Below are 55,756 nucleotides of genomic sequence, written 5' to 3' on the forward strand. Positions count from 1 at the left end.
AGCGTGCGCCTCATTAACAACTTCGGCACCGGCAACGGCAGCGGCATGGTCTCGGGCAGCGCCGGCACCGGCGCCTGTGGCGGCTGGCTGCAACTGGTCGAAGTGCCCGGCTGCGCGGTGAGCAACGACGCGCAGGTGCCGCAGCCTTGAAGCCGCCCTGCCGCAAGACGCACACAGAGCGCCCCACGATTTGAACACGAAGACTCAAAGGCACGAAGGCAGAAGGCGCCGAGGCGCCGAGGCAATGAGAATCGGGTCGTGCCGATTCGATCTTCCTGGTGACTCTGTGCCTTGTGTTGAAAATGTTGGGCCACCGATCCAACAGCGGTCAGCAGGGCACACGGGTCGATCATGAATCGAGAATGCGAGCGACTTGCCGCTGCATTGCCGCGTCAAAAGTCGGCACGTCGAAGCGCAGGGCATTGCGGCGGCAGGCGTCGGCGTCGATTGCCGTCGATTCAAACTGCCGCATCGCTTCGCACAGCGCCGCAGCGCTCTGCTGTTCGAATCGCACGCCGACGCGATCCGTCATCCAGTCTTCGGCGCCCCCGCGATGCAGGGCGATGATGGGGCAGCCGCACGCCATGGCTTCGACGGGAACAATGCCGAAGTCCTCGATGCCGGGAAAGAGCAGGGCTCGCGCAGTTCGGTATTCATCGCGCGTCTGCTGGTTGTCGAGCGGGCCGAGGAAGGTGACGGTTGGTCCGGCGAGTCGGCGCAGAAAGCCGGCCTGCGAACCGTCGCCGCCGATGCGCAGCGGCACGCGCAGCGCGTTGGCCGCGTGAATGGCGAGGTCGATGCGCTTGTAGGGCTCGAGCGCGGAGATGACGAGAAAGTGCTCGCCGCGCCCGATGCCCGGCCCGGGCGTGAAGAAGCCCGTGTCCACGGGCGGGTGCACGACGGTTGCTTCGCGCCCATAGCAGGACTGGATAGCCCGCGCGGTGTGGGCGCTGTTGGCAAGGAAGGTGTCCACGCGATCGCAGGTCTCGCGGTCATAGCGGCGCAGTCGATTGCCAAAGACGCCAAAGCCGGCGCGGCGGAGATGCCCGGCCCAGCCCCCGCTGCTGTACTCTTCCCTCAGCGACCAGAGGTAGCGGGCCGGGCAGTGGCAGTAGCACAGATGCGGCGCGCGGCCGCGGCCGTCGCGGCGCATCGGCGGCATGATGGCCTTGATCATCGCCGAACTTGTGGAAATGAGCAGATCGAAGCGCGGCTCGAGGCGCAGCGACTCCACCGCGCGCGGATAGAGCGGCAGGTACCAGCGGCGCAACCGGCCCGCGGCGCCGGGCCAGCGCTGCAGCGATGAGGTGTGGATGGTGCACGCATCGAGCGCCGGCGTGTAGCGGCGCGACGCGTCGTGCACCATCAAAAAGAGATCGGTGGGTCCGAACAGAGTCGCGAGCCGGTCGAGCACGCGCTCGCCGCCGCGCATGCCCACGAGCCAGTCGTGGGCCAGCGCGATGCGCGGCATGGCTGAGGCTGCTGGCGAGGCGTCGGGTTTGACTTGCGCGACTACCATCGATCACCCATGCCCAGCCAGCCTGCTGTCCACGCCGCAAACCTGCACGGCCTCGACTATCGCACCGAGGCCAGGCGCCTTGGTCCGCCGCCGGCGCCGATCACCGATGTGCACACGCACATCAACGGGACGAAGGCCGTCGAGATCTACCGGCGCGCGGCGGAGCTGTTCGGCGTGCAGCAAGTCTATTCCATGACGCATCTCGAACACGTGGAAGTGACGCGCGAACTGTTCGGGCAGCGCCTGCGCTACATCGCCGTGCCGCAGTGGGGCGCCAGCGACCGGCGCAAGGCGTTCACGACCGACTGGCTCGACCGCATCGAGCGCTACGCCGCGATCGGCTGCCGCATCTGCAAGTTCTGGGCCGCGCCGCGCTCGCGCGACATCGGCATCGAACTGGGCGAGCCGGATCTCTTCGCGCTCGACGGGCCGCATCGGCGCGAGGCGATGGAGGTCGCCCGGCAATGCGGCATGATGTTCATGACCCACGTGGCTGATCCCGACACGTGGTTTGCCACCAAATACGCCGACGCGAAGCGCTACGGCACCAAGCTCGATCAATACAAACCGCTGGAGCGCGTGCTTGACGAGTTCGGCGATGTGCCGTGGATCGCCGCGCACATGGGCGGCTATCCGGAAGATCTCGATTTTCTCGACGCGCTGCTGCAGCGGCACGACAATCTGCATCTCGACACTTCGGCGACGAAATGGATGATCCGCGAAATCTCGCGCCAGCCGCGCCAGCGCGTCGTGGAGTTTCTGACCCGGTGGAAGGGCCGCATCCTCTTCGGCTCGGACATCGTCACGACGGATGAACACCTCAAACCGACGGCGACGGCCATGGGCATGGGGCATCTCGCCGCCGATGAAGAACAGGCATTCGATCTCTACGCGAGCCGCTACTACGCGCTGCGCCTGATGTGGGAGACGGATCACCACGGGCTGTCGCCGATTGCCGATCCGGACCTGGCGATGGTGGAGCCGGAGCGATTTGATTCGAACGCATCGCCGGTGCTTGAGGGCAAGCGGCTGCCGCGCGACCTGCTGGTGAGCCTGTACCATGACGCGGCGGCGAACCTGCTCGACGCGTGGCACGCCTCCTGATTGCCGCACGTCCAATGTTTACCACAAAGCGCACGAAGGCCACGAAGAGAATTCACGAAGAGTGAAGAGATTTAGCCGCAAAAAGGCTCAAAATGCGCAAGAGAAGAATTGATTCGATCTCGTCCGAACGGCGTTTCCCAAGCCTCTTTGCTTCTTTTCTTTTTGTGTCTTCTGTGCCTCTTTGCGGCTGATTCTCAGTGCGTAAGAACCCAGGCGAGGACGTTCGCGTTGATGTACTTGGCGTCGCGGATCTCGTTGCCGCCGCAGCAGCAGCAGCCGCCGCCTGCGTTGCCGGTGTCGTTGAGCCCCTCGGGCGAGTAGATCATGGCGAGCCGGCCGTTGAAGCGCAGCCCGTAGAGTTGCACGCTGGCTTTGTTCGTCTTGGTGCGCAGGCTGGTGATGTGAAAGACGGTCTGGAAGATGTCCTCGTCCAGTTCGAGCGGCTCGAGAGGAACATCGGCGAACACCTGCGCGATCTCGTGCCTGAACGAACGGTTCCAGTCGGCGCTCGAACAGCCGGCCGAGGCGAGAATGAAGCCGCCGCGCTCGATGTACTGGCGGATGGCGGTGAACTGTTCATCCGTGAACGTGAATGCGCCCTCGCCGCTGAGCACCGCGAAGGGGTAGTCGTAGAGTTGGGGCGAGTCGAGCGCGATGCGGGCCGGCTCGCGATTGACTTTGATTTCCGTTTCGCGCGTGAGCAGATCGAGGTAGCCTGAGGCAAAGCACTGGGCGGTCTTGTTCTGGTCGTAAACGAGATGCGCCACCTGAACGACCGCGGCCTCCTGCGGCGGATCCTGCGCCGCCGGCACGAGGCGCAGCGGCTCAATGATCGGCAGCACCATTGCGGCTGCGAGCGCGAGGCGGCGGAGATCAAGGCTCATCGATAGTCTCCTTCGTGTCGGACGCGGCCTGCTGGCTCGCCAGGCGACGGAAGTAGCGGGCCGCGAGGTCGCGATAGCGCGCAGGGATTGTGCCGAGCGCTTCGCCCGGTTCGCTCTGCTGCGCCTGCTGCGAGCGGACCGTTGACCGGCTCGCGGCGATTTCGGGCGGCGCGGCGGGGTCGTCAAGTTCGGTCAGATGCCGGCGCGGACTGTCTGGGTCGCTGCGGCCGGCGACGGGTTCGGCGGCGCCGTCTCGATTGATGAGCGATCGACTGCGCGCTTCGTCAAGCAGCGCGCTCGAAGCGGATGTCTCGCCGGAGGTCATTGCAGCCGCACCGCCGGTCGGGGAATCGGGGTTGGCGTTTTGTCCCTGGCCCAAACCTGGTGTGCCGCTCTGGGCCGGCGAATCACCGGAAGCGCCCTGGCCGGGCTGCTGGCCCTCACCGCCGGCATCGGATTCGCCGGACTGAGCATCGGGTGCTCCGCTGCCGCCTGGCGCCTCGCCCGCCGCGTCCGCGTCAGACTGAGCGCCGGCGGATTCTCCGCCGCCTTGCCCTTCACTGGCGCCGGCGCCTGAAGCGCTCGATGGCGAGGCGCCGCTGCCTGCCTGCGCGCTGCCGCCGCTGCACGCGGAGTACGTCGCCTCGTCGATGATGAGAATATCGCACGCCGCCGCGGCGGAGTTCTGCGGCCCGCCGAACTCATCGGGCCGGTTGTCGGCGGCGGTCGCCTGGAGGCGCACGGTGTCGCCCGGTTGAAGTTCCAGCTGCGACAGGTCGATCTCCGCGGCAGCGGCGCTGCGGCCGCCCGATTCCTGCGGCGCATCCAGCGGCTGGGGCGCCTGGGCGATAAGTTCGCCTTCGCGCCAGACCTGTGCCGTAAGTTCAACTTGCGAGACGCCGAGGTCATCGCTCGCCTGCACTTGCGCGGTAAAGCGCTGATCCGCCAGTGCCGCAGCGCGCGGCGGCGGCTGCGCGATCGACACCTGCGGCGGCGCATCGGCCACAACTTCGATGCGCAACGGCGTGGGGGTCGAAGCGAGCCCGGTCGGACCGATCAGACGGAGCGCAATCTCGTGCACGCCGACGGCGGCGGCGTCCCAGTTCCACGTCGCGGCGTGCGCATCTTGAGAAACCAACCCGTCGCTCGCGCCCTGGCCGGTGGCGCGGAGCGCGCTGAGCGGCAGGGTTGAGGTGGCTTCGAGCGTGAGATGGCTCGCCTGCAGGACGCGGATCGGCTCGGGCTTCTCGCCCAGCGGCAGGCGGCGGAGATCCAGCGCCGAGCCGTAGGTCGGACCGCGGATGATCAGCGTGCGCGACTCCCAGCGAGGCTCGAGGCGCGGGGTGATGGCGATCCACTCGCTGCGGCCGCGCGGCGTGTCGATCATGACCTGCACCGGCTCGCGACAGTCGCGCAGCGTGCCGGTGAAGCACTGCTCACTGGCGTCCGCATCGCCGGGTTGAAGCGGCAGGCGAACGGGCTCGGCGGCGCGATCATCGAGGTCGCGGCAGACGAGATCGGCGCTGGCCGGCTCGCCGCCGGTGATGCGCACCTGGATCGCAGCGCTGTCGCCATAGACAACTTCATCGCACTGCGGCTCGAACGAGATGTCAAAGACCAGCGGGGTGTAGGGTGGATGATCGCCGAATGGGTCGATGAGGCGCAGGGCGACGGCGGCGACCGGCCGCGGCGCGGTCAAGCCGGCGGCGACGATGAACGCGAGCGCCCCGAGCAGCGCGAGCAGCGAGCGGCGGCGCGCGGCGGTGGCGGTGAGGCGCCGCGACTCGGTTCCGCGCGCTGCGGCTTCGCCCTGCTCGCTCGTGCGGGCGCGAAGCAGGGCGCCGACGTCTGCCGGGGCTGCGAGCGACGGCGCCACCTGCAATTGCACGGCGGAGATGAGCGGATTGTGCCGCAGGCTGCAGCGCTGCTCGATCTCGCGCGCCAGCCGAGCGGGTGAGGCGTGGCGGATGGCACGCGGCGGGATGCATCGCCAGATGAGACGAGCCGCCCCGGCCAGCAGCACGAGCCCGAGCCCCAGCCGCAGCCACGGAGGCAGCGGCCAGAGCGCATCGACAACCACGACAGCCGCCGCGAGCAGCAGCCACTGCCACAGCGCCGCGGTCAGGCGGCCGGCGACGCCGACGAGCGCAAGTTCGACTCGCGCGCTGGACAGGCGCTGGCGAAGCGTCGGGATGGGGTCGCGGCTGGACATGGGCGCTGGTTCGCTGCTCAATGCTACCGAAAACGATCGGCCCGGCCGCATGGCCGGAGCGAAATTGTCCGCAGCCGCGACTGGCGCGAGCCCGCTAGCCTTGTTCATGGAACCGCTTCTCCGCCCTGGTTTGATCGTCCTGATGCTGATGGCGCTGAATCTGGCGGGGTGCGCCCGCGAGCGTGAGGCCGGTTCACTGCCGGGCTTTGAGGCGACGCAATGGCTCGGCGACGAACAGAGCACCGGCGATCTGCCCGCCGGCGCTTCGCTGGAGCACTTCGAGGCGGGCCGGCGTGAGTTTGCGATCATCGTTGATGGACGCGTCGATGAGGTCATCGAAATGGACGTCGCCTCGGCTCCGAATGACTCGTGGCGCACCGTGATCGAAGGGCAGCGGGCGGCGCTGGTGCGCGAGCAGGATGGCGACCTGCTGCTGGTGCAGACGACGGATTACCCCAACAACGCGGTGACGACGTTTGAGCCCCCGCTGCCGCTCATCATGGCGGGCATGGAGGTCGGGCAGGAGCACGCGAGCGAGCACGCCGTTACCGTGCGGCCCCTTGATGACCCCTCGGCGATGATCGACCGCGGCCAGGCGACGCAGACGCTGCGCCGCCGGCCGGATCAGGCCCTGCGCCTGCCGCACGACCGCATGGACCATGCGGCGGTGTTTGAGCGGACGTTGGTGCTGGACCTCGCGCGCGCCAAAGTGAACGAGACGACCCGCGCGTGGTACGTGCCGGAGCTGGGCCTTGCCGCCGAGCAGAGCCGCGAGCAGGTGAAGGTGCTGGGCCCGCTGGGCTGGACGCACGAACGGCTGATGCTGCGCGTGCCGTGACGCCGGGAGTCCAACTCTGCAGCACGAAGGCACCGTGGCGCCAAGTTACAGCGAAGACGAGTTCAATCGTCATTCCAGTCGTCGTGTCTTCGTGTCGATGTGTCTTCGTGCTGGAACGTTGGGCGAGCGCTCAACGCGCGTCTCCGCTCCGCGGCGCCGCGCACTACGCCGGATGCTCTGCGAGCCAGCGCTTGACGAATTCGTTGTACTGCTCGGGCGTGTCGATGCCGTGGTGGCGCGCATCGGCGATGACGACCTGGATGCGCCGGCCGTGTTCGAGCACGCGCAACTGTTCGAGATGCTCGGTGCGTTCGAGCGGCGTGGGCGTCATGCCGACGTACTCGATGAGAAACTCGCGGCGGTAGGAATACAGCCCGACGTGCTTGAGCGGCTGGCTCGGGCCGATCGCATCGCGCTTGAAGGGGATGAGCGCCCGCGAGAAGTACAGGGCCCGGCCCATGCGATCGACAACAACCTTGACGATGTTCGGGTTGGCCGGATCTTCGTCGGCGGCAAAAGGCGAGGCGACGGTGCACATGTCGGCGTCGCCCAGCGCCTGGGCGGCCTTGTCGATCAGCGCGGGATCGATGTCGGGCTCATCGCCCTGCACGTTGACGACGATCGTGCCGTGCGCGAGGTCGCGGGCGACTTCGGCCAGGCGGCTGGTGCCGTTGGGATGATCGGCGCGGGTCATGACGACTTCGCCGCCAAAGCCCTGCACCGCCTTGGCGATGCGCGAGTCATCGGTGGCGACGAGCACACGCGAAGCGCAGGTCGCCAGAGCAGCGCGCTCGCAGACGTGCTGAATGAGGGGGCGGCCGGTGCGGGCGGCCAGTGGTTTCCCGGGGAAGCGACTGGATGCGTAACGGGCGGGAATGACCACGACCACGTCGCTCATGCCATCACTGCTTTGCCTTGATATCTTTGATCAACTGGCGGATTTCGTCGCGCTTGCTGCGGATGTCGCGGAAGGACAGTTGCTTGAGCGCGATGGTCTTGGCGTGCTCGCCGGCTTCCTCGGCCGCAGCGAGATCGTCGTTCTCCCGCGCGTGCGCCTGCAGAGCCGACATGAGGTCGTAGCGCATGGCCAGGTGCGCATCGTCATCCTTGAACTCGTAGTTGTCCACAGCGGTGCGCAGCGACTCGACCGCCTCGTCGAACCACTCGTGCTTTAGAAAGCACAGGCCGATGAGGTGCTGTGCTTTGGAGCGATGACGCGCGTCGTTCTGAGCTTCCTGAAGCGAGGGAATCGCCTCGTCGTACTCGCCCAGTTCGTAGAGGCGCCTGCCCAGTTCGAAGCGCAGCCCGAGGTCGGTGGGATACTTCTCGCAGCGCTCGCGGTACTCGCCAACTTCGGCCGTGAGGATTTCGCGCTCGCCTTTTTCAACGCGGGCCTGGTCGACGGGATCGCCGGTTTCCTCGGCCTTCTCTTTGAGAGCGCGGAGTTTCCGCCGCGCCTGCATGAGCTTGATATCGCCGGCCTGCATGCGGAAGCGATACTCGGAGGTGTCTTCGTAGCCTTTGCGGAAGACGGCGATGGCCTCGGTCTCGAGCTTCTCATCGCCTGATTTACCCATCGCTTCGGCGTAGCGCTGGATGGCATTGGGATCGAGCGGGTTCGCCTGCCACTCGGCCCGCGCCGTCTGAATGCGGCGAAGCATCTGGTCGGTGCCGGCCGCGTAGTTGTCCTCTTCAGTGAGCAGCTTCTGGGCTTCGGCGTCGCGGATCGAGCCGCGGTAGGAACCTTCCTGACCGACGTTGGTGTCGTAGCGGCCCTTGTCCATGGTCGCCTGGGCGGAGAGGTTGCGGATGCGGGCCTGGAGGGCGGCGTCGGTGCGATCGAGGCTCAGCGCCACCTCGCCGACCTTGACGGCCATCTCGTAGGCGCCGATTTCCTCGAAGAGGTCCACGTACTGGACAAAGGCGTTCTTGGAAGGCTTCTTTGTGGAGCGGCCGAGCACGTTGATGCCGATGCCGCCAAAATGCAGGGCGACGTCGCTCAGCCCGAGGCCGGCCGCCTCATTGAGGAACTTGAGATTGAGGTTCGAGTTGAGGACGTCGGTCATCCAGGCAAGTTCGGCCGCGGCAAGGCGATCGACGGGCCGGTTGTCGCCGCGCATCTCGCGGATTTCCTTGCCGGTGGCGGGCTTGCCGCCGGTCTTGACGTGGAGGCTGGCGATCTCCCAGAGGCTCTTGTGGGCTTCGAGGTTGGTCGGGTCAAACTTGATGCCGTTGAGGTAGCACTGGATGGCGTAGGGGTAATTGCGCGTATCGGCGGCAGTCCGCGCCTGGTTGAACCACGCGCGCGCCTTCTCCGGCTGGATGTTCAGCCCACCGCCCCCCTCGCCGTCGGATGAGCCGTTGCCTTCTTTACGCTTGAACCACGCCAATGAGCATTCCTCTGCTGCCTGGTGTCGCCATCGCCCGTTCCGCCTATCGTCCAGATTATTGGATGGGTTCAGGCCCGGGGCCTGTCTGCCTTTGCGGCAAAGCGGCTTTCACAATAGAGATTGGCGCTGCGCGCGTCAACCGCGTGGCCGGCCCCAACTGCAGCGCTGCACAGGCGCAGCGAGGCCTACCATCGCCCGATGAGCGTCGATCCGGCATCTCTGCGCATCCTCCGATACCCCCATCCGGCCCTGCTGCGCACGGCGCGCCCGCTTGAGGACATCACCGACGAAACGCGAAGCGTCGCCGCCCGCATGCTCGATCTCATGCGCGAGGCGCGCGGCGTGGGGCTGGCCGCGCCGCAGGTCGGCCTGGCCTGGCGGATGTTCGTCACCAACAGCGGAGCCGACGACGAGCCCGACCGCGTGTACATCAATCCCGTGCTGCGCGAGCCCGAAGGCGGCCTCGAAGCGCACGAGGAGGGATGCCTGAGCCTGCCGGATGTACTCGGCGACGTCTGGCGGCCGCCGACGATCTCGATCGAGGCGACGGACCTTGAGGGCAACCGCTTCACGCTCCGCAGCGGCGAACTGCTCGCGCGCGTGTGGCAGCATGAGTACGACCACCTCGACGGCCGGCTCATCATCCACCGCTTCGGCCAGATGGCCAAACTCGCCAACCGCCGCGTGCTCAAGGAACTCGAGCGCGCGGGGACGCCGTGACCCGCACAATCGCGCGGCGGACCTATGGTTTGGCACCTTGAGCGCCGACGGCAAACCCATGCGACTGGTGTACTTCGGCAGCGGGGCCTTTGGCCTGCCGACGCTGCAATTTCTCTGCGCGCAGCGCGATCGATTCGAGATCACTCTCGTCGTATCGCAGCCGGATAAACCCGCGGGACGCAAGCGGCAGTTGACGCCCACGCCCGTGGCCCAGTGGGCCCACGAGCAAGGCCTGGCGTGCATCAAGCCGGCGCGGGTAAACGAGCCGGAGGTCGTCGAGCGGGTGCGCTCGGCAGATGCACAGGCGTTCGTGGTCATCGCGTTCGGCCAGAAGATCGGGCCCGCGCTGCTCGAGGGCGTGTTCGCCATCAATCTGCACGGCTCGATCCTGCCGGCATATCGCGGGGCAGCGCCGATCCAGCGGGCGATGATGGATGGCTGCGCGACAACCGGGGTCAGCGTCATCACGCTGGCCCAGCGCATGGATGCCGGCGACATCCTCGCGACCGAATCCACGCCGATCGGCTCGAATGAAACGGCGGGCGAACTGCACGACCGGCTGGCGCTGCTCGGGCCGGGGGTCGTGGCGCGGGTGCTGGAGCAGTTTCGCGCGGGCACACTTGAGCCGCAGCCGCAGGATGAGCGCAACGCGACCAGCGCGCCCAAGTTGGCCAAGCGCGAAGGCACGACGGATTTTGCGCTGCCCGCCGAGCGCGTTCGCGCCTGGATTCACGGGCTCAACCCCTGGCCGGGCTGCACGGTCAACCTGGATGGCGATGAGGTGCGGCTGATTCGCGTGCGCGACTGGCCCGATGAATCGCACGACGCAGCGCCGGGCACGGTGCTGAATTCGCTGCACATTGCGTGCGCTTCAGGCGCGGTTGAGGTGCTCGAACTGCAACCGCTGGGCGGGCGAGTCATGGCGCTGGACGCCTACCGGCGCGGCCGCGCGTTCGAAGCCAGAATGCAGTTCACGCCTCGCGCGGGCGAGGCGTGAACGCGTGATGTATCGTGAGTTGCGGATCGGCGCGGCTTGACGTTACTTCGCCGCTTCGCGGGCGTCGCGCATGGTGGCCAGCAGGCGATCGACCGCGGCATCAGAGAGGTTGCGCCGGGCCTTGCGGAGCATGTCGCCGAACGCGTTGATCTCTTCGTCGGTCCACGGGCAGCCGACGTTGCCGTTGGGCCCGTCGCTGGTGACGATGGTTTCGCCCTTGGCGTCGAGGAAGGCAAACCACGGAATCCCGCCGGATTCCGACTTGCGATAGCGGTTGAGCATTTCAGCGCCGCCGATCATGCGATCGGTGTCGATCTTCACCTCGACGAAGTCCTTGGCGAGGATCTTGCTGATCTCGTTCCTGGCGAGCCAGTCTTCGAGGCGGTGGCACCAGCCGCACCACGGCGCGCCGAAGTGCACGAAGACGACGCGATCGCTCTCGCGGGCCTTGGTCATCGCTTCGCTGAGCACGGCTTCGGCGTCGAGGTACGCCGCCTGGTGCTTCTCGAGAAACTCGAGCACCTTGGCCGGATCGTGGCTCTGCTCTTTGACGCCCTTGACTTCCAGATCATCGGTGCGCTGATTGGTGACGACCTTGCCTTCACCATCGAGGATGGTGAGGTAGGGCACGCCGGCGTCCTTGAGGTTCGCGCCGTAGGAGGCGGCGAGTTCCATGTTCTTATCGAGCTTGCCGATGTCCACGTAGACGACGTCGTATTCGTAGAGCAGTTTGCGCCTGATCTTCGCATCGGTCTGGAAGGTGTTGTGCAGCACGCGGCACCAGGAGCACCAGTTGGCGCCCCACTGGATGAGCACGCGCCGGTTTTCCTCCTTCGCTCTGGCGACGGCGGCCTCGATCTGCTTGCTCGCGTCGGCCTGCTCGTCGTAGATCGGCTTGGGCTGCTCGGGCTGGGCGGCGCCGGGGGCGGCGGAAACCTGGGCCGTAGCGGCCATGGGAACGGAGGCCAAACTGAAGGCGGCCAAGGTGCAGGCCAGGAGCACGGTTCGGGGAACGGACATCGCAATCCTCCTTCAAGGGGTGCAGGGTGGGCGCATTGTACCGGATTTGACCCCGGCTTGGAGCTTGCGGAGTGATTTGGACCGCGAATCGGGACGCAGCGAAGCGAGCCAAGGCTAAACTCTACCAGAGGAAGACGACATGGCCGGGACGACGAAATCGCGGCTGATTCACCAGGGCCGGCGATTTGCTTTTGAGGAACTGGAAGTGCACCGAAACGGCCACCGCGTGGTCCTGGATGCGGTGCGCGGGCCGGGGGCGGTGGTGGTGGTGCCGGTGCTGCCCGACGGGCGGCTGGTGCTCATCCGCAACCACCGGGCGGTCGTCAATAGAATCCTCTGGGAGTTTTGCGCCGGCGGGATCGAGGCGGGCGAAGAGCCGGCGGCCACGGCGCGGCGCGAACTCATTGAGGAAACGGGATATGAGGCGAACCAGGTGCGGCATCTCGGCACGTTTTTCACCTCGCCAGGATTCTGCGACGAGCAGATGCACGCCTACCTCGCGACCGGACTTGAGCACGTGGGTCAGTGTCTCGAACAGAGTGAGGAAATTGCCGTCGTCGCCGCGCCGCGCGAGCAGGTATGGTCCATGATCGACGGCGGCGAACTCATCGACGCCAAGAGCATCGCCGCGATGACCTTGTACGAGCGCCATTGCCATGAGCCCGTTTGACCGTTCAACCCGCAGGTCGCGCCGAAGCGAAAGGCTCGGCTGGTGGCGCCTGGCCGATGACGTTGCGGCGTGGTCGCTGCCGGTGGGACGCCTCATGGGCGTGCGCCTGCGCGTGCACGCGCTGCTCATTCTGCTCATCGCGGTGGAGATGCTTCGCTCGACGTGGCTGGCGGACCAGGAGACGGCCAGCGGCCCGGCCATCATGGCCACGGCTCTGCTGGCGCTGGTCATCGTCGTCTTCGCGCATGAAATCGGCAAGGCGCTCATGACGCGCTGGATGGGAGGCGCCGCCGAGACGATCGTGCTCTGGCCCCTGGGCGGTCTCTCCGAGCACCAGCAGCCGGCGGCGTGGCGGCGACGGCTCATCGCCTCGACCGGCGGCGTGCTGCTCAGCCTCGTGCTCGCCTCGGCGCTGTGGCCCATGCTCATGGAGATCACGCCCAACTGGTACACGACGATCACGCATCCGCTCACGCCGGGCGAGTCGTTCGGCGAGTGGCTGCTGGTGGCCAAGGCCCGGCCGCCCTGGTGGATGCTGCTGGTGTGGTGGATCGGGTATGCAAACCTGATCGTGCTCGCGGCGAATCTCATTCCGATCTATCCGCTCGACGCGGCTCACGCGCTCGAGAGCGTGCTTATGGCCGCACTCGGCCGGCGGCGCGGCCGGAGCGTTTCGATCGCTGTGGCGCTGTGTCTGTCTCTGGTGGTGGTGTCCGCGTCGCTGCTGGTCGATCAGATCGCGGGCGTGTTCCTCGGCGGGTTCGCGATGCTCTGCTGCATCACCACGGCGAGGCGGCACGCGTTTATCGAAGCGCCGGTCGATACCGTCGATGTCCCCCCGCCGCTGCAGCAGGCGCCGGACCGCGATGAACTCAATGACGTCGTAGTGCGCTCGCCACGATCGCTGGCCAACCTGGAGACGACGGCCTTCCAGGTGCGGCTGGAGGCGTCGCCGGACACGCAACGGCGCACGCAGCCGCGAGCCGTGCAAGGCGATCGGCTGGCCACCGAAGAAGAGGTGGTGGACCGGATTCTGGCCAAGATCAGCGCCGAGGGGATCGCCGGATTGAGCGAGCAGGAGCGCAAGATTCTCGAATCAGTCACGGCCCGTCGCCGCCGGGGATAGACTTCCTCTTCACCAATGGGCATCTACGACCGGCAATACGTGCGTGAAGACCACGGCGGGGGCAGCCCCTTTCCCTCCGGCATGGCGGCGATGTCGGGCTGGTCGTTTAACACCTGGCTCATCATCCTCAACGTCGCAGTATTCGTGCTCGATGCGCTGCTCGCGCCGGCGTTTGCCCAGAACCTGCTGCTGGGCGTCAATGCGGCAACGGGCGAGCCGGTGTTCCAGGCGATGGCGCCGCTGGCCTACTTCGGCCACTTCTCCACGACCACGGCGCTCGTTCACTTCCAGGTCTGGCGCTTTCTGACGTTTCAGTTTCTGCACGCCAGCGTGCTGCACATTGCCTTCAACATGCTGGCGCTGTACGTGTTCGGGCCGATGGTTGAGCACTACCTCGGCAGTCGGCGCTACCTCGCGTTCTACCTGCTGTGCGGGGTGGCGGGCGCGGCGTTGTACCTGCTGCTCAACCTGGCGGGGCTGATGATCGGGCGCGGCCTGCCGCTGGTGCTGTTCAATAACCCCGCCACGCCGCTGGTGGGAGCGTCTGCGGGGATCTTCGGCGTGCTCTTTGCCGCCGCGTACCTGCGACCCAACCAGGTCATCACGCTGTTTCTGTTTTTCGTCCTGCCCATCAGCATGCGCATCAAGACGCTGGCGATCGGGCTGCTCGTCATTGCCATCTTCGTCCTCTACACCGGCGGGGACAACGCGGGCGGCCAGGCGGGGCACATCGGCGGCGCCGCGCTTGGCGCGCTGCTCATCCGGCACGCGAACTGGCTCAACTGGGCGCTCTGGCTGCCGCTCGACGGTCTCAAGCGGCGCGGGCACCACGCCTTCGGCCGCTACTCGGGCGGAGCCGCCGGCGGGCGCGAGTTCTTCACCGGCAAGCCGGCCCGGCGGCCGGGCTTCTTCGAACGCCGCAAACAGGCGAAAGAACAGTCTGAACTCGACGAAGTCGATCGCATTCTCGCCAAGATCGCCAACCAGGGCATGGGCAGCCTCACCGAGCGAGAAAAGGGCATCCTCCAGCGCGACACCGAGCGCAAGCGAGGCGCGTAGCAGGTGGCCGCGCTGCGATTCGAGATCAAAGCCCGCTCACGCGCGTGCGGCGCCCGGATGGGCGTCGTGCACACGCCGCACGGCTCGTTCGACACGCCCGCGTTCATGCCCGTGGGCACCAAGGCGTCCGTCAAGGGCCTTCTGCCTGAACTCGTCAGGCGCACCGGCTCGCAGATCATCCTCGGCAACACCTACCACCTCATGCTGCGGCCCGGCAGCGACGTAGTCGCCCACTTCGGCGGCCTGCACCGCTTCATGCGCTGGGATGGACCGATCCTGACTGACAGCGGCGGCTATCAGGTCTTCTCGATGTCGGACATCAATCGCATCACCGACGACGGCGTGGTGTTCAAGTCGATCATCGACGGTTCAATGGTCGATCTCACGCCCGAGCGCTCGATGCAGGTGCAGAACGAACTCGGCGCCGACATCATCATGGCCTTTGATGATTGCCCGCCCAGCGGACCATGCGAAGACGCAAGCGGCGCTTACGCGGCGCGCCTTGATATCGCGATGGAGCGCACCATTGCCTGGCTGGAGCGGTGCGCCGCGAGCCACGCGCGCCCGGACGAACAGGCGCTCTTTGGAATTGTCCAGGGCGGCACCGATCTCGACCGCCGCCGGCGGAGCGTCGAGCAGGTGTGCGGCATCGACCTGCCCGGTTATGCGATCGGCGGCGTGGCGGTGGGCGAGGGCACGGAGGAGATCCGGCGCATCGTGGAGCACACGGCCCCCCTGCTGCCCGCTGACCGGCCTCGGTATCTCATGGGAGTCGGCTACGAGTGGGACCTCATCATGGCGGTGCGGGCGGGGGTTGACATGTTCGACTGCGTCCTGCCGACCCGCAACGGGCGCAACGCCAACGCCTTCACGCGGCGCGGGCCGGTTCGGCTGCGCAATGCGGTGCACGCGCGGGACGAATCGCCCATCGAGGCGGGCTGCGACTGCCCGGCCTGCGGCGAGAGTTTCAGCCGGGGGTACCTGCGGCATCTTTTCCTCGCCGAGGAGATGCTTGGTCCCATCCTCGTCAGCCTGCATAACATAGCCCACTTTCAACGGCTGATGGCAGACGCGCGCCAGGCCGTGGTGGATGATGACTGGGCCCGGCTGACGGCCGACTGGCCGGTGCTGGGCGGCGCGGACGTCGCCTTGGCCGAGGACGCCTGACGGACCGCAAACTGCTCTCTCGAAGGGCGCTCGACGCCGATTGGACCGCACCATGGAGTTCCCTTTCACGATTTTGACGCTCGCGCAGGCGGATAACCCGTCGGACACCGGTGCCTCGCCGACCCCCGCGGGGGGCGAAGCGAGCAGCGGCTCGCCCGGCGCGGGAGGCGGCGGGAGTGCCCCGGCGGCCAACCCGTGGGGCAGCGCCTTTATCTTCATCCCCCTGCTGCTGATCATGGTCGTCATGATCTGGACGAGCAGTTCCGCCCAGCGCAAGGAAAAGAAGAAGCGCGAGCAGATGCTCGGGGCGCTCAAGCGACACGATCGGGTGCAGACGATCGGCGGGCTGATCGGCTCGGTGGTGGAAATCAAGGACAGCGAAGTGGTGCTAAAGGTGGACGAGGCGAACAACGTGAAGATGCGCTTCGCCAAGTCCGCCGTGCAGCAGGTGCTCTCCGAGGGCGAGGGGGAAGCAGCGTCCGGGGGCAGGTAGCGGCGGCGCGGCGGCGGGCGGCGATCAGCCGCGCGCGGCCCGGCAATTCAGCGGCTCGGATGAGCCGGTCTCTTCAGGTCGACCGCGAGGGGTCGGCCGTTTGTTTCGGAACAAGGTCACATGCGAACTCACCTGTGGAAGATCATTCTCGTCGTCGTCGCCGTCCTGCTTTGCGCCAATGCGATATTTCCGCCGCGCGAAAAGCTGAAACTCGGCAAGGACCTCGCGGGCGGCGTGACCATTCTCTATGGCGTCAAGCCCGACGCCAACACCGGCCGCCAGCCGACTTCGACGCAGGTGGCGCAGATGATCTCGGTCATCCGCGACCGCATCGACCCGAGGGGCATCTACGACATCAGCATCGAGGCGCTGGGGACGAACCAGATCGAGATTTCGATGCCGCTGCCTTCGCCGGAAGTGAAGGAAATGAGGCGGGAACTCGACGCGCATCTTGATGCGCTCGCCGCGTCGTCGATCCAGCCTTACGAACTCGATGAAGTGTTCCGGCTGAGCGGCGCCGAGCGTGAGGCGCGCATCGCGGCCCTTTCGGCGGAGGTGCCCGAACGAGAACCGCTCTTTGCCGACGCCATCGCCGCCTACGACCGCTACCAGCGCCTCGCGGCGGATTATGCTCCGATCGAGGAGCAGGCGCGTCAGGCCAGGAAGGCGGCGCGGGACCAAGCCGATGCGGCCCAGGCGGTCGTGACCGAAAAACTGAATGCCGCCGAACAGGCCGGCGTGGACGCCATCGAACTGCCGCGGATGGCCGGCATTCCCGATGAGGCGGCTCAGCAGGCGCGCATCGACGAACTCGTGGCCGAAACCGAGGACCCGCAGGCGGCCCGCGATGCGATCGCCGCGTACCTCGAAGCGCGGAACCACGTTGCCGATCTGCAGGCGGAGGCGGACCGGGTTCGCGCGCTGTGGCAGATCCGCCTCGAGCCGCTCGAACGCGCCGCCGTCCAGGCGGATGAGGTGTTCGAGCAGGCGCGCCAGGCGATCATGAATACGAGCCTCAACGTGGAAGACGTCCGGCGCATCCTGGCGCTGGACAAGACGCCCAAGATGGTCCGCGACGCCGCGACGGGCAAGAACATCGAGGGGCCGAGCGTGCGCGAAGAGGCGCTCACGCGGCTCAAGGCTCAGTTTCCGGTGCTCGAGAGCGAGGTCAGCCAGGCGGTCACGCTCTACGACGCATACCGCAGTCGAGCCCGTGGCTACGACGACCCGAAAGACCTGATCGCGCTGCTGCGCGGCGCGGGTGTGCTCGCGTTTCGCATCACCGCCGAGAACTCTGACCCGCTCAACTTCCAGCAACTGCGCCAGGAACTGCGCGAGCGTGGCCCCACGGGTACGCGGTCTTCCGAGTCGGTCCGCTGGTTTGCCGTCGATCGGCCCGAGGGCTGGGCGGATGAGGATCGCGAGCAGCAGTTCCTTGCCAGCGATCCAGCAGGCTTCTTTGCGGCGCGCGGCTATGTGGCCGAAGAGTTCGACGGCGTCATTTACCTGCTCGCCTACCAGACGCCCGACCGAGCCCTGACCGAGACCAGCGGCCCGTGGGAACTGACGGGCGCCTCGCGCACCATCGACCGCACCGGCCGGCCCGCGGTGTCGTTCCGACTGGATGCGGCCGGCGCGCGGCTGTTTTCCGACCTGACGGACAACAACATTGATCGGAAGATGGCGATCGTGCTCGACGATCGAATCTTCTCGGCGCCGCAGATCCGCGGCCGCATCTCCGATCAGGGCGAGATCACCGGCAACTTCTCCCAGTCGGAGATCGACTACCTGCTCAAGGTGCTCAACGCGGGCTCGCTGCAAGCCCAGCTTACGGACTGGCCCATCGCCCAGAACACGGTGGGACCCAAACTCGGCCTCGACAACCTGAAGCGCGGTCTGGAAGCGGGCGTGCTCTCGTTCGTCGTCGTGTCGATCTTCATGATCATCTACTACTTCCGCTGCGGCGCCATCGCCGACGTAGCCCTGGCTCTCAACGGCCTGTTCATCCTCGGGGCCATGGCGCTCAACCAGGCGGCGTTCACCATGCCCGGCATCGCCGGCATCGTGCTCACCTTCGGCATGGCCGTGGACGCCAACGTGCTTATCTACGAGCGCATACGCGAAGAGCTGGAAGGCGGCGCCGACACGAAGACCGCCATCCGGCTCGGCTACGAAAAGGCCATGAGCAGCATCGTGGACGGCAACGTCACGAACCTGATCGTCTGCTTTGTGCTGGGATTCACCGCGTCGGCCGACGTCAAGGGCTTCGCCATCACGCTGGGTATCGGCGTGGTCTCGACGCTGTTCACCGCGCTGTTCATCACGCGGACGATCTTCGACATCGGACTGGCCACGGGCACCATCAAGCGCCTGAGCATGCTGCCAATGGCGTGGAGCGCGCTGGGCCGGGCGCTGCACCCGAACATCAACTGGGTGGCCCTGCGCAAGTTCTGCTACATGTTCAGCGCCACCGCGGTGATCGCGGGTCTGGCGCTGACGTACGCCACCTGGCGCGAAATGCTCGATACCGAATTCCTCGGCGGCACGACCGTCACTTTCTCGTTCAAGAACAACGAGCAGGGCGAGCCGGTCAAGCTGCCTCGCGCCGAGGTCGAAGGCCGCATCAAGGCGTACGCGCAGCAGGCGCTCGCCGCCGGCGACATCACGCCCGAGCAGGAGCGGGCCTTCCTTAGCGTCAACGTCTTCAACCTGCACGCCGATGAAGTCGAGGGCGAAGGCTTCAGCGGCTCGGCGTTCACAATCAAGACCACCATCGACGATCAGAGTACGGTCGAAGCGGCGATCATCGAGTCATTCGGCGACATTCTCGACATCCCGCGCATCGTCGAGTTCCAGGGATCCGATCTCGCCGCCGACGAAAACCCGCCGGTCTACCCGATCCTCAAAGACTCACTGGGCGACAACATCAACCTGCCCACCGTGCGCACGAGCGTGAGCCAGTACCTCGGCGGGGTGGCCGTGGTGCTCGAGAACATCCAGCCTCCGCTGTCGCTCGGGGAGATCCAGAAGCGCATCGACACGAAGCGGCGGAGCCCGGAGTTTGAAGCGCTGCTCGGCCGGCAATCGACCGTCGTGGGCCTCACGCGCGACGCCGAGGCATCCGCGGGCGGCGAGAGCCGCTACAGCGACGCCGTGGTGGTGGTGGACAGCACGGTCTCGGGCGTGAGTTGGTTCGAGAATCCCGATCTGTGGAAATCACTGGTGGCGGACCGGGAGTGGAATCTCATTTCCAGCGCGCTCACCGAGCCGCCGACGCTCGATCAGATCACGACGATCTCGCCGACCGTCGCCGAACAGTTCCGCGCCACGGCGGTCGTGTCGATCGGGCTGAGCCTGTTGGGCATCCTGGCCTACATCTGGGTGCGGTTCGGCTCGTTCCGTTACTCCGCGGCGGCGGTGGTGGCGCTGGTGCACGACGTGTGCGTCACGCTGGGAATGCTCTCGCTCACGCACTACCTGTACAACACGGCGTTCGGGCGGGTGCTGCTCATCGAGCCATTCAAGATCGACATGGGTGTCATTGCGGCGCTGCTGACGATCATCGGCTACTCGCTCAACGACACGATCATCGTCATGGACCGCATCCGCGAGAACCGCGGCAAACTGACCCTGGCCACGCCCGAAGTCGTGAACAAGTCGATCAACTCGACGATGAGCCGCACGCTGCTCACCTCGGGCACGACGCTGCTGGCGCTGGTGATCATGTACTTCGAGGGCGGCACGGGCATCCGGCCGTTCGCCTTCGCCATGCTCTGCGGCATCATGATCGGCACGTACAGTTCGGTCGGCGTGGCATCGCCCATGGTGCTCACGCACCGCAAGCCCAAGGCCCGGGCGCAGGGGCTTAGTGCAGTATGACCGGGCCCGGCGGCCGATATGATCGAAGCGGACCGGCACGAACGATCGCGCGCCGGCCGGAGGATTGAGCATGACCGGAACCAGCCGCATCGGCGTCCTGCTGCTGCTCGTGCTCGCCGGGTGGGTGGTGCTGTGGTACCTCGTCTTTTCCGACATTGCCCGTAGCGACGTGGAACCGGGCGACGGGCTGAACATTCTCGAGTCAGACACCGTCGGCACGAATCCGGATGACGAGCCGGTCGTCGAAGAACAGCCGCCGCCGGTGCAGCGCGAGCCTGAGCCGCGAACGGTTGAACCCGAGCCCGACCCCGGCGAGCAAGCGCCGCCGGCGGGCCGGGAGAGCAGCGTCATCCCCCCGCCGCCGCCGACCACGCCTTACACCGTGCAGCACCGCGACACGATGGAGTCGATCGCGGCGGAGTGGTTCGGCGACAAGTCCAAGTGGGTCCTCATCGCACATGAGAACCCGCTGGTGGACCCGCTCAAACTCAAGGCGGGCCAGAACCTGCGCCTGCCGCCCAGGGACGCCAAACTTGACGCCATTTCCATCGAAGAACTCCGTCGCCTGACGCGGAGCACGAAATACGTCGTCGTCGATGGCGACAGCCTGTGGAAGATCGCGGCAAAGTTCTACGGCAACGGCGCGCTGCATCCGATCATCGCGGAGGCGAACCGCGATGTGCTCGGACGCAGCAGCGACCTGCAACTGGGGATGGAACTCGTCATCCCGCCCTACCAGAAACCGGCTGATTGACCAGCGCCCGGATCGGCGCGGCCGACGCGATCACATCGCCGAAGGCAACCCGATGCAGCGGCGCCACGACGACACCTGGCCCAGGTGCATCGTCACGTGGTTGGCGAAAAGGAAGTGCAGCACGTGCCCGATCTGCGGAAAACGAGAGGCGTAGCGCTCGTGCGCCGTGGGACGCTGCAGGACCTCGTCATCGACCGTCTCCAGGTAGTCGAGCATGACGGCGTGGCGTTCGCGCAACTCCGCCATGATCTCATCCTTGGCGGGATAGATCGAGGCGTCGTCGAGGCACTTGCTGCCCGGTTCGAAGAGTTTGGTGAAGCGTTCGTTGGTCCGCGCGAGATCCGTGCGGCCGAGAATTGAATTGAACGCGCGATCGGGATAGAGCGACAGATGCCCGAAGCACCATGCAGGATGGTTGATCGTCGGATGGGGTTTGAACGCGAACTTGTCGGCGGGGATGTCCCTGGCGAGCGCGTCGGCCAGTCCCAGGGTAATGCGAAGATTGCCGGCCAGGAACTGCGTGGATGAGGTCATCGTCTGTCACTCCTCGGTCAAGGTTGAGCGGGGACTGGCCCCGAGAGAGTGGAGTTTAGCGCGGGCGTTCGCGTCGCTGCAGTGTCACGCGCCCAGGTACTTCGCGTAGATTCCGCGGGCCACTTCCGGCCGGCTCGTGCCCTTGATGATCGCCCGGCCGTTGGGAAAGACGGTCAATTCGATTGGGCCGGAGGCGTCGTTGAGCCGCGCGCGAAGCAGGAAACGATTGCACTCGACCCGGCCGTGCGGTTCGAGGCGCGCGGCCAGCGCACGCAGATCAGTTTCCGCAGCGCTGCGCGGCACGATCTGGACCGCGTCGCGACCGCACAACGACGCCGCAGCGCCGCGGAACGCGCCGGCAAGGTGCTCGAAGCGCCCCTGCCCGCAGCACACGCACAACCCCGGCTGATAGGCGCCGCGCACGTCCAGCCGCTGGTGCTCGCCGTGCCAGAGGTCCATCGACAGGAGGTCGCGGCTGACGACATCGAATCGACCACAGAGAATCTTGATCGCCTCGGCCGCCTCGTACTGGCTGATCACCCCCACCATCGGCCCGAGCACGCCGGCAGTATCGCAGGTGAGACTCGCGCCGGCCGGTGGGGCGGCGTCGAACACGCAGCGCAGACACGGGCCGGCGTGCTCGTCCCACTCGCGCGCCGGCCGGCAGGCCGGTGAAGCATGCGGCAGGAACGTGGCCGTCATGCCGTGCGTGGCGACCGCGCCGCCGTAGATGTACGGGACGCCGTACTTGACGGAAACATCGTTGAGCAGATAGCGGGTTTCAAAGTTGTCCAGGCCGTCGATGATGACGTCCGCGCCCGAGGCGACGGCTTCGACGTTGGAGGGATTCACATCATCGACGATGGCGTCGATGCGGATACTCGAGTTCACGCGCAGCAGGCGGCGGCGGGCGGCTTCGGCCTTGGGCAGGCCGTCGGCGAGATCCTGCTCGTCGTAGAGGACCTGGCGCTGGAGGTTGGTCAGTTCGATCAGGTCGCGATCGACCAGCGTGAGCCGGCCGACGCCGGCGCGGGCGAGCATGTCCGCCACGCCCGAGCCCAGCGCGCCGCAGCCGATAACCGCAGCGTGCGCCGCAAGCAGGCGCTGCTGGCCCTCGGCGCCGATCTGCCCCAGGAGCATCTGGCGGTGATAACGCGACAGGTCGGTCATGCGGCGGATTCTAGGGTCACGCCGGCCCTGTTCGTGGATCGCTGTTGCAACCCACAGGCGAGGGTCCGGGAACGTGCGCGTTTACCGCGATTGCCGAGACGGCATCAGGCGCGATCCGCGGGCAAATCGCGATCGCCGCCGCTGGCGTGCGGACGCGGTGAATTGGAATCTTGTTCACGTGGCGGATGGGAATGCCGCCGGATAACCCGCACCGGATTGACTCCCGGAGAACAGCGCGATGAACAAGAACCTGATGAGCAGTGTGTGTGCAGCAGCGGCGGTCCTGAGCCTGGCCGGCATGAGCCGCGGCGACATCATCATGGGCGAGCCCGTGCGCACGCCGTCGGGCGCGGCGTCCAACGCGACCATCGAGTTCCGCGGCAGCAGCGCGGGATACACCGGACAACTCTACTTCCTCGGCTGGGGCGACGAGAGCAACGTGATCCACTACGCCGACGGGAGCGACCTCGGCCAACTGCTCTTCAACAACCACGCCAGCGAGATCGGCGCAACGGTGCTGCTCGTGGGCGAATTCGAAGCTGGCAGCGTGCTGCACTTCGCCTATGAGGTGATCGCGCCGCGCAGCAAGTATGACCTGTTCCGCACGGATGTGGAGGACGATCGATTCAACTTCGCCTACGACGCCGCGACAGGCGACTACGCGATCGAAGATCTGCGCATGGACTACCGGCACTACGACGGCGACTACAACGATGCGATGTTCCGCATCTCGCTGCAGAGCGTTCCCGCACCAGGAAGCCTCGCGCTGCTCGGCCTCGCCGGCCTCGCCATGACGCGGCGCCGGCGGCGCTGAAGCGGCACGGGACGAAATGAGCCCATCCTCCTTTCAGGTCGGCGCGCCCCGGAGAGGCACCTCCGGGGCGCGTCGTTTTTCTGACGAGATGTCGCCTGAACACTCGCTGCGAGGCTTACTCCACGCGAACCACATTGCTCGTGCCGCAGGTTGGGACGTCGAGGAGTTGCAGGTAGCCGCCACAAGCGCCGGGGCCGGCGGTGCGGCCGACGGCGCCGCTGCCGTCGGGGCCGGTGTTGCCGGTCCAGACGACCTGCAGTTGGCGGGAGCCGAGACCCAGGATCGTGCCGGCGCAGGGCATCTGCGGCGGAAGAACAAACGCGCCTTGTTCACTTGCGAAGATCAGCGCGGCCAATCGTCCGGGCGTCGCGCCGGACCATGAGACATGGATGGGGCCGCCCGAGGGGCAGGTCGCGGCGACGCTCAATTGCGGAGCGTCGGCGATGCGGAGTTTGACGACAAACGCGTCATTGTAGTTGTGCTTGACGTTGTTCCGGCCTTCGAAATCGGTCGAGAAGGTGTAGCCCGTCACCAGCGCGTTGCCGGCGCTGTCCACTGCGATGCCGATGCCATAGTCGTCGCCGCTTCCACCGAGGTAGGTCATCCACTGGAGAGCGCCTGTGGCACTGACCTTGACAACAAACGCGTCGTAGTAAACGCCGCCGCGGTATGCGTTGTTCCGACCTTCGAAGTCGGTCGAGTATGTGTAGCCCGTTACCAGCGCATTGCCGACGCTGTCAACGGCGATGCGCCCGCCCCAATCAAAGGAAGTTCCGCCGAGGTAGATCATCCACTGAAGCGTGCCTGAGGCGCTGACCTTGAGGACAAACGCGTCGAAATCGCCGCCGTGGTGTGCGTTGTTCCGACCTTCGAAGTCGCTCGAGTAGGTTGCGCCCATCACCAGAGCGTTGCCGGCGCTGTCCACGGCGATGCCGGAGCCAAATTCGCCGTCGCTTCCGCCAAGGTAGCTCATCCACTGGAGGGCGCCCGAGGCATTGACCTTCACCGCAAACGCGTCGGCGTCATATTCGCCGCCGTGCAAGACGTTGTTCCGGCCCTCGAAGTCAGTTGAGGACGTCCAGCCCGTCACCAGCGCGTTGCCGGCGCTGTCCACTGCGATGCCAAAGCAATAGTCATTGCGGCTTCCGCCAAGGTAGTTCATCCACTGAAGGACGCCCGAGGCGCTGACCTTGACGATGAACGCGTCGTCGGCGCCGCCGTGGTGCGCGTTGTTCCGGCCTTCGAAGTCGGCCGAAGTGGCGTAGCCCGTCACCAGCGCGTTGCCGGCGCTGTCCACGGCGATGCCGATGCCATAGTCGTCGCCGCTTCCACCGAGGTAGGTCATCCACTGGAGAGCGCCTGTGGCACTGACCTTGACAATAAACGCGTCGTAGTAAACGCCGCCGTGGTATGCGTTATTCCGACCTTCGAAGTCAAATGACAAGGTCGAGCCCGTCACCAGCCCGTTGCCGGCGCTGTCCAAGGCGATGCCATCGCCAAAGTCGCCACCGGTTCCTCCGAGGTAGGTCATCCATTGCAGGGCGCCTGAAGCGCTGACCTTGAGGACAAACGCGTCGAAATCGCCGCCGTGGTGTGCGTTGTTCCGACCTTCGAAGTCGGTTGAATGGGTCCAGCCCGTCACCAGCGCGTTGCCGGCGCTGTCCACGGCGATGCCGCGGCCTTCGTCCTCTCTGATTCCGCCGAGGTAGGTCATCCACTGCAGCTCGGGGTCGATGATGAGTTCGCGAGTCGGATCGACGGGGCCATCGAGTGCGATGCGGTAGGTGTGAGCATCGCAGAGTTCGAAGCGGGCGGGGAGATGTTGGCGCGAGGGAGCACTCTCCGGTTCCCTCCCCCGGCTTTGCGGGGGAGGGTCAGGGTGGGGGTGATTCGAGAAATGCGCGGCGGTATTGGCGGGCGCTTCAGTGAAGTCAGAAGAAGACCCCCTCCCCGGCCCTCCCCCGCCGAGCCGGAGGAGGGGGTGAAGATCTTCCTGCCACACCACCGGCGCGCCGTCGGCGAGGGTGCCGAATGACGTGTTGATGTGCAGATCGCCGGCGTCGTCGATGCACAGCGACTCGATGCCGTCGTAGGCGATGCGGATCTGTGAGTAGTCTGCTCCCGGCGCGACATGGAACTCGTACTTGAGCACGCCATCGTCATTGCCCATGACGTGCAGATCCACGCCGTCGTAGAGGTTCTCGTAGATGACGGCGCCGAAGGAGGGAACGTCGCTCGCCGTGGTGCGATCTTCCCCGCCGACGAAGTAGTTGAACTTCGCCGCTTGCGGGTTGCCGCCGACGGGCAGCACGGCGTGGCTGCCGGGGAAGGTGATGGTGAGTGTGAGGCGGTCGAGCGCGGCGGACTCCCGCAGCGAGCCCGAAGCGTCAGCGAGGAATGCTTCGTGCGAAGCGCCTCCAACACCTCCTCGCTCACGCTTCGGGCTCGCTTTGGTCGTTGCGTTTGATTCGTTCGCTTCGCGCGCCATGTGCATTGTCAGGGCCGACTGACGGCAGGCGACATCAAGGCCGCGCGAGCGCAGGCCGTAGTGAACTTCGCTATCGGCCCACTGCCCCTGGTTGGGGACGAAATACACGCCGCGCAGGCCGAGGCGCAGCATCTCGGTTGCGGCGGGATCAGACTCCGCTGGGCCGGCTGTGGCCGACGGCGGAAAGAGTGTGCAGCAGGCAAGGACCACAACCATCGCCGACGACGTGGTGAAACGACGCATCGCTGGAGCCTCCTCTCACCCGACTATGCCGGCGGCAAAGGAACGGGATGGCCAATGCCGGCGCCGAGTGTGGAGCACATTATCCTGTATCCAGGCCGCATCTGCAACGCCAAACCCGCCTGAAAGGCAAAAAAACCGCAGCTTCTTCTTCGTTGCAGTCCGGCGAAAGCCGCCGCGTGAAACTGGGGGTGGCGCCGTGCCACCAGAGCAGTCTCTCCATCAACCGGCCATCGCCGCTCCGCCCGCGAGCGCGATCGAACCTAGGCTCCATGCGTGTCCGCAGCGAATTCGCGATCACTCTCGACTGGGCCCGCCGTGGTCTCTGAATCCACGTGGAGGGCGCTGGCGTCGATCCGGCACGAGCATCTGCTGCGCGAGATGTTCGGGCGGGTGGCCATGGCGCAAGCGGCGGCGCGGGCCGTGCAGGCGGATGGGCTGGCGCTGCCCGAGTGGCTTGAAGTGCGCGAGGCGCCCGAGATCGAGTTGCCGCCGCGACTTGCTCGCGTCGAAGGCAGCGACCGCCACACCCTCCTGCTCGCGCTGCACCTCAAGGCCGCGATGACGCTGCTGGAAGGCAAAGGGCTGCTCGAGAAAGCCAAACTCAGTTTCATCAAGTCGATGAGCACGGTGGCGCTGATCGTGCAGGCGTACCAGACGGGGCAGATCCGGGCCGCCAAGCCTCTGCTGGTCGCGCTGGAGCGCAAGGGGCACGAGATGCCGCCTCCCGAGCAGATGGCGGCGCTGCTGGCGGCCCTGGATGGACTCCAGTGAGGGCCGTATTCTCTCCGGCCGAGGCGTGAATCGAGGCGGCGGCTCCCGGGAGAATTGACCTTTTTCCAGCTCGGGCCTAGGGTTGACATCCCGAATCGCCCAGCGGTGGGCGCGGGTCGCAGGCGATCAGTGCGGACCAGTCCGTGCGATCGCTTGTTTCATCCTGATGGGGCGGATATTCTGACCGTCCCGATCCGAGTGGAGTGCGGTTTCAAGCGGCATCGGGGGCCTGCTGCCACCGTAGCTCAGTGGTAGAGCACTCCCTTGGTAAGGGAGAGGTCATGGGTTCAAATCCCATCGGTGGCTTTCTGCAGACGGCCTGGGCCGGGCCCGCCGTCGAAAATGCCCGCTCCGGCTGAAGCCGACGCGGGCGGAGATGTTGAACGGTGCGTCAGATCGCGCTTCGGCGCTGCCGCACTACAATCAAGGAACACACGCGACAAACCGGGTCGTCATGTCGGCGGCTCACCAGAGCGTACGAAGTTTGGAGGTTGCCTGCAATGGCTAAGGGTGTATTCGAACGAACCAAGCCCCACGTGAACGTGGGCACGATCGGCCACGTGGACCACGGCAAGACGACCCTCACGGCCGCGATTACCGCCGTGCAGGCCGCCAAGGGCCTGGGCACGTACAAGCCCTACGACGAAGTCGCCAAGGCCTCCGAATCCGACGGCCGCCGCGACCCCACCAAGATTCTCACCATCGCGACCTCGCACGTCGAGTACGAGTCGGAGAAGCGCCACTACGCGCACGTGGACTGCCCCGGCCACGCCGACTACGTCAAGAACATGATCACGGGCGCGGCCCAGATGGACGGGGCGATCCTCGTCGTCTCCGCCGCCGACGGCCCCATGCCCCAGACCCGCGAGCACATCCTGCTCGCCCGCCAGGTCGGCGTGCCGTACATCGTCGTGTTCCTCAACAAGTGCGACCTCGTCGATGAAGAGGAACTGCTCGAACTCGTCGAACTCGAGATCCGCGAGCTGCTCAGCAAGTACGACTTCCCAGGCGACGATGCGCCCATCATCCGCGGCGCTGCGTTCCCGGCTCTGCAGAACCCCACCGATCCCGAGAAGAGCAAGTGCATCCAGGAACTCATGGATGCGCTGGACAAGTACATTCCCGAGCCGCAGCGCGAGACCGACAAGCCCTTCCTCATGTCGATTGAAGACGTGTTCTCGATCAAGGGGCGCGGCACGGTCGGCACCGGCCGCATCGAGCGCGGCGTGGTCAAGGTCGGCGACGAAGCCGAAATCGTCGGCCTCCGTCCCGACAGCCGCAAGACCGTCGTGACCGGCGTCGAGATGTTCAACAAGACTCTCGACCAGGGCCAGGCGGGCGACAACGTCGGCCTCCTGCTCCGCGGCGTCGAGAAAACCGAACTCGAGCGAGGCCAGGTGCTCGCCAAGCCCGGCAGCATCACCCCGCACACCAAGTTCAAGGGCGAGGTGTACGTGCTGACCAAGGAGGAAGGCGGCCGTCACAGCCCCTTCTTCACCGGCTACCGCCCGCAGTTCTACTTCCGCACTACCGACGTCACGGGCAACGTGGCGCTGCTGGGCGGCGTGGAAATGTGCATGCCCGGCGACCACGTCGAAATGGAAGTGGACCTCATGGGTAAGCCCATCGCCATGGAACCCGGCCTGCGCTTCGCCATCCGCGAAGGCGGCCGCACCGTCGGCTCGGGCGTGGTCACCGAGGTCATCGAGTAAACAGTTCTTGGGCGTCAGGCTCTCCGGATCGACTCAGCCGAGTCGATCCGGAGCCTGCCGCCAGGCCGGCCTGACCTAGTCGCGGCTGCGGAGCGCCATCATGGCTAAGAAGTCAACGGGTCGCGAGTACGTGTGGCTCCAGTGCACGGAAAGCAACGACCTCAATTACCGAACGCAGATCAACCTCAAGGGCGGAATGCCCGAGAAACTCAAGGAGGGGCTGATGAAGTTCTCTCCGAGACTGCGCAAGCACACGCTGCATAAGATCAAGCGGAAATAACCCCGCGGGCGGGTTGACCCCTCCCGTGCGGATCGATCGAGGCGGGCCGTCGCGGCCCCGCGTACGGGCGTAGCTCAATTGGTAGAGCAGCTGATTCCAAATCAGCAGGTTGGGGGTTCGAGTCCTCCTGCCCGTGTTTGAAACCTTCCCCCGCAGCGGCAAGCGGCGCTGCCTTTCCCCGAATCAGAGTCTGACCGATCCCCATGGCTGGCGCAATCTACAAACCGGAACAGGGCTACTGGACGCGGGTGATGAGTTCCGTCGCGGTCGGCGTCATCGGCCTGGCCGGAGCCGTATGGATCTACGACCAGCTGACGGGCGCGAACATCTACCTGCGCGGCGGCTTGGCGGCGGGCTTCCTCATCGCCGCGGCGGCGCTGGTGTACTGGGTCTACGGCGTCAACCGCAAGACGGTGGATTTCTTCATCGCCACCGAGGGTGAGCTGAAGAAGGTGAACTGGACGACGCGGCGCGAGATCATCGGCTCGACGTGGGTCGTGGTCATCGTCGCCGTCTCCATCGCCGCGATCCTCTTCGTCGTGGACATCTTCTTTAAGGAACTGTTCAGCGCCATCGGCATCCTGACGGGGGGCAGCTACTTCGTGGACCTCTTCAAGAGCCTGTTCGGTTGACCGTGCTGCCCGGCAGCCAGCGCGGCCGAGTGTCCACCGAGGCGATACCATGACCGTTAAGCCCAGCGTGAGCGAGCCCCATCCCGTGGAAGTCAAAGTGACCGACCAGCAAGAGAACATTCCCGAGGAACCGATCTACCAGCCCGGCATGGACTGGTTCGTGCTCCGCGTGGCCTCCAACAAGGAGAACTACGTCCGCGAGACGCTGCTGCGCAAGGTGCAGATCGAGGGGCTGACCAATCTCGTCGGCCGCATCCTCGTGCCCACGGAAAAGACCAAGACCATGAAGGGCGGCAAGCAGCGCATCACCGAGACCAAGCTCTACCCGGGCTACGTCTTCGTCGAGATGCGCCTCGAGCCCGACGGCCGCATCCCCCAGGACGTCTTCTTCCTCATCAAGGAGACGACCGGCGTGGGCGACTTCGTCGGCACGGCCGGCCGGCCCACGCCGATGAGCAAGAGCGAAGTCGAGCAGATGCTCCACGACGCGCGCAAGCCCGACGAGGTGCCGCAGGTCAAGGCCGAGTTCACCAAGGGCGACGTCGTGAAGATCAAGGAAGGCCCCTTCGAGAACATGGAAGGGACCGTCGACGAGTTCATGCCCGACAAGGGCATCGTGCGCGTCCTCGTCACCATCTTCGGCCGCCAGGCGCCCATCGAGGTCGAGTACTGGACCTTGTCGCGCGCGGATGAGTAGAGCCCGTCACTTCCTAGATTAATCCAGCAGCCGCGCGATCTCGCGCGCCCGCTGCAGATTGCGCCAGATGCGCTGTTCGCGGCCCTCGACATCGGCAAGGGCCTTGATGGCCTGGGATACGGAAGTGTACTTCTGCCGGTCGCGCCGGAGCCTCGCAAGGATTTCAGCCCCGCGCCCGGCCACGTCGCGGCAAGGGCGCACCGACACGCGCGTGTCAAGCACATCAGCCAGCGCCTGCGCGAAGACGCGGTCGATTGAGCCGCATGGTTCGGTGAAGCCGGTGATCACGAAGCGGCGCACGGGTATGCCCTGCGATTGCACGACTTGTACGGCGTCGCGCAGATTCAACGCCAGTCGCTCGCAGCTGGTGAGTGCGTCGATGCTCTCGCGCGGCCGCTCGATCGCCGGTCCCCACTGGATCGCGTAGGTGCAGTATCCCTCAGCCAGGCCCGCGGGGTGGAAGACCGCGCGCTGAATTGTCGAAACGGGAACGCGGCTGCTCATCGCCGTGCGCGGCCAGTCAGCGCCGGCGCCAACCTCGCCGGCGCATTCGATGACCAGGGTTGACGGCTCCGCCACGCCCGCCGCCGCAAGCCGCACGAGCAGTCGATCCAGCGGCTCGCGGGTCACGGCGAGGCATCGCTTTCATAGAGACGGTGCGAGCGAATGTACTCATGCACGCGCGGGTCGATGAGACCGGCGACCTCTTCGCCGCTGGCCAGGCGCCGGCGAACCTCGGTCGAACTGACGTAGTCGAGCGGCACATCGACGACCCACGCCAGGCGCTCGGCCGGCGCGCTCGAGGCGCGCAGCGATTCGCGCGTGTCCGGCGGCCTCAACACGACCACCGGCCGGGCCAGTTGCACGATTCGCTCCGGCTGGCGCCAGCGGTCGAACGTGCGGAGCTGGTCGCTGCCCATGAACAGCCGCAGTTGCACCTCGCCGGCCAGCGCTGCCCGCAGGGCTTCGAGTGTGTCCACCGTGTAACTCGCGCCGGTGCGCTCGATCTCGAAGGTGCTGATCGAAGTGCGCGGCTGATGCTCCAGCGCCAGGCGCAGCATCGCCAGGCGATGGCCGTCCGGAGTCTGCGGCGCCTGCTTGAGCGGCGACTGTTGCGCGGGGATGAACAGGACGTGATCGCACTGCGCCGCATCCGCCGCCTCCAGGGCCAGGCGCAGGTGCGCGCGGTGCGGCGGGTCGAACGTCCCGCCCACCACCAGCAGCCGCCTCGTCTCAAGCGGCAGCGGCGGCTCGATCGGAAACCCCTTCACGCCGGCGCCTCCTCCTCGCAGAGCAGGTTCTCGAGCACCCCCACCACTCCCCGCATCGCCAGCTTGGAGCCCTCGCCCATGCGGCGCACCGTCGAAATCGCGCGCGGCTGGCGGAGCAGGTCGTAGCCGATGCGCCACGGCCGCACGCGGCCATTGCGGCCGATCCAGTGGTCGATGCCGTCGGGCAGGATGGTCTGCACATCGTCGCTCACGCCGCGCACCACGCCCCAGCTTTTGTGGTTCGTCTGCGTCGCCCACGCGGCGAGCGCGGCGGATTCGGTGTCCACCAGCGCCGCCCCGGTCGTCTCATGCGCACTGCGGCGTTCTTCGGGCAGGCGGAGGATGCGGCGGCTGGTGAACATGTCGCACATCGCCAGGCCCCGCGCCGCGGATTCATCGCGCGGCCAGGTCGCGGTCCACTTCTCCCCATCATCGCTCATCACCCGCCGAGCCACGCGCACCTCGCCGGCGCGCAGCCGCGGCATCAGCGCGCCCGCCACGCCCGCAAAGACAATGATGCCAAAGTCGCTGCCGTCGAGTTCAAGGAGAAAATCGAGCACCGCCTCGACGCCCGGACCCGTGCAGTGAATCGACACTTCGCGCTCGAGGCGAGCCGACGCGTGCAGGTGTTCGGCTTCGTATTCAAGGGCGCACAGGACAATGGGCCGACTGAGTCGCCCCCTGCTGAGCCCGCTCTGGCCCGCTGTGCTCACGCCGTGAGTCTAGCGATGTCGGTTGCTGGAATGCAGCCGGCTCAGCGGTCGCCGATGACGGACCGCTCGTGCGCGTCATCCACGACGCCGATGCGCCTGTTCGGACCCATCATCTGCATGACCATGCGATCGAGGCCGTCGAACTGCCGGCCGAGTTGCTCGATCGTCAGTCGCTCGGCCAGGAGCATGCCGTTCGCGTCGTACACGCTGTAGCGCGGCCCGGCGTCGCCGGCGCTGACGACGATCTCGTGCTCGCGGCCGATAAGGCGACCGAGGACCGCCGGGCCCTCGGGCGAGGACACGCCGGCCGAACCCGCCGAACTGGTGCGCGGACTGAGGATGCTGGCCATCGCGACAAAGGCGAGCGACAGGCCGAAGATGGCCAGCAGGCGATTGAAGGTGCGGCCGAAGGGGTCCATGTCGAGGTTCATCGGCCGGCTCGGCGGGGATTTGCGATGCGACTGCACAGAAGTGCGCGAGGCGCGGCGTGGCGGGCGTTTCACCCGCTACAGACGCCCGCACCCGGGCGGATTGCCAGTTTGGCCGTGCATGTTCCCGGGCCTACAATCGGCCCCTTCGAGTGCCGGGCCGCGCTCTCGAAGACCAGCCGACCCCATCGTCTAGCCAGGTCCAGGACACCAGGTTTTCATCCTGGTAACACGGGTTCAAATCCCGTTGGGGTCGCTTTTTGACAGTAGATCAATCACGCCCTGGCAGGGGCTCGCTCGCACGGCTGTGCCGGGCCGGTCGTGACGGGTCTGTGGCCGGGACTGGTCCGCGATCGCCGCAGCGCGCGAGACCGCCCAAGTTTCGCATCGCGATCAACCGATAGGACTGGCGACGCCCTGATGCGCCTGCACCGTTACCAGACTCGCCCGCCTGAAGTGCATTGAATTGTCACCCTGCGCGCATCGGAGACTGCTGCTCATGCCCTTTCGCCGCCTGACCGTCCTGCCCACCATCCTGGCCCTGCTGCTGAGCGTGACGCTCGGCGTCGATGACGCGGCGGCGCAAACCTCGCGGCTCAACGTGGCAACCCAGGTGCGCGACAAGATCGCCGGGGCCCGGCTGGGCGGGGCGTCGATCACCTGCCAGGTCGTCGAGGTCGATACGGGCGATGTGCTCGCCTCGGTCGAGCCCGAGCGGGCGATGATTCCGGCGAGCAATCTCAAGCTCATCACTTCGGGCACCGCGCTGCTCGCGCTGGGGACGGATTTCAGTTTCGAGACGCACATGATCCGCAGCGGCGATCGCCTCATCATCGTCGGCAGCGGCGATCCGGCCCTGGCGGACCCCGAACTGCTCACGAGCATGCAGATGAGCATCGAGGCGTTCATCGACCTGTGGATCGACGATGTGGTCGCGTCGGGCATGACCGAAATCAGCGAACTCATCATCGATGACCGCGTCTTCGACCGGCAGTTCGTGAACGCGACGTGGGAAGAGGAAGACCTGCTCTACCCGTACGGAGCGCAGGTGAGCGGGTTCAACTACTTCGGCAACTGCCTGTGGTTCTACGCCTGGCCGGCGCGGCAGGCGGGCCAGGCGCCGACGTATCGCATCGAGCCGGATGTGTCTTCCTTCCTGCGCTTCAGAAACGAAGCGAGCACGACGGTGAGCGCCAAGGCCACGAACCAGATCTACGTCGTGCGGCCGCTGACTGTCAATGAATTTGCCATGCGCGGCACGATCCGCCGGCCGCAGGCGGCGCCGATGAAGATCACGGTGCACAACCCGCCGTCGCTCTACGCGCAACTGTTCGCGCAGCGGCTGCGCCAGCGCGGCGTCAAGGTAGCCGCGGCGCGCACGGCCGGCGAGGGCGATCCCCTGCCGTTTGTCGGCGAGGTGCTCGGCCGCCCGGTGCGCTCGCCGATCGGCACGATCCTCACGCGCTGCAACCAGGACAGCGACAACCTCTACGCCGAGGCGCTGCTCAAGCGCATCGGCCACGAAGTCACGGACCAGCCCGGCTCGTGGACGAACGGCGCCGCGGTGGTGCGGCTGGTGCTCAGCAAGCACCTCGGACCCGCCGCGGCCACGCAGGTGCGCATGATCGACGGCTCGGGCCTGAGCCGCGAGAACCGCGTCACCGCCGGCGTGGTGGCGTCGTGGCTGGCGATGCTCGGCCGCAATCCGCAGACGGCCGAAATGTTCCACGATTCGTTGGCGCTGGCGGGCGAGAACGGCACGCTGCGCAAGCGCTTCGGCGATCGCGATCTCACCTGCGAGGTGCGGGCCAAGAGCGGCTACATCTCCGGCGTGTCGTGCCTGTCCGGCTACGTCACGAGCCCGGCCGGACGGAGCCTGGCGTTCTCGGTGCTGGTCAACGACATCAAACAGGGCGAAGTTTCCGTTGCCAAGAAGCTGCACGAAGACATCGTCGCCGTTCTCGACCGCTACCTGTCGGCGACGGATCCGCGCGTCGTGGAAGGCGAGGAGGCCGAAGAAGCCGCGCCGCAACTGGGTGGGTAAGGCGAGGCGCCGCGCGCCGTCATGCCATGACGAGGCGCAAGCGCCCGCCTCCGCTCCGAAGAGGCACAAGCGGGTAGCCACGGGTAAGCGCAGCCGCAACGCGGCACAGCGCCGGCGTGAAGATCGGCGGCACGGGCACCGATGCGCGTGAGTGTACACCTTCGCCGTCCTGCGCGCAAGTGATGAGCTTCACAACCTCAATAGAGACGCAGCACAACTTAGGGGGACAGGTCATCGTCACTTCGACCTGTGAGCAGCACCGCACTCGGTGCAAATCGGCGAACTCCCACGAGGATATCCGCAATGCACGCACCTGCCGCGAATAGAACGGTGATACCGCCGAATCGCTGCCGGTCCAAACACCAGGATAAAAAGACTTGCAGAGTAGAAGAGCGAATTGAACACGCAGCCTCGCCAGATCGGCCGGGTCGGCAAGTATCGTTGATCGATTGCCCCCGGGATGCGATGTTTGCACCACGGTACCCACTCCGGGATGAGCAGCCCCTCTCTCCATCGACTCGGCGGCACCCAGGAAATCGGCGGGTAATAGTAAGCATTCACTTCCTGGCGGATGCGTTCCAGGTAGACACTGTGCACGGGCCAACCGGCGCTCAGCGTCCATGTACGCGTGTAGGTCCCCATTAGCTGTCTTCGATCCGATCGAGTTATGCCGAGTCCTCGTTCCTCAATCAGCTGGATGGGATGAATACTTACCTCGGGCGGAGGCATGTGCGGTAGTCCGTTATACGTGATGCGCGTGTCTATTGTGGGCGACCAACATACGCAGGCCCAGGCCAAGGCGACATTCAGAATCGGTCCTGACACCAGAATGAACAGAATGATCAGAATCCGTCGACGAAGCTGGCTTCCCGATTCAGTGATCATTGAGCGACTTCTGTATGTGTTAGAGCATCCCGCAGCAAACTTGGAGACTAGACCGCCCCTTCAGGGCTCAACTGGTTGACCCAACCTCATCCCCGGGGCGATGCCCCGGGCTGCCATCTTCCGCCCCTTCGGGAGTCAAGAGATCGGCTTGTTCTTCGCCGGCGCCGCGTCGCACGTCGCAACCGACGAATCTCGTTCACGGAATCAGTTCCATGACTCTGAGCACTTCGACGATCGCTTCGTCGCACGCCGGCGCTGCGTGTTCGTTTGCGACGTTGGTCACGGCTATGGCGGCGGCGTGGCGCGCGGGCGCGATCCAGATGACGGCGAACCACAGGCCGTTGCTGCCGGCATGCGTGAGGATCGACCCGCCGGCCCACGGACGCTCGCCGGTCACCCAGCCCAGCGCGTAGTCCTGCTGGTAGAAGTCGTCATGCAGGATCGACCAGGCCTCGGGCTTGAGATACGTCGATGCCTCGCCCGCGCCGCCGCTCGCGCTCGCCGCGGCGAATTTCGCCCAGTCGGCCAGCGAAAGATGCACCGTGCCCGCCGGGCCGAGCGCGGCGGGATTGTCAGCGCCCGCCGTCCACGGGCCCACCGGCTTGAGCGTCGCACCCGCACCGGCGTGGCCCCACGGCTGCGAAGTTTCATCGTGACTTATCTTCTCGGATTGCGGCGCGCCGAAGCCGGCTGAGCGCATCTCGAGCGGCTCGAAGACTTCGCTTCGCATCAGATCTTCCCACGACCGTCCCGTGGCGTGCTCCATCATGGAGCCGGCGATGACGTAGCCGAAGTTGGAGTACGCCATTTCGCTGCCCGGCTCGGACGCCGGCGAGCGCGAGAGGATGAGCCGGGCCACGGCACGGCGCTGCTCGATGATCGGGCCGTTGAGCGACCGGACCGTGGGCCAGATGGCGGGGTCGGGCTGGCGATCTTCGGGCAGACCCGATCGGTGCGAGAGTAGTTGGCGCAGCGTGACGCCGCGCCAGGCCGGGAGGATTTCTTCGCCGACGCCCTCGATGGAGCCGAGCGAGGCGCCGATGGTGGTGTCCCACTCGATCTTGTCGGCCTCGACAAGTCGCGCGGCGAGCGCAGCGGTCATCGCCTTGGTGCACGAGCCAATGTGCCAGAGGTCATCGGTCGTGACCGGTTCAGCAAAGCCGGCGCGGCGCACTCCAACGGCCCCGATGGCCGCGACCTGGCCGTCGCGCACGGCGACGGCGGCGAGGGCGGGGAGTCGGCGCGATTCAAGGATGGACTGCAACTTGGGCGCGACGTCAATCGGCTTCGCCGGCGCATCGGCATCGGTCTGTGCCGCGGCGGCGCGGCTGAGCAGCAGCGCCGCTGCGACCAGCGCCGCACCAAGGCGTCTGGCAACGCATTGGGCGGAGGGAAGGTGCGCCGGGTTCATGCCGCCGCCGCCTCGCGCTGCCGCAGCACGCGATTCATGACCTTGATGACGAAGAAGACGGACAAGCCGACGATGAGGAACTCGATGATGGTGTTGATGAACATGCCGTAGCGCATGGCGACCTCGGGCGTCACCACAACGCTGTTTTCATCCATGGTCGCCGCCCGGAGGAGGATCTGGAGGTCTTTGAACTCGACGCGCCCCAGCGCCATGCCGATGGGCGGCATGAGAATGTCATTGACCATCGAGTTGACGATCTTGTTGAACGAAGCGCCGAGGATGATGCCCACGGCCATGTCCACGACGTTTCCCTTGACGGCGAACTCGCGAAACTCCTGAACGAAACCCACGATGACACCGTTCCTTTCGAGGGCGCCAGGCGCCGGGTGAGCGAGACGCTATTCGATCGGAGGCAGGCCCTGCAACGCGCGCAGGAGCATGATCTGACCGACGTGGTAACTGTCGTGGAAGGCGATGTACTGCAGGCGCTGCAGATCAGAGCCGTCGTCGGCGATCGCAGCGCGAACCTGCTCGTGCGACTGCCGCCAGCGCCGGCGGAGCTCTTCGGCCATGGATGGAGAGGGCTCGGGCGGCGCGGCGAAGTTGCGGTGCTGCTGCTCTTCGGCGCTCACGTCCTGCCCGCGCGTCCGCCGCAGGGCGACATCGCGCCAGAAGAGCATGTGGTCGACGTACTGCCAGATGCAGTGGCGCTGCGGTTGCGGCCGCCAGACGAGTTGGGCGGGGGCGAGATCGTCAAGCACGCGGCTCCACGGCGCGGCCCACAGGCCGTCTTTCCACGCCTCGTCCCAGTGTCGAATCAGTGTGGTGCGGTCCATCTCGCCCTCCTGACTGGTGCGTGATGCTAGCAGCCATGTGAGCCGCGGATGCCTTCAGGCTCGGCGCGATGGATTGAGACTGTCGAGCGGGAACGCCGGGTTGGCGATCGGTCGCAGCGCGAGCGAAAGCAGCGTCAGGACGTGATCGTCGCCGGCGATGCGGTTGGTGCGCAGCGTGTTGCATCCCGTGCAGCGGTGGACGATGGCCCACTCGCCGTCGCGGCGCACCTCCAGCGCGATCGGCTCCATCGGGCCGCGACACGCGCAGCGCCGATCTCCCACCTGCTCATCCACGTGCCTCGACCAGAGGCATTGCGGACAGTGGTTGCGATGGCTGGTTCCATACGCCTGCGGCGACACGGCCTGGCGGCAGTGAATGCAGGTAAAGCCCGTTTCAGGGCGGGTCTTGTGTGACATGTGAAAGGCACATCCCGAGTCGGCGGCGCTGGCGAACTCCGGAGGAGCGCGCTTTGCCGCCGCGACGATTCAATTTGATTGTCTCGGAGATGCTGAGCGGCAACCCGCCGCCGCCTCGGCCTCGATCTCCCGACCGGCCGCAGCGCAGGGCGATGCGCCGCTGCGACAGGGCGCTGCGGCGCGATCAGCGACGGGTTGTTCTAGACAGTGGGTGCCATCAGTTGCAAGTGTATGCAAAAATCACCCGCGTTCAACTCATCCGGCGGCGCCGGCCGCCCATCCACCCCAGTGCCAGCGACACGAGCACGAAGGCGCCGGGCTCGGGAATCGGCAGGTACTCGATCATGAGCACCGGGCGGTAGAGTTCGTTGCGGTTCTCGCGGGTGTCGAATCGCTTGGCCGTGTAGGGGGTGGATTCGTTGCCGATGATCTCCCAGCCGAAACTGCTTGAAGGATCATCGAGCCACAGCTGGACGTCGGCGACCATCTCGGCAGTCGAGTTCCAGGTGTAGAACCCGTCGGTCGAACCGACGATGGTCGAGCCGCTGGCGTCTGCGACGAAGTCGCCGCCGAGGTTGGTCCACGATTGGGTGTTGTAGAAGGTGTAGCGCCAGGTGGCGTCGCCAGGCGCGGCCTGGCCGCCGCCGCCCTGCTCGCCGGGCGCGATGGAGGCGCCTTCGCCCCAATCGGCCAGCACGCGGTGGAGTGAGACGACCTGATCGCCGGCAATGGTCTGCGACATGTGCAGCGTGAGCGAGACGCTGAGGATCGTCGAGCCGGCGGGCACGGCGCCTGCGACGTCGAATGCTGCCAGGGCGCGGCGGTAGGCCCAGCCCGCGGTGGATCCGGCGAACATGTGCGCGCCGGCGCCGTTGCTCAGCGAGCCCTGGAAGTCTTCGTAGAGCGTGTTGTCTTTGGAAGTGGTAACCGACACCACGTCGCCCAGCGCAGCTGCGCTCAAGCCCCATACACCGATCGCCGCCGCGCACAGCGCTGCAGCCTTCAAGCCCCCGGCCATGTCTCGACCCTCCTCGAAAACCCGCGTCGCGACATCGTGCCGCGCGTGGACATTGTACCAGCCCGCCGCCGCAGGCGCGTCGCCCCGGCAGAATCGTCAACCCCTCGATCCGGCGCGATATTCCAGACCGGCACGAACACGATCACGGTGATGTCCGATAGCCGCAGGGCGGCAGGTTGGATTGAGCAGCGCGAGCCGGCCGATGAAAAGACCCGCGCGGAAACGCACGGGTCTCTGAAGCAGGCTGGGGGAGTTGAAGCTTACTGCGTGTCGGGAATGATCTCGAGCAGAGCGACGAGTTCGCCTTCGATGCTTGCGGACGGACCCATGATCCACCACTTGGCGCCGCTCACATCGGCAGCGCCGCCGAGGGAGATGGGCACAGAGCACGTGCCGCCCTTGGCGTAGAACTCGGCGACTGGCCGGGCGTCCTGCAGGTCGCCGTAGCCCATGAGCAGGCGATAGGGATCGCTTGAGTCGGGCATGTTGATGGCCGCGAGGAAGCCGCGGTCCTGCGAGTTGATCACGGCGAGCATGGCGCGGCCCTTGAAGCCGCTGTCGGCGACGGTGAATGAACTCAGTCGCGATTCGGGATTGAACCAGAAGTCCTCGGGCAGCTGCCCGAACCTGACGGCGATGATCTCTTCGATGCGGTTGTTGACCATGGCGTCGGCCATGCGCATGGCGTTGGAGTAGGCGTCCACGCCGAACCAGGTCAGGCCGAGCGTGACGGTGAGCAGCACGAGCGCGGCGATGCGCCACATCGGCGAGACGCGGCCGGCAGCGAATCGTTCGACCCAGTCGCCGCGGCGCGGAGCGGCAGCGCCGGCGGGCGGGAACTGCAGGCTGCCACGCAAGTCTTCCTCAACGAAGCGCTCAAACTCGCCAAGCACGCGGCGTTTGAGCGTCGGCGCCGGCTGGCGTTCGATGAGTTCGGCGACGTGGCCAACGGTGCGATCGCGCAGGTCCTCGTCGGGCCGGGCGTCGATGAGCAACTCGCCAAGCGCGATGATGTCATCCTGCACCACCCGCAGTTCGCGGCGCGTGTCTGCATCGGCGCGGCGGAACGCCGCCTCGAACGCCTCCGATTCATCGGGATCCAGCATCCCCAGCGCGTCGCGGCTGGCCAGTTCAATGAGTTCTTCCCGTGACCACTTCATGCGATACCTTCTTCACTCGGCACTCGTTCTCGCAGCACAGCCAGAGCGCGGCTCAGGGCTGACTTGACCGTCCCGATCGGCTTGTTGAGTTCCTGACCGATCTCCCGCAGCGTCTTGCCGCCCAGATAGGCCCGCTCGACCACCTCACGCTGCAATTCGGGCAGGGCCTCGATCTTCTCGCGCAGGCGCTGACGCCGCTCGTTCCTCTGCATCCCCGATCCCGGAGCCAGGATCGATTCATCTTCCGCCGACCACTGCTCGTCAAAGCCCCTGAACTTGGGCCGCACGCGCATCCGCCGCAACTGATCCACCAGGTAACGGCGGGTGATGAGCATAACCCAAGTCACCAGCGAGGCCCGATCGGGGTCGAAATGACCCGCGCTCTGCCACAGGCGGACAAACACCTCCTGCACCGCGTCTTCGGCATCCCCTTTTGAGGGGAGGAGTTGATAGGCCATTCGATACACGAGACAGGCGAAACGGTCGTACAGCTCGGCGACCGCAGCGCGATCTCCCTCCGCAACTCGCTGCATCAGGGACCAGTCATCGTGCATTTCAAAGAATCCTAGCCGCCGGGCGACGCCGGCACACCACTGTCCGCAGCGTAAAGGGCTGAGGTTTCAGGATTTTCGGCGTAGGGATGAAATCCCTCACCTGATGCCCTGTTTCGGAAAAAAGGGGAAACTTTTGCAATCTGAGTGGATTCGGGGTTGTCCCCGCCGGGTTTGTGGTACATTAATTGAGTGCTGACGGACACCGGAGTTCAGCCGTGGCAGGTGAAATCCCCAGATCCGAATTGACATCGGCGCGGTCGCGCAACACCAGCGGAGCGTGCGCCGCGCTGTGCATCGCGCGCAGCGCGCAAGCGCGCCGCGGTTTCTCTCTCATTGAACTGCTCGTGGTGATGGGAGTTGCGAGTCTGCTCATCAGTCTGTTGATGCCTGCGTTCGCGCAGGTGCGCGAAGCCGCCCGCCGCGTTGCGTGTGCGAGCAACATGCATCAGATGGCGATCGCGCTCGAGTCGTATTCGCGCGACAACCGTAACCGTATGCCGAATTCGTACTTTGCCGGCAACCAGTATCGCGAGCCCCGGCCCCAGGACATGATGATCCTCAATCGCGGCGCGCCGAGGGATGCATGGGACGGCATGGGCCGGCTGTTCTCGCGCAACTACATCAACGCCGCAGGCGTCTTCTACTGCCCGTCGCACACCGGCAATCACACCATCGATCGGTACGAGGATTTCTGGAAGCGTGAAAGTCAGACGCTGATCTTCGGCAATTACCAATACCGAGGCATGCTGAACCTCAACAGCCAGCAGGCTGATCCCATCGACCGCTACGACCGCGATCGGCTGCGCATGGAGCACCCCTCGGGCGTGTCGCTGCTGGCCGACGGCTTGCGCACCAAGAGCGACTTCAGCCACGTGATCGGCTGCAATCTGCTTGAGGATGATCTGAGCGTGACGTGGTACATCGACAAGTCTGCGCGCGTTTACAGCATCCTGCCTGACACGGAAAGCGAGAACTGGCCCCGCGCTCAGGTGTGGTTCCGTCTCGACCAGGGCCTGGGCAACCAGTAAGCGTCTCAGGAATCGCCCTTGCAGCCCCCGGCGCCGCCGCCGCTGTTCTGCGCGTCTACCATGAGTGCGCGGCTGCGCCATCCGGCAGGCTTTCGGCCGCCCGTGCCCGGCTTCCGTTGCCTTCGATCAGACGGTCCACGTCGATGCTCAAGCGATTCTTCGGCCGCTCACCCGCCACACCCAGCCGCACGTTCATCACCGTCGTCTCCGGCCTGCCGCGCTCCGGCACGTCGATGATGATGAAGATGCTCGATGCCGGCGGCATCCCACCGATCATCGACAACATCCGCACCGCCGACGAGGACAACCCCAAGGGCTACTACGAATTCGAGCGCGTCAAGGCGCTGGACAAGGGCGACACGGCCTGGGTCGCCGACGCGGTGGGCAAGTCGGTCAAGGTCATCTCGGCGCTGCTGCGCCACCTGCCGGGCGGCTTTGAGTACCGCGTCGTGTTCATGCGCCGGCGCCTCGAAGAGAGCATCGAGTCGCAGAAGAAGATGCTCGTGCGCCGCGGCGAAGATCCGGACAAGATCAGCGACGCCGAGGTGCTGACGCTGCTGCAAAAGCACCTGGACATGGTGGACAACTGGCTCGGCCGCCAGCCCAACATCCGCTGCCTCGACGTGCAGTACCACGAAATGATCGCCAACCCGATCGACGGCGTCGCGCGGCTCAATGCATTTCTCGGCGGCGATCTCAACGCACAGGCCATGGCGCAGGTCGTCGACGAGAACCTCTATCGCAACCGCGCCTAGGACTCGATGGACAAGGCAAAAGCGACAAACCCCGCGCATCGTGGCGCGGGGTTCGCGAGGTCTTTACACCTCTGCCGCTTCTCAGCGGAAGTCGGTATCTGCGTACACGCGGATGTTGTCCACGCCGAGGTGATGGAACTGGAAGATGTAGAAGAACTCGGGGTGGAAGTAGTGGAAGTTCAGTTGATCCACGTCGGTGACGACCTGGTCCCACGTGAAGTTCGGCGGCGTGTTCGGGCCGAGTTCCCACGCCACCCAGCCGTCGGGCGTCTGACCCGTCACCTGGCTGGGCATCGGGAAGCGGAAAGTGCGCACCTGGCCGTCGAAGGGCATCATCCGGCCCGTGACGTGGTAGAAGCCGAAGTCATCTGAACTGTCGCCGGGCGTGCCGTTGTCATTGACGATCGAGATGGTCATGTCGCGCACGGTGTTGAAGTCGGCGGTGCCGGCGGTGGTGATGGAGAACCCGATGACGCCCTCGGTGCGGTAGTTCTTGTTGCCGGCGAGGCGGTTCGAGCCATCGGTCTTGGTGCTCAGCGTGACGCCGAACGTGTCGATCGAGGTGCGCAGGTAGTGATTGCCGTTGTTCACTTCGATGCCTTCATCGCCCGAGTTGTACGTCCAGCCGGCCTGGGGGTCGCCCTGGATGTTCTCGAAGGTCTCGGTCAGGCTGACAATGGCGCCGAAGGCCATGGCGGCGCAGGCCGCGAGGCCGGCGGCGCCGACGATGATCTGCTTGGTCCGGTTCATGATGCTCCACTCTCTACAAAAAGGAATTGGGTCTGCCGCCCGTGTGTTTCGAGAAAAGGATACACCCGGTTTCGCAATGTTCAAATTATCTGGTAAAATTGAACAGAAGATTCTGCTGCCGGCCGGTCCGGTTCGGGTTTGACCCTCAGGCCCCGGCTGTTTGACCTTGGCCGTTTGACCCGAGCGGGCGGGCGGCGAAACTGGCGTATGTCCAATCGCGACAAGACCATCATGATCCTCAATGCCGCGCAGCGCGAGGCGATCACCCAGTCGCCGGCGCGGCTCGAGGTGATCGACGCCATGTCGGAAATCGGGCCCTGTTCGGTGGCGGAACTGGCCCGAGAACTCGGCCGTTCGCCGCAGTCGCTCTACTACCACCTCGAGATCATGGTCGATGTCGGGCTGCTCCGGCAGACAGGCAGCCGCAAGGCCGGCAAGCGCGATGAGGCCCTTTACGACATGGTCAGCGACCACTATCGCCTGGCCGGGAGCGGCGATGCGGCCGAGGATGTCCGTCGCACCCTGCTTCGCTTCAACAGCACGGTCTTCAAACTGACCGAGCGGAACTACCGCGACGCGGTGACGCACGGCCTGCCCCGCCGCGTCGATCAGCGCGAGAACATCTACCTCCGCCGGCAGCGCGGCCGGCTCTCGGATGAGAACCTCGCCCGCTTCTACGAACTGCTCGAAGAAATGGGCGCCCTGCTGGCCGCGGAAATCGGGACGAAACCGACCGGCGGCAAGCCGGGGCGGCGCCGCGCGGCCAGCGAGCCGCACCGCTACGCGCTGACTATCGCGCTCATTCCCCTCGAAGATGCGCCCGAAGTAAGCGAAGAGAATGGTGCACTACACGCCGCCAGCGACGCGAAACCGCGCAAGCGCCGCGCCGTGAAGAAGCCCGGATGAGCGTTCGCAGCCTCGGCCCAAAGACGCTGAGACGGTGCGGCAATTGACCGCCGCGAACCGGCCACCGGGAACGCTGCCCTGATTACCGGAATCTGAAATCGCTCCGTAAGAATTCGCTTGCGGCCCCCTCGATTGCGTAGTAGTCTCATAATCAGAGGGAGGTCGATCATGCGAACTGGAATTTGCCTGGCGCTCGCTGCTGCGGCGATGGCGGGCGCTGCGAATCGTGCCTCTGCGCAGGATCCTGTGCTTTCGATCGAAGGCGTCTGCCCAGGCGAGGTGAGCGTGAGTTGGGAGGGCGCCATGTCGAGTAAGAGCGCTGCGCTGGTCTTCTCGCACGAAACCGGAGCGTACCGGATCTCGATTGGAGCGATTTGCGGCGGCACGACGCTTGGACTCGGCGTGGATGGCTTGCGTCTCCTGCGCCGATTCAACACCGGCCCCGAAGGCGCCGGCGCGATGCATGGCACCGCGAATCCCTATTCCTGCGGAGGCTACCTGCAGATCGTCGTCGTGAGTATGCCGCCATGCGAGACGAGCAACGTCGTGCAGATCCCGTGATGGCGGCGCGAGCGAGCCGCGGAAGGAGTCGATCATGCTCAAGAGTGCACTCGTAGTGGCAACTGTCCTCCTCAGCGCCAGTGCCGTGGCACGCGCGGGTGATCTGACCATCGGCGTCCAGGGCGAGTGTCCGGGCGCCATCACGCTGCGCTGGCAAGGCGCGACGCCGGACCGGTACATGGGAATCGTCTTCGCATTGGAAACCGGCACGTACATCATTCCCACGCCCTGCGGCGGCACGCAACTCGGCCTGGGCACGCGCGGCCTGTGGCTCGCCGCGATCGTGCAGACCAGGAGCGACGGCCAGGGCCGCGTCACCGGCACGGCAGCGCCCGACTCGTGCGGGGGATACGTCCAGGCTGTCGTAATGGACGGCAACCCCTGTGCGACGAGCAACGTCGTGCAAATTCCGTAAGATGCTCGGCGGAATTGCCGCGCCAAAGAAGGGACGCATCATGAAGACTGCGCATGCACTTGTCGCCAGCGCGATCGTGTTCGGCGCATGCACAAGCGCCAATGCGGCGCTCATCGGGCCGGACAATCTGGTTCTGTCAGTCAGCGAGGGCTGTCCGGGCCGTGTGACGGTCCGCTGGGAAGGGGCCGCGCCAGACCACTGGGCGGCGATTGCTTTCAGTCTGTCACGGGGCCGCTATGTGATCCCGTCGATCCAGTGCGCGGGCACCGAGCTTGGCCTTGGCACTGACCACTTCGGAGCCACGCGGCCATTCCGCACCGGGCCCAAGGGTCAGGGCGAGTTTCACCCTCGGCTCTCCGCAAAAGCGTGCGGCGGCTATCTACAGATGATCGTCGTGGACGGATTCCCGTGCACGATCAGCGAGGTCGTGCAGATTCCGTAGCGCCATCGACTGCGTTTTCTCAGACGCATGCGCGCACCCGCACTCGAACCGTTCAGTGCGAATCCACCGGTGTGAGCGTGATGCTCTGCAGGTTCATCACGGCCAGCGGCGGCTGGCCCTGTGCCTCCACGCGCACTTCGCACGCGCCGACCACCGGCAGATCCACTTCGCCGAGTTCGACTTCGACGAAGTCCGCCCAGCCCTGCGTCGGCTTCACGCGCATGCTCCGCGTTGCTTCGCCGATGGTGACATTGACAAGTGTGCCCGCCGTGTCCGCCGGGCAGGCCTGCGCGAGCGCCACGCGGAATCGGCCCGGCCGGCTGAGTTCGAAGCGCCACGCCACGACGTCGCTCGCATCGGTCCAGAAGCCGATGTTGTCCTTGCCGTTGCCTGATTCGTAGCGGGCGGTCATGCCGATGACATCGGCGTCGATGGCGCGCAGCGTGATCGAGCCGTCATCGCGCTGCCGCAGGGGGATCGTGACGACGCGCGGCTCGCCGGCGAGATCGAGCGCGATCACGGTGGCGATCTCATTGGACGGTTCGGCCGGCACTTCGAGGATCACCGATTCATTCCGGCGCGAGATGCGCAGCGGCTGGCCGGCTGAATCGCCGACGATCGCGGCGCTGATGATTTCGTTCTGCAAGCCGGGCACGAGCAGACGCCCATCCGCGGGCCAGTCGAACACGTGCAGGTAGAGGCGGTTGCCCTTTCGCGTGCAGCGGCCCCACTCGAGCCTCTTGAAGGGCCCGGCCGTTGTGCCGTAGATCGCCTGCCCGTTCACGCGCAGCCACCGTCCCATGGCGCGCAGGCGCTCAACGCTCTCGGGGGGAATTTCACCTTGTGCCGTGGGACCGACGTTGAGCAGGAAGTTGCCGCCCTTGCTCGACGTGTCGATGAGGTTGCGCACGAGCGTCGTTGCCGACTTCCAGTTGTGGTCGTCGCTGCGAAAGCCCCAGGTGTCGTTCATGGTCATGCAGGTTTCCCAGTCGTAGCCGGGAATACCCTGGCCGGGAATCTCCTGCTCGGGCGTGCCGAAGTCGCCGGCATTCTGAGATGGATCGTGCAGCCCGGCCATGCCGCCGCGCCCCTTGCCGACGCGGTTGTTGATGATGACCCTGGGCGCCACCTGGCGGATGTGCTCGTAAAGCGCACGGCCCTTTTCTTCGGTCCACTCGGGAATCCACTCGCCGTCGAACCACATGATGTCAATCGCGCCGTAGTTGGTGAGCAGTTCATCGACCTGCTTTTCGAGCACGGCGGCATACTCGTCAAAGCTCGGCCCCGCCGCATCGGGATGGTGCCAGTCCCAGATGCTGTGGTACCAGCCGATCTTCAGATCGTACTTGCGACAGGCGGCGCTGATCTCGCGCATGATGTCGCGCTTGAAGGGCGTGGCCATGATGTCGTACTCGGTGTGCTCCGAGTCGAACATGCAGAAGCCGTCGTGGTGCTTGGTGGTGATGACGAGGTACTTCATGCCCGCTTCGCTGGCGGTGCGGGCCCACTGCTCGGCGTCGAATTTCACGGGGTTGAACTGCGGCACGAGCGTCGCGTAATCTTCGCGCGCGATGTGGCCGTTGTGCATGATCCACTCGCCGACGCCGGGCACGCTCTGGCCGTTCCACTGCCCCGCCGGAATGGCGTAGAGGCCCCAGTGAATGAACATGCCAAAGCGAGCCTCGCGCCACCAGTCGAGCCGGTCGTCGCTGGCGGCGACACCTTGACCGGGCGCGCGCATGGAGAGGACCATCATCAATGCAAGCGCGAGCAACGCAGCGAAGCGGCGCGGCATCATCTCAGCCTCCAAAATCATCGCAGGCGCGATACGCGTCGATGACGGCCCGTTCGCCTTCCTTGGCGCCGCGGCTGTTGCCGTGCTCCATGCCCACGACGCCCTCAAACCCCTTCGAATGGATGTGACGAAACACGTTGCGGTAGTTGATCTCGCCGGTGGTCGGCTCGTTGCGGCCGGGGTTGTCGCCGGTCTGGAAATAGGCGATCTCGCTCCACGCCGCGTCGATGTTGGGAATGAGATTGCCCTCGGTGATCTGCTGGTGGTAGAGATCATCGAGTATCTTGCACGCCGGACTGGCCACCGCGCGGCAGATCTGATATCCCTGGCCGATCGTGGTCAGAAACATGTTGGGATGATCGCGCCACGGGTTGAGCGGTTCGAGCACCATGACCAGGCCGTGCGACTCGAAGATCTCGGCGCCGCGGCGGAGGCAATCGACGACGTTGGCCGTCTGGTAGTCGAGCGTGAGGCGCTGCGTGTAGGTGCCGGGCACGACGGTCATCCACTTCGCGTTGACGCGCTTGGCGACATCGACGGCCTTGCGGCAGGCATCGACGAACTTGTCGCGCGCTTCGGCCGAGCCGCTTGACAGCGTCGGCCCCCACGCCGTATCCATGTTGACCACGAACACGCCCATGGTGATGCCGAGATCGCTCATCGCCTTGGCGAGGCGGTTCTGGTCTTCGACGCTCCGGCCGGCCATGCCGTTGTCTTCCCACGCGCTGAAGCCCTCGTCGGCGGCGAACTTGAGCTGATCGACATCATCGTCGCCGGCGTGGTGGCGGAACATGCCAAAGTGCGGCGCGTATTTCAGTTTGAAAGGCGAGGCGTCTCGCCTGGAGTGCTCGCCGGCGGCCAATGTCGCTGTCGCGCCCGAGCCGAGCACCGCCGCCCCCGCCGCCATCTTCACAAATTCTCTTCGCATCATGATTGCATCCTTCGCAAGATTGCCTCGCTGCAACGACTCTCACACAAACGGCGTGCGCCCCGGCACGGCGACCGGCGGCACGGGCAGCGAACCAAACTCGTAGACATCCGGGCCGAGGCTCTCCTGCGAATTGAGCGCCTGCTCCCACGTGATCTCCTGCCCGGTGTAGGCGCTCATGCGACCCATGATCGCCGTGAGCGTCGATTCTGCAATGCGCTGCGCTTCGTTGAGGCCCTTGCCTTCGCGCACGCTGGCGATCAGATCGACGTGCTCCTGCACGTACGGCTCGCCGTTGTCGCCTTCAAAGCGCCATGCCCTGGGGCCGAAGATCTCGGCGTAGCCGCTGTGCGTGCGCATGCGACCGGTCGTGCCGTAGACGACTTCCTCGACGCGGCTGGTGCAATTGTCGATCTGCCTGCACATGCTCTCGAGGAAGCCGCCGCTGGCGTATTCATACTCGACCGCGAAGTGATCGAAGATGTGGCCGTACTTCGGGCTCGTGCGCACCTGCCGGCCTCCCATGCCCATGGCCTTGACGGGGTGCCCGCCCATCGCCCAGTTGACGGCGTCGAGATTGTGCACGTGCTGCTCGACGATGTGATCGCCGCTGAGCCAGGTGAAGTAGAGCCAGTTGCGCAGTTGCCACTCCATGTCGGACCACGAATCCTGCCGCTCGTTCATCCACAGGCCGCCCTGGTTCCAGTAGCAGCGCGCGGAGATGACCTCGCCGATCGCGCCGTCCTGGAGGCGTTTCATGGCTTCAAGATAGCAGGTCTCGTGTCGCCGCTGCGTGCCGGCGACGATGGAGAGCTTCTTGCGCTGCGCTTCCTGACCCGCTGCGATGACTTTGCGAATGCCCGGCGCATCGACGGCAACGGGCTTTTCCATGAAGACGTGCTTGCCCGCTTTGATCGCCGCTTCGAGATGCATCGGCCGGAAGTGCGGCGGCGTGGCGAGGATGACCAGATCGACATCCGCGTGTTCGAGCAGCTGCTGATACGCGTCGAAACCGAGATAGCAGTGCTCGTCGTCGATCTTGCCGCGCTCGTGTCGGGCGATGTGGCCGCGACTGCTCTGCACGCGTTCGCTGAAGACGTCGGCCAGTGCGACGACCTGCGTCTCGGGCGCCGCCTGCAGCGACTGCATCGCCGCGCCCGTGCCGCGCCCGCCGCAGCCGATGAGCCCGACGCGGATGGTGTCGGAACCCGCGACATGGGCCGAAGCGCCGGCCCAGGCGGTGGATGGGATCAGCGGAAAAGCCGCGGCGGCGGTGAGACCGGCCGTGGTCTTGACGAATTCGCGGCGGGTGAACGGCTTCTCTTCGCGAGGGGTTTCGTTGCGATTCATGGCGTGCTCCTCCGGGTGGAATGACGCCATCAATATAGCGCGGGTGTGCAGGTCTTGCGGCCGATTCGATGGCCTCTCGCGGTCCACGGACGCTACCCCGCGCGGAGGATTTTCTCCATCTTCTTGCCTTTGGCGAGTTCATCCACGAGTTTGTCGAGGTATCTCGCCTTCTGCGTGAGCGGGTTGTCAATCTCTTCCACCCGGTAGCCGCAGATCACGCCGGTGATGAGGTGTGCATTCGGGTTGAGCTTCGCGCGAGCAAAGAACTCCTCAAAGGTCACCTTGTCCTTGATCTGTTTGTCTATCGCCTTGTTGTCGAACCCCGTAAGCCACGTGATGACCTGGTGCAGTTCCTGTTTCGTCCGGCCCTTCTTCTCGACCTTCGCCACGTAGTGCGGGTAGACCGAAGAGAAGGTCATCTCAGCGATTCGCTTGTCGTGGTCGGGTGTGGTGGTTGGCATGTCTGATCTCCGTCTGGTTATCTGAGCAAGTCTCATCGCCCGGGATCGAATGGATTGAGCCGCATAGGTCACGGCGGGAGTACACCGGACCCGGCGTTTGCGTCGCGCTCGCAATCAAGGGCGTGCTCTCCGTGCTATTCTGCTTTCGCGTCTGCGAAGATCCGCTCGCGCTCGTCGGCGAGTTCCTTGCGGCGATTGGCCAGCCTCTGCTTGGCGTCCGGATCCCAAATCAGACCCCGAATCCAGCCGCGGCGTTTGTTTTCGAGCACGAATATCATGCCTAAGCCCGTGAACGCGCCGAGCACGGCCGCCACCCAAGGCGACTGAGCGGTATCCAAAATGAAATTCGACAGCGCGGCGACGCCGGCGAAGCAAACGGGCCACCAGCCAAAGTAGCACAAGCATTTGAACACGAGTCGCATTGGCAGGCTCCGGACTGTCAACTCTAGCCTTTGGATGCGCCCGTCGTGAGAGATTCCGAAGCTGGCAAAGCAGGGAGATTGTCGAGAGAGGTTGCGAATCGCGGCGTAGGTCGGGACCGCCGCTTTGGGCGCGGCCCGGCGGGTTGGGCGTGCGCTGCGCGGATGGTGGTTCACTCGCGCGCGATGGACACGCATCTGCCGGGCCTGCGCAGAGCCTGGTCCCGACCTACGCGCTGGCCTCGGCCCCATCGGGAGCGTGAAAAATTGTGATCGACGCGCGCGATGGCCACACAACGCCGGGGGACGGAACTTGATGCCTCCGTGCCTCGGCGCCTTGATACCTCGACCCCTCACTCCCTCATTCGCTTGTCAACCCTGCGCCGCTACCATCAGCCATGCACTTTGACTCGCACCAATCCATCATCGACGACCTCGAGGCGCGGATTTTAACGATCCGCGACTCTCTTTGACGTCGACTCCAAGCTCAAACGAATCGGCGAACTTGAAGAGTTGATGGGCGCCGGCGATTTCTGGTCCGAGCAGTCTTCCGCCCAGAAGACCGTCGCCGAACTCAAGACCCTCAAAGCCCAGATCGATCCGATGCTGCGCGTGGAGCACGACTTCGAGGAAGCGCGCGTCACCTACGAACTGGCGCGCGAAGCCAGCGACAAGGAACTGCTCGCCGAGGCCGACGAAGGGCTTTTCCAACTCCAGAGCCGCATGGAGAAGGTCGAACTCCAGTCGCTGCTCTCCGGGCCGCACGATCACCGCAACTGCTTCTTCACCATCCACGCCGGCGACGGCGGCACCGAGGCCAACGACTGGGCCGAGATGCTCATGCGCATGTACCTCTACTACTTCGAGCAGATGGGCTGGAAGGTCGAGGAACTCGAAAAGAGCCACGGCAGCGAGATCGGCATCGATTCGGTCACCTTCCACGTCAAGGGCCCGTTCGCCTTCGGCTATCTCAAGTGCGAGCGCGGCGCGCACCGCCTGGCCCGGGTCTCGCCCTTCAACGCCCAGGGCAAGCGCCAGACCAGCTTTGCGACCGTGGATGTCACTCCCGAGATTGAGGAAGTCGATCTGCACATTCCCGACGGCGAGCTGGAGATCACCACCTTCGCCCGGTCCAGCGGGCCCGGCGGGCAGAACGTGAACAAAGTGGCCTCGGCGGTGCGGATCGTGCACAAGCCCACGGGGATCATGGTCGTGGCGTCGTCCTACCGCGAGCAGCCTCAGAACCGGCGGCAGGCCATGGAGCAGTTGACGGCCAAACTCCAGCAGATCGCCGACGAGAAGCGCGAGCAGGAACTCGCGGCGGCCTCGGGCGGCAAGGTCGATCGCGGCTGGGGGACGCAGATCCGCTCGTACGTGATCTACGACAACCGCGTGAAGGACCACCGCACCGGCTTCGAGGTGATGAACCCCCAGCGGGTGCTCGACGGCGACCTGCAGGGCTTCATCGACGCCGAACTGCAGAGGCGAAGGGCGCTGCAGAACTGAGCGGGTCGGCGTCGGGTTTGCACGACCCGGATGCCGATTCGAAAGTCGTCGCGCGCGAGGCAGATTGCCCCATTTCACTTTTCGTGGCTCGCTCGTGGCAAATTGGGGGCAGTATTCCCAAAGTGCGAAATAAAGCGCATTTTCCCTCGCAATCTTGGCGAAAATCGGTTATGATGGATGCGCAAGGATGGAAAGCAGTCGGCGATCGCCGGCTCAGGAGAAAGTCAGCGCACCTTCCCGCATGGATCTCGCTGTATTTGCCCCGGAGTTTGGCAGTCGGTAGTGCTTGGGAAACCGGCGTGCCGGACTGACACTTGGGTATCGGTGCCCTCGCCGTAGCGGTGTGGGCATGCATTTTGGTCGGGCCGGGAGTCACTCAGCCGTTCGTATACGGCTGGTCCGGCAATGACGTTTGTGCCTTCTCAGGAGAAGAGTGATGAAGAAGAAGAATCTGGCCGTGGCAGCCCTCGCGCTGGTTGCGGCCCCCGCGTTCGGACAGACCTATGACAACGGCGGCATGGACCCGCGGTCCGGCGGTTGCAGCGGCGGCATGTACAGCGCCATCGAAGCGCCCGGCACCATCTACGGGAACAACACCATCGTCACCTCGTTCCACCAGGCCGACGACTTCACCGTCCCCAGTGGCCAGCAGTGGACTCCCACGGAACTCCGCTGGTACCTGTACCAGACCAACGCAGGGACCAACGAGCCGATCGTGGATGTGTACATCCAGCTGTGGCGGGGCAGCCAGGCCGACATGATCGCCGGCACGGCCACGCTCGTCGGCGGCGACATGACCACCGACCGCCTCATTTCCTCGACCTTCACCAACATCTACCGCACCACCGCGAGCGACATTCTGAGCTGCGCCCGCGCCATCAAGGAATGCCGCATTGACATGTCCTGGGTCGGCGCGCTTTCCAGCGGCCAGTACTGGATCGAAGTGGGCAGCACCGGCAACCCGTCGTTCAGCGGCCCCTGGGCCAACCACAAGGTGCCCCGCGACATCGTCAATGACAACTCGATCTTCTTCACCGTGGGCGGTGCGTGGGCTGCGAACACCGACGCCGGCTACGGCGCTGGCTGGGACTATCCCTTCAAGCTCGACTACACCGGCGGCGGCGGCGGCTTCACCGCCCAGATCACCGGCACCTGCCCCGGCACCGTCCGCCTCGCGTGGAACGGCGCCCCGGCCAACAAGCCCATGGGCATCGTCTTCGCCCGCAACACCGGTTCGTTCACCATCAACAGCGGTCAGTGCGCCGGCACCCAGCTCGGCCTCGGCACCAACCAGCTGCAGCTGTACAACACCATCAACACGGGCAACGGCTCTGGCGCGGTCAACGCTCAGGCCAGCAGCGGCGCCTGCGGTGGCTTCGTGCAGCTCGTCGCGGTCGACAGCCCCTGCAAGACCAGCAACGTCGTCCAGGTTCCGTAATCAGGCATAGAGTCTGATTCGATCTGAACAGTCAAGTGCTACACGCGCATCTCGCTCCGAAAGGAGCGAGATGCTTTTTTTCCCTCGCCTCCGCTCGCGCCTTCCGCGCCGCCGCGGCCGAATGCCATGCGGCGAGCCGAGGCGGGCGGCCGTCGGCGGCTGCAGATTACCGAGCTTCTCAACGGCGCGCCGAAAGCCGCGACTCTCCGCCGCACGCGTCGGCAGGCATGCAGAATGCGCGGCGAAAAACAGCAGATCGGGCGGATTTTTCATTGCGGGCCGCCGCGGATTGAGGTATATTGAACACCGGTTCGACGGAGAGGAGGATTCACCCGCTGCGCGTCCCGCGGCGACCTTCGAAGTCCGTCTGACCTCGTGTGGCGAACCCGGAACTGTTTCGGGCGCCGTAGCAAATCAGGCTTGCATGGAAAGGAAGAGACGGCAATGAGAAAGATGTGTGCACTTGTAGCTGCGCTGGGTCTGGGCGCGGCGGCGACGGGCGCGATGGGCGATGTCCTCGTGGCGAACGAGACCGCGAACAATGGCGGCTCGGCGGGATGGGGGCTCTTCTTCGACCTCACCTCGAATGGGCCTTCGATCACCGTCACCGAAATGACCACTGCCAGCAGCGCGCCGGCGAACGCGGCCTTCACCGTTGAGGTGTTCGTCCGCGAAGGCAGCGGCTTGGGCAACCCCGGACCCGGCCAGTCCCCCACCGGCTGGACCTCGCTGGGCGTCGCCAATGCGACGCAGGGCAGCATCGGCAGCGGCATCTCCCTGCCCATCGACATTCCTGATATCGCCGTCGGCCCCGGCGAGACCGTTGGCGTGGCGCTCATCTTCGGCGTGTCCGGCCCTCGCTACTACGGCACCGGCAGCCCGCCGCACCAGATCTTCGAGGACTCGAACCTCAAACTCACCACCGGCGACTCGCGCTCCGCGCCGTTCACCACCGGCGGCAGCTTCTTCTCTTCGCGCGGCCTGGTGGGCCAACTGACCTACGAGGCCGGCGGCTACCGCTGCTCAGTGAGCGGCACCTGCCCCGGACAGATCACCGTCGCGTGGAGCGGCGCCGAGCCCAACGCGCAGCAGGCGATCGTCTTCGGCCAGAACCAGGGCAGCACGATCATCCCGGGCGGAGTGTGCCAGGGAACCATGCTCGGCATCCAGGATAACGTCCGCCTCGTGAACACCGTGCCCACCGGCAGCGGCAGCGGGCAGGTCAGCGGCAACGCGGGCACCGCGGCATGCGGCGGCTACATCCAGCTGATCACGGTACCCGGTTGCGCCACCAGCAACGTCGGCGGGCCAATCTGATCACGCGTGCAGCCAAGTGCTGCACCCTTTCTGCATTCAAGGGCGGCGTCACCTCGCAGTGACGCCGCCTGTTCTTTTGGGGCGGGACGCCGCGCCGTGCGGGCCCGTCAGCGTCGCCGGCAGTTCCTGCGCATCACAGGCCACGACAAAATGGTGGTCAAACGTGGGAATTCACTTGGCGACGGGCTGAACTTCGGTATGCTTTGACACAAGGTGCGGCGGGCTTGTGACCTGGTGGGAACTTGTCGCAGGCCGGCAACCGGTGAACAGGGGCAGGAGGTCCCGAATTATGCTGGTCATCACTCGACGTGAAGGCGAGGAAGTCGTCATCGGCGACCCGCGAAATCCGCAGGGAATTGTGCGTATAGCCGGTATCAAGGGCGATCGCGTGCGCATCGCCTTCGAATTTCCGCGCGAAGTGCAGGTGCATCGCCGCGAGATCGCGGATCAGATCTCGGCAGGTGGAGACACTTCGGTGGTCGCCAAGATCGGCCGCGCCGCCAGCCCGTAAGCGGCAGATCACACCGACTTATCCACATTGTCCACGGGAATTCCCCTGGCTCTGAGCGAAATCCCTATCCTTTCGTAGGGGTAGGCGGGCTGTTTTTCTGCCCTGCCGCGCCCCGATCCCATAGGGGCTTTTGGCCCCCGCGGGGCGTGCTCGGGAAAATTACCGAACAAAATTCAAAAATACGCTGGACTTGTGCCGAGAATCGGTCATGATTGGATACCGAACAGAGTCCGATCAAAGGACGTGGAGCACCAGTCATGATCA

56 protein-coding genes and 3 tRNA genes (1 of these 59 cut by a window edge) are annotated in these 55,756 nt (G+C 65.6%); 33 read left to right on the top strand and 26 right to left on the bottom strand.

Annotation, left to right across the window (positions count from 1 at the left end):
• A partial coding sequence (locus IT430_16810; GenBank protein MCC6909602.1) for a hypothetical protein occupies positions 1 to 150 on the top strand: 150 nt, incomplete at its 5' end.
• 199 nt (positions 151 to 349) lie between these two features.
• Here the strand turns inward: IT430_16810 and IT430_16815 are convergent.
• Entirely contained in the window at positions 350 to 1,519 is a 1,170-nt protein-coding gene (locus IT430_16815) for a glycosyltransferase (GenBank protein MCC6909603.1), read from the bottom strand.
• A 9-nt stretch (positions 1,520 to 1,528) separates the two neighbouring features.
• Here IT430_16815 and IT430_16820 point away from each other — a divergent pair, with 9 nt between their 5' ends.
• Positions 1,529 to 2,623 (top strand): amidohydrolase family protein, encoded by a 1,095-nt coding sequence (locus IT430_16820; protein MCC6909604.1) that lies wholly within the window; start codon positions 1,529 to 1,531, stop codon positions 2,621 to 2,623.
• Between the two features lie 194 nt (positions 2,624 to 2,817).
• On the opposite strand, the gene IT430_16825 is transcribed toward IT430_16820, so the two are convergent.
• Together IT430_16825 and IT430_16830 are read right to left on the bottom strand one after the other, a co-directional pair.
• A complete protein-coding gene (locus tag IT430_16825) occupies positions 2,818 to 3,507 on the bottom strand; it encodes a DUF4159 domain-containing protein (protein MCC6909605.1) in 690 nt (229 codons plus the stop codon).
• On the bottom strand, positions 3,497 to 5,719 hold the full coding sequence (locus IT430_16830) for a hypothetical protein (GenBank protein ID MCC6909606.1): 2,223 nt from the start codon (positions 5,717 to 5,719) through the stop codon (positions 3,497 to 3,499). The genes IT430_16825 and IT430_16830 overlap by 11 nt, the downstream gene beginning before the upstream one ends.
• Positions 5,720 to 5,861: 142 nt before the next feature.
• Between IT430_16830 and IT430_16835 the strand changes: the two genes are divergently transcribed.
• The gene (locus IT430_16835) at positions 5,862 to 6,557 is read left to right on the top strand and encodes a hypothetical protein (protein ID MCC6909607.1); all 696 of its coding nucleotides are present in this window, start codon (positions 5,862 to 5,864) and stop codon (positions 6,555 to 6,557) included.
• 163 nt (positions 6,558 to 6,720) lie between these two features.
• Here IT430_16835 and kdsB read toward each other — a convergent pair whose 3' ends face one another.
• The gene (kdsB, locus tag IT430_16840) at positions 6,721 to 7,455 is read right to left on the bottom strand and encodes a 3-deoxy-manno-octulosonate cytidylyltransferase (GenBank protein MCC6909608.1); all 735 of its coding nucleotides are present in this window, start codon (positions 7,453 to 7,455) and stop codon (positions 6,721 to 6,723) included.
• A gap of 4 nt (positions 7,456 to 7,459) precedes the next feature.
• Positions 7,460 to 8,947 (bottom strand): hypothetical protein, encoded by a 1,488-nt coding sequence (locus tag IT430_16845; protein ID MCC6909609.1) that lies wholly within the window; start codon positions 8,945 to 8,947, stop codon positions 7,460 to 7,462.
• 198 nt (positions 8,948 to 9,145) lie between these two features.
• Here IT430_16845 and def point away from each other — a divergent pair, with 198 nt between their 5' ends.
• Positions 9,146 to 9,667 (top strand): peptide deformylase, encoded by a 522-nt coding sequence (gene def / locus IT430_16850; GenBank protein MCC6909610.1) that lies wholly within the window; start codon positions 9,146 to 9,148, stop codon positions 9,665 to 9,667.
• A 37-nt stretch (positions 9,668 to 9,704) separates the two neighbouring features.
• Positions 9,705 to 10,664 carry a methionyl-tRNA formyltransferase gene (locus tag IT430_16855; GenBank protein MCC6909611.1) on the top strand — a complete coding sequence of 320 codons (960 nt, stop codon included), beginning with the start codon at positions 9,705 to 9,707 and terminating at the stop codon, positions 10,662 to 10,664.
• A gap of 42 nt (positions 10,665 to 10,706) precedes the next feature.
• On the opposite strand, the gene IT430_16860 is transcribed toward IT430_16855, so the two are convergent.
• Entirely contained in the window at positions 10,707 to 11,684 is a 978-nt protein-coding gene (locus tag IT430_16860) for a thioredoxin family protein (protein ID MCC6909612.1), read from the bottom strand.
• 139 nt (positions 11,685 to 11,823) lie between these two features.
• Between IT430_16860 and IT430_16865 the strand changes: the two genes are divergently transcribed.
• The 7 genes from IT430_16865 (at position 11,824) to IT430_16895 (ending at position 20,832) form a co-directional block, all read left to right on the top strand.
• Positions 11,824 to 12,354 carry an NUDIX hydrolase gene (locus IT430_16865; GenBank protein ID MCC6909613.1) on the top strand — a complete coding sequence of 177 codons (531 nt, stop codon included), beginning with the start codon at positions 11,824 to 11,826 and terminating at the stop codon, positions 12,352 to 12,354.
• Positions 12,341 to 13,480 (top strand): hypothetical protein, encoded by a 1,140-nt coding sequence (locus tag IT430_16870; protein MCC6909614.1) that lies wholly within the window; start codon positions 12,341 to 12,343, stop codon positions 13,478 to 13,480. Before IT430_16865 ends, IT430_16870 begins: the two co-directional genes overlap by 14 nt.
• A 15-nt stretch (positions 13,481 to 13,495) precedes the next feature.
• Positions 13,496 to 14,539 (top strand): rhomboid family intramembrane serine protease, encoded by a 1,044-nt coding sequence (locus IT430_16875; protein ID MCC6909615.1) that lies wholly within the window; start codon positions 13,496 to 13,498, stop codon positions 14,537 to 14,539.
• A 12-nt stretch (positions 14,540 to 14,551) separates the two neighbouring features.
• The gene (gene tgt / locus IT430_16880) at positions 14,552 to 15,706 is read left to right on the top strand and encodes a tRNA guanosine(34) transglycosylase Tgt (GenBank protein ID MCC6909616.1); all 1,155 of its coding nucleotides are present in this window, start codon (positions 14,552 to 14,554) and stop codon (positions 15,704 to 15,706) included.
• A 52-nt stretch (positions 15,707 to 15,758) separates the two neighbouring features.
• The gene (yajC, locus tag IT430_16885; protein MCC6909617.1) at positions 15,759 to 16,199 is read left to right on the top strand and encodes a preprotein translocase subunit YajC; all 441 of its coding nucleotides are present in this window, start codon (positions 15,759 to 15,761) and stop codon (positions 16,197 to 16,199) included.
• A 120-nt stretch (positions 16,200 to 16,319) separates the two neighbouring features.
• The gene (gene secD / locus IT430_16890) at positions 16,320 to 20,078 is read left to right on the top strand and encodes a protein translocase subunit SecD (GenBank protein ID MCC6909618.1); all 3,759 of its coding nucleotides are present in this window, start codon (positions 16,320 to 16,322) and stop codon (positions 20,076 to 20,078) included.
• 70 nt (positions 20,079 to 20,148) lie between these two features.
• The gene (locus IT430_16895) at positions 20,149 to 20,832 is read left to right on the top strand and encodes a LysM peptidoglycan-binding domain-containing protein (GenBank protein MCC6909619.1); all 684 of its coding nucleotides are present in this window, start codon (positions 20,149 to 20,151) and stop codon (positions 20,830 to 20,832) included.
• 30 nt (positions 20,833 to 20,862) lie between these two features.
• Here the strand turns inward: IT430_16895 and IT430_16900 are convergent, their stop codons facing one another.
• Positions 20,863 to 21,366, bottom strand: coding sequence for a DinB family protein (locus IT430_16900; GenBank protein MCC6909620.1), 504 nt, complete (start codon positions 21,364 to 21,366; stop codon positions 20,863 to 20,865).
• 84 nt (positions 21,367 to 21,450) lie between these two features.
• Complete coding sequence (locus tag IT430_16905; protein ID MCC6909621.1) at positions 21,451 to 22,536, bottom strand: ThiF family adenylyltransferase; 1,086 nt, start codon at positions 22,534 to 22,536, stop codon at positions 21,451 to 21,453.
• 238 nt (positions 22,537 to 22,774) lie between these two features.
• On the opposite strand from IT430_16905, the gene IT430_16910 reads away from it, so the two are divergent.
• On the top strand, positions 22,775 to 23,350 hold the full coding sequence (locus IT430_16910) for a PEP-CTERM sorting domain-containing protein (GenBank protein MCC6909622.1): 576 nt from the start codon (positions 22,775 to 22,777) through the stop codon (positions 23,348 to 23,350).
• Between the two features lie 115 nt (positions 23,351 to 23,465).
• Here IT430_16910 and IT430_16915 read toward each other — a convergent pair whose 3' ends face one another.
• A complete protein-coding gene (locus tag IT430_16915; protein ID MCC6909623.1) occupies positions 23,466 to 26,081 on the bottom strand; it encodes an SBBP repeat-containing protein in 2,616 nt (871 codons plus the stop codon).
• A gap of 273 nt (positions 26,082 to 26,354) precedes the next feature.
• Between IT430_16915 and IT430_16920 the strand changes: the two genes are divergently transcribed.
• The 7 genes from IT430_16920 to nusG all read left to right on the top strand — a co-directional run bounded on the left by IT430_16920 (position 26,355) and on the right by nusG (position 30,173).
• Positions 26,355 to 26,852 carry a hypothetical protein gene (locus tag IT430_16920; GenBank protein MCC6909624.1) on the top strand — a complete coding sequence of 166 codons (498 nt, stop codon included), beginning with the start codon at positions 26,355 to 26,357 and terminating at the stop codon, positions 26,850 to 26,852.
• Between the two features lie 234 nt (positions 26,853 to 27,086).
• A tRNA-Thr gene (locus IT430_16925) sits at positions 27,087 to 27,158 on the top strand.
• 194 nt (positions 27,159 to 27,352) lie between these two features.
• Entirely contained in the window at positions 27,353 to 28,564 is a 1,212-nt protein-coding gene (gene tuf / locus IT430_16930) for an elongation factor Tu (GenBank protein MCC6909625.1), read from the top strand.
• A 100-nt stretch (positions 28,565 to 28,664) separates the two neighbouring features.
• On the top strand, positions 28,665 to 28,844 hold the full coding sequence (gene rpmG / locus IT430_16935) for a 50S ribosomal protein L33 (GenBank protein ID MCC6909626.1): 180 nt from the start codon (positions 28,665 to 28,667) through the stop codon (positions 28,842 to 28,844).
• A gap of 63 nt (positions 28,845 to 28,907) precedes the next feature.
• Positions 28,908 to 28,980, top strand: a tRNA-Trp gene (locus tag IT430_16940).
• Between the two features lie 67 nt (positions 28,981 to 29,047).
• Positions 29,048 to 29,476 (top strand): preprotein translocase subunit SecE, encoded by a 429-nt coding sequence (gene secE, locus IT430_16945; GenBank protein MCC6909627.1) that lies wholly within the window; start codon positions 29,048 to 29,050, stop codon positions 29,474 to 29,476.
• Positions 29,477 to 29,525: 49 nt separating this feature from the next.
• A complete protein-coding gene (nusG, locus tag IT430_16950; GenBank protein MCC6909628.1) occupies positions 29,526 to 30,173 on the top strand; it encodes a transcription termination/antitermination factor NusG in 648 nt (215 codons plus the stop codon).
• An 18-nt stretch (positions 30,174 to 30,191) separates the two neighbouring features.
• Here the strand turns inward: nusG and IT430_16955 are convergent, their stop codons facing one another.
• From IT430_16955 to IT430_16970, 4 genes are read right to left on the bottom strand one after another with little or no spacing between them, the layout of a single operon-like run.
• The gene (locus IT430_16955) at positions 30,192 to 30,803 is read right to left on the bottom strand and encodes a hypothetical protein (GenBank protein ID MCC6909629.1); all 612 of its coding nucleotides are present in this window, start codon (positions 30,801 to 30,803) and stop codon (positions 30,192 to 30,194) included.
• Positions 30,800 to 31,444 (bottom strand): nicotinate (nicotinamide) nucleotide adenylyltransferase, encoded by a 645-nt coding sequence (nadD, locus tag IT430_16960; protein MCC6909630.1) that lies wholly within the window; start codon positions 31,442 to 31,444, stop codon positions 30,800 to 30,802. The genes IT430_16955 and nadD overlap by 4 nt, the downstream gene beginning before the upstream one ends.
• Positions 31,441 to 32,157: a hypothetical protein gene (locus tag IT430_16965; GenBank protein ID MCC6909631.1), complete on the bottom strand. Its 717-nt coding sequence runs from the start codon at positions 32,155 to 32,157 to the stop codon at positions 31,441 to 31,443. Before IT430_16965 ends, nadD begins: the two co-directional genes overlap by 4 nt.
• Before the next feature lie 41 nt (positions 32,158 to 32,198).
• Complete coding sequence (locus IT430_16970) at positions 32,199 to 32,588, bottom strand: hypothetical protein (protein ID MCC6909632.1); 390 nt, start codon at positions 32,586 to 32,588, stop codon at positions 32,199 to 32,201.
• Between the two features lie 178 nt (positions 32,589 to 32,766).
• Here IT430_16970 and IT430_16975 point away from each other — a divergent pair.
• Both IT430_16975 and dacB read left to right on the top strand, forming a co-directional pair.
• Positions 32,767 to 32,841 (top strand) — tRNA-Glu (locus IT430_16975).
• 243 nt (positions 32,842 to 33,084) lie between these two features.
• Positions 33,085 to 34,629, top strand: a complete 1,545-nt coding sequence (dacB, locus tag IT430_16980) for a D-alanyl-D-alanine carboxypeptidase/D-alanyl-D-alanine-endopeptidase (protein ID MCC6909633.1) — start codon at positions 33,085 to 33,087, stop codon at positions 34,627 to 34,629.
• A gap of 1,081 nt (positions 34,630 to 35,710) precedes the next feature.
• Here the strand turns inward: dacB and IT430_16985 are convergent.
• From IT430_16985 to IT430_17015, 7 genes are all read right to left on the bottom strand, one after another.
• Entirely contained in the window at positions 35,711 to 36,925 is a 1,215-nt protein-coding gene (locus IT430_16985) for a beta-lactamase family protein (protein MCC6909634.1), read from the bottom strand.
• Complete coding sequence (mscL, locus tag IT430_16990) at positions 36,922 to 37,275, bottom strand: large conductance mechanosensitive channel protein MscL (protein MCC6909635.1); 354 nt, start codon at positions 37,273 to 37,275, stop codon at positions 36,922 to 36,924. Before mscL ends, IT430_16985 begins: the two co-directional genes overlap by 4 nt.
• 48 nt (positions 37,276 to 37,323) lie before the next feature.
• On the bottom strand, positions 37,324 to 37,761 hold the full coding sequence (locus tag IT430_16995; GenBank protein MCC6909636.1) for a DinB family protein: 438 nt from the start codon (positions 37,759 to 37,761) through the stop codon (positions 37,324 to 37,326).
• Positions 37,762 to 37,815: 54 nt separating this feature from the next.
• Positions 37,816 to 38,178, bottom strand: a complete 363-nt coding sequence (locus tag IT430_17000) for an RNHCP domain-containing protein (GenBank protein ID MCC6909637.1) — start codon at positions 38,176 to 38,178, stop codon at positions 37,816 to 37,818.
• 250 nt (positions 38,179 to 38,428) lie between these two features.
• Entirely contained in the window at positions 38,429 to 39,196 is a 768-nt protein-coding gene (locus IT430_17005; protein MCC6909638.1) for a DNRLRE domain-containing protein, read from the bottom strand.
• Between the two features lie 260 nt (positions 39,197 to 39,456).
• Positions 39,457 to 40,356, bottom strand: coding sequence for a hypothetical protein (locus IT430_17010; GenBank protein ID MCC6909639.1), 900 nt, complete (start codon positions 40,354 to 40,356; stop codon positions 39,457 to 39,459).
• Positions 40,353 to 40,910, bottom strand: a complete 558-nt coding sequence (locus IT430_17015; protein ID MCC6909640.1) for a sigma-70 family RNA polymerase sigma factor — start codon at positions 40,908 to 40,910, stop codon at positions 40,353 to 40,355. Before IT430_17015 ends, IT430_17010 begins: the two co-directional genes overlap by 4 nt.
• A 215-nt stretch (positions 40,911 to 41,125) precedes the next feature.
• Between IT430_17015 and IT430_17020 the strand changes: the two genes are divergently transcribed.
• Positions 41,126 to 41,938, top strand: coding sequence for a DUF1559 domain-containing protein (locus IT430_17020; GenBank protein ID MCC6909641.1), 813 nt, complete (start codon positions 41,126 to 41,128; stop codon positions 41,936 to 41,938).
• Between the two features lie 143 nt (positions 41,939 to 42,081).
• A complete protein-coding gene (locus IT430_17025) occupies positions 42,082 to 42,693 on the top strand; it encodes a sulfotransferase (GenBank protein ID MCC6909642.1) in 612 nt (203 codons plus the stop codon).
• An 81-nt stretch (positions 42,694 to 42,774) separates the two neighbouring features.
• Here the strand turns inward: IT430_17025 and IT430_17030 are convergent, their stop codons facing one another.
• On the bottom strand, positions 42,775 to 43,443 hold the full coding sequence (locus IT430_17030) for a hypothetical protein (GenBank protein MCC6909643.1): 669 nt from the start codon (positions 43,441 to 43,443) through the stop codon (positions 42,775 to 42,777).
• Positions 43,444 to 43,650: 207 nt separating this feature from the next.
• On the opposite strand from IT430_17030, the gene IT430_17035 reads away from it, so the two are divergent.
• The 4 genes from IT430_17035 to IT430_17050 all read left to right on the top strand — a co-directional run bounded on the left by IT430_17035 (position 43,651) and on the right by IT430_17050 (position 45,767).
• A complete protein-coding gene (locus IT430_17035; protein MCC6909644.1) occupies positions 43,651 to 44,349 on the top strand; it encodes a helix-turn-helix transcriptional regulator in 699 nt (232 codons plus the stop codon).
• A 168-nt stretch (positions 44,350 to 44,517) separates the two neighbouring features.
• A complete protein-coding gene (locus IT430_17040) occupies positions 44,518 to 44,910 on the top strand; it encodes a hypothetical protein (protein ID MCC6909645.1) in 393 nt (130 codons plus the stop codon).
• A gap of 34 nt (positions 44,911 to 44,944) precedes the next feature.
• Positions 44,945 to 45,325: a hypothetical protein gene (locus IT430_17045; GenBank protein MCC6909646.1), complete on the top strand. Its 381-nt coding sequence runs from the start codon at positions 44,945 to 44,947 to the stop codon at positions 45,323 to 45,325.
• 40 nt (positions 45,326 to 45,365) lie between these two features.
• Positions 45,366 to 45,767: a hypothetical protein gene (locus tag IT430_17050; GenBank protein ID MCC6909647.1), complete on the top strand. Its 402-nt coding sequence runs from the start codon at positions 45,366 to 45,368 to the stop codon at positions 45,765 to 45,767.
• Positions 45,768 to 45,819: 52 nt separating this feature from the next.
• On the opposite strand, the gene IT430_17055 is transcribed toward IT430_17050, so the two are convergent.
• The 5 genes from IT430_17055 to IT430_17075 all read right to left on the bottom strand — a co-directional run bounded on the left by IT430_17055 (position 45,820) and on the right by IT430_17075 (position 50,723).
• A complete protein-coding gene (locus IT430_17055; GenBank protein MCC6909648.1) occupies positions 45,820 to 47,565 on the bottom strand; it encodes an alpha-L-fucosidase in 1,746 nt (581 codons plus the stop codon).
• Position 47,566: 1 nt separating this feature from the next.
• Positions 47,567 to 48,493, bottom strand: coding sequence for a TIM barrel protein (locus tag IT430_17060; protein MCC6909649.1), 927 nt, complete (start codon positions 48,491 to 48,493; stop codon positions 47,567 to 47,569).
• A gap of 39 nt (positions 48,494 to 48,532) precedes the next feature.
• Entirely contained in the window at positions 48,533 to 49,840 is a 1,308-nt protein-coding gene (locus IT430_17065) for a Gfo/Idh/MocA family oxidoreductase (protein ID MCC6909650.1), read from the bottom strand.
• A 92-nt stretch (positions 49,841 to 49,932) separates the two neighbouring features.
• On the bottom strand, positions 49,933 to 50,301 hold the full coding sequence (locus tag IT430_17070) for a DUF2200 domain-containing protein (GenBank protein MCC6909651.1): 369 nt from the start codon (positions 50,299 to 50,301) through the stop codon (positions 49,933 to 49,935).
• Positions 50,302 to 50,435: 134 nt separating this feature from the next.
• Entirely contained in the window at positions 50,436 to 50,723 is a 288-nt protein-coding gene (locus IT430_17075) for a hypothetical protein (protein MCC6909652.1), read from the bottom strand.
• A gap of 492 nt (positions 50,724 to 51,215) precedes the next feature.
• Here IT430_17075 and prfB point away from each other — a divergent pair, with 492 nt between their 5' ends.
• The 5 genes from prfB to IT430_17100 form a co-directional block, all read left to right on the top strand.
• Positions 51,216 to 52,226, top strand: a complete 1,011-nt coding sequence (prfB, locus tag IT430_17080) for a peptide chain release factor 2 (protein MCC6909653.1) — start codon at positions 51,216 to 51,218, stop codon at positions 52,224 to 52,226.
• A gap of 436 nt (positions 52,227 to 52,662) precedes the next feature.
• Positions 52,663 to 53,664 (top strand): hypothetical protein, encoded by a 1,002-nt coding sequence (locus tag IT430_17085; GenBank protein MCC6909654.1) that lies wholly within the window; start codon positions 52,663 to 52,665, stop codon positions 53,662 to 53,664.
• A 453-nt stretch (positions 53,665 to 54,117) separates the two neighbouring features.
• Positions 54,118 to 54,981, top strand: a complete 864-nt coding sequence (locus IT430_17090) for a hypothetical protein (protein MCC6909655.1) — start codon at positions 54,118 to 54,120, stop codon at positions 54,979 to 54,981.
• Between the two features lie 289 nt (positions 54,982 to 55,270).
• On the top strand, positions 55,271 to 55,492 hold the full coding sequence (locus IT430_17095; protein ID MCC6909656.1) for a carbon storage regulator: 222 nt from the start codon (positions 55,271 to 55,273) through the stop codon (positions 55,490 to 55,492).
• 257 nt (positions 55,493 to 55,749) lie between these two features.
• Positions 55,750 to 55,756, top strand: partial view of a hypothetical protein gene (locus IT430_17100; protein ID MCC6909657.1) — the 5' portion only. It continues 542 nt past the right edge of the window; 7 of the gene's 549 nt are visible here — the first part of the coding sequence; it begins with the start codon at positions 55,750 to 55,752; its stop codon lies off the right edge, out of view.

The organism is Phycisphaerales bacterium, from assembly GCA_020852515.1.
Lineage (GTDB): Bacteria > Planctomycetota > Phycisphaerae > Phycisphaerales > UBA5793 > UBA5793.

What these genes read in the sequence shown, in the direction of transcription:
- secE (MCC6909627.1), top strand. Translation starts at nt 29,048, where the DNA reads ATGGCTGGCGCAATCTACAAACCGGAACAGGGCTACTGGACGCGGGTG.
- tuf (MCC6909625.1), top strand. Translation starts at nt 27,353, where the DNA reads ATGGCTAAGGGTGTATTCGAACGAACCAAGCCCCACGTGAACGTGGGC.
- IT430_16915 (MCC6909623.1), bottom strand. Translation starts at nt 26,081, where the DNA reads ATGCGTCGTTTCACCACGTCGTCGGCGATGGTTGTGGTCCTTGCCTGC.
- IT430_17085 (MCC6909654.1), top strand. Translation starts at nt 52,663, where the DNA reads ATGAAGAAGAAGAATCTGGCCGTGGCAGCCCTCGCGCTGGTTGCGGCC.
- IT430_16985 (MCC6909634.1), bottom strand. Translation starts at nt 36,925, where the DNA reads ATGAACCCGGCGCACCTTCCCTCCGCCCAATGCGTTGCCAGACGCCTT.
- IT430_17035 (MCC6909644.1), top strand. Translation starts at nt 43,651, where the DNA reads ATGTCCAATCGCGACAAGACCATCATGATCCTCAATGCCGCGCAGCGC.
- IT430_17030 (MCC6909643.1), bottom strand. Translation starts at nt 43,443, where the DNA reads ATGAACCGGACCAAGCAGATCATCGTCGGCGCCGCCGGCCTCGCGGCC.
- IT430_16830 (MCC6909606.1), bottom strand. Translation starts at nt 5,719, where the DNA reads ATGTCCAGCCGCGACCCCATCCCGACGCTTCGCCAGCGCCTGTCCAGC.
- nusG (MCC6909628.1), top strand. Translation starts at nt 29,526, where the DNA reads ATGACCGTTAAGCCCAGCGTGAGCGAGCCCCATCCCGTGGAAGTCAAA.
- rpmG (MCC6909626.1), top strand. Translation starts at nt 28,665, where the DNA reads ATGGCTAAGAAGTCAACGGGTCGCGAGTACGTGTGGCTCCAGTGCACG.
- dacB (MCC6909633.1), top strand. Translation starts at nt 33,085, where the DNA reads ATGCCCTTTCGCCGCCTGACCGTCCTGCCCACCATCCTGGCCCTGCTG.
- IT430_16835 (MCC6909607.1), top strand. Translation starts at nt 5,862, where the DNA reads ATGCTGATGGCGCTGAATCTGGCGGGGTGCGCCCGCGAGCGTGAGGCC.
- IT430_17015 (MCC6909640.1), bottom strand. Translation starts at nt 40,910, where the DNA reads ATGCACGATGACTGGTCCCTGATGCAGCGAGTTGCGGAGGGAGATCGC.
- secD (MCC6909618.1), top strand. Translation starts at nt 16,320, where the DNA reads ATGCGAACTCACCTGTGGAAGATCATTCTCGTCGTCGTCGCCGTCCTG.
- IT430_17070 (MCC6909651.1), bottom strand. Translation starts at nt 50,301, where the DNA reads ATGCCAACCACCACACCCGACCACGACAAGCGAATCGCTGAGATGACC.
- IT430_17055 (MCC6909648.1), bottom strand. Translation starts at nt 47,565, where the DNA reads ATGATGCCGCGCCGCTTCGCTGCGTTGCTCGCGCTTGCATTGATGATG.
- IT430_16870 (MCC6909614.1), top strand. Translation starts at nt 12,341, where the DNA reads ATGAGCCCGTTTGACCGTTCAACCCGCAGGTCGCGCCGAAGCGAAAGG.
- IT430_17065 (MCC6909650.1), bottom strand. Translation starts at nt 49,840, where the DNA reads ATGAATCGCAACGAAACCCCTCGCGAAGAGAAGCCGTTCACCCGCCGC.
- kdsB (MCC6909608.1), bottom strand. Translation starts at nt 7,455, where the DNA reads ATGAGCGACGTGGTCGTGGTCATTCCCGCCCGTTACGCATCCAGTCGC.
- IT430_16995 (MCC6909636.1), bottom strand. Translation starts at nt 37,761, where the DNA reads ATGGACCGCACCACACTGATTCGACACTGGGACGAGGCGTGGAAAGAC.
- IT430_16860 (MCC6909612.1), bottom strand. Translation starts at nt 11,684, where the DNA reads ATGTCCGTTCCCCGAACCGTGCTCCTGGCCTGCACCTTGGCCGCCTTC.
- IT430_17045 (MCC6909646.1), top strand. Translation starts at nt 44,945, where the DNA reads ATGCTCAAGAGTGCACTCGTAGTGGCAACTGTCCTCCTCAGCGCCAGT.
- IT430_17090 (MCC6909655.1), top strand. Translation starts at nt 54,118, where the DNA reads ATGTGTGCACTTGTAGCTGCGCTGGGTCTGGGCGCGGCGGCGACGGGC.
- IT430_17000 (MCC6909637.1), bottom strand. Translation starts at nt 38,178, where the DNA reads ATGTCACACAAGACCCGCCCTGAAACGGGCTTTACCTGCATTCACTGC.
- def (MCC6909610.1), top strand. Translation starts at nt 9,146, where the DNA reads ATGAGCGTCGATCCGGCATCTCTGCGCATCCTCCGATACCCCCATCCG.
- IT430_17050 (MCC6909647.1), top strand. Translation starts at nt 45,366, where the DNA reads ATGAAGACTGCGCATGCACTTGTCGCCAGCGCGATCGTGTTCGGCGCA.
- IT430_17075 (MCC6909652.1), bottom strand. Translation starts at nt 50,723, where the DNA reads ATGCGACTCGTGTTCAAATGCTTGTGCTACTTTGGCTGGTGGCCCGTT.
- yajC (MCC6909617.1), top strand. Translation starts at nt 15,759, where the DNA reads ATGGAGTTCCCTTTCACGATTTTGACGCTCGCGCAGGCGGATAACCCG.
- IT430_16815 (MCC6909603.1), bottom strand. Translation starts at nt 1,519, where the DNA reads ATGGTAGTCGCGCAAGTCAAACCCGACGCCTCGCCAGCAGCCTCAGCC.
- IT430_17005 (MCC6909638.1), bottom strand. Translation starts at nt 39,196, where the DNA reads ATGGCCGGGGGCTTGAAGGCTGCAGCGCTGTGCGCGGCGGCGATCGGT.
- IT430_16875 (MCC6909615.1), top strand. Translation starts at nt 13,496, where the DNA reads ATGGGCATCTACGACCGGCAATACGTGCGTGAAGACCACGGCGGGGGC.
- IT430_16820 (MCC6909604.1), top strand. Translation starts at nt 1,529, where the DNA reads ATGCCCAGCCAGCCTGCTGTCCACGCCGCAAACCTGCACGGCCTCGAC.
- IT430_16900 (MCC6909620.1), bottom strand. Translation starts at nt 21,366, where the DNA reads ATGACCTCATCCACGCAGTTCCTGGCCGGCAATCTTCGCATTACCCTG.
- IT430_16910 (MCC6909622.1), top strand. Translation starts at nt 22,775, where the DNA reads ATGAACAAGAACCTGATGAGCAGTGTGTGTGCAGCAGCGGCGGTCCTG.
- IT430_16895 (MCC6909619.1), top strand. Translation starts at nt 20,149, where the DNA reads ATGACCGGAACCAGCCGCATCGGCGTCCTGCTGCTGCTCGTGCTCGCC.
- IT430_17060 (MCC6909649.1), bottom strand. Translation starts at nt 48,493, where the DNA reads ATGATGCGAAGAGAATTTGTGAAGATGGCGGCGGGGGCGGCGGTGCTC.
- IT430_17040 (MCC6909645.1), top strand. Translation starts at nt 44,518, where the DNA reads ATGCGAACTGGAATTTGCCTGGCGCTCGCTGCTGCGGCGATGGCGGGC.
- IT430_16970 (MCC6909632.1), bottom strand. Translation starts at nt 32,588, where the DNA reads ATGAACCTCGACATGGACCCCTTCGGCCGCACCTTCAATCGCCTGCTG.
- IT430_17010 (MCC6909639.1), bottom strand. Translation starts at nt 40,356, where the DNA reads ATGAAGTGGTCACGGGAAGAACTCATTGAACTGGCCAGCCGCGACGCG.
- IT430_17095 (MCC6909656.1), top strand. Translation starts at nt 55,271, where the DNA reads ATGCTGGTCATCACTCGACGTGAAGGCGAGGAAGTCGTCATCGGCGAC.
- IT430_17025 (MCC6909642.1), top strand. Translation starts at nt 42,082, where the DNA reads ATGCTCAAGCGATTCTTCGGCCGCTCACCCGCCACACCCAGCCGCACG.
- IT430_16825 (MCC6909605.1), bottom strand. Translation starts at nt 3,507, where the DNA reads ATGAGCCTTGATCTCCGCCGCCTCGCGCTCGCAGCCGCAATGGTGCTG.
- IT430_16905 (MCC6909621.1), bottom strand. Translation starts at nt 22,536, where the DNA reads ATGACCGACCTGTCGCGTTATCACCGCCAGATGCTCCTGGGGCAGATC.
- IT430_16865 (MCC6909613.1), top strand. Translation starts at nt 11,824, where the DNA reads ATGGCCGGGACGACGAAATCGCGGCTGATTCACCAGGGCCGGCGATTT.